This window comes from Aquimarina sp. AWH4_224 (genome assembly GCF_056160245.1).
On sequence record NZ_JBSWWU010000001.1, the window covers coordinates 1 to 57,671 of the forward strand.

Genomic DNA, 57,671 nt, shown 5'->3' on the forward strand with positions numbered 1-57,671 from the left:
GAGTAATTGTCACTAGATTAGATGTTGCTATAGCCGTGCTACCACTATCATCAGTTATAGTCACGGTATATTCTCCAGGTTGAAGTTCATCTGCCATAGGATCATCAGGTCTTATAAAATCTGGATCTCCTTGTCTTTCCCATAGATATGTATAAGGTTGTATTCCTCCTGTTACCTGTACAGTGATGCTTCCATCGTTAGCTCCGTTACAGCTAATATCTTGTTTATCTGTAGTTAGTATTTCTAATAGTTCGGGTTCTGTTATTTCTATAGGTTGTAGTAGTGTAGTGTTACAATTGGTATCGTTTACAATCAGAGAATAGGTCCCTACGGGTAAGTCTATAAGTCTGGTTGGTGTTGATCCACTAGGAGGAGTAAATGGATTACCATCTTTAAACCATTGTATGGTAAATGCTCCATTATTATTGATGACCTCTACTTGTATCACCCCGGCTTGTCCTCCAAAAATGATATTGTCTAGATGTTGATCAATGACTTCAAAGACTTCAATACCAGTAGGAGGTTCGGTTACTTGTATAGGAGTTCCAAAATTATCAAGAGTACAGTTGTTTTGATCAGTGATTAGATATTCATAAAACCCAGCTTGCAACCCTGTAATGGCTATTCCGGAGGCAGTGAATCCTGTATCTCCTATTTTGGTCCATGTAACATTGTATTGCTCAGGATTGGTAACTATATCGATAGGAGTTCCTCCAGCTATGGTTAAAGATATACTCCCATCATCTCCTCCTTTACAAGTTACAGGATTTTGATCGATAGTTATAGTTATGGGATCTGGTCCTAGTACTTGAAAACTTTGATCGTCACTATTTCCCCCTTGATCGGAAACAGTTACGGTGTATGTTTGTCCGATTTGTGCATCGGCCAAAGTGTTTCCTTGAGTTCCATCGTTCCATCTATAGGTATAGTCTCCTCCGGGGTTTAAAAAACCTTCAGCAGCAGTTGCTGTAAGTACGCCCCTGTCATAGGAACAATCCAGAGAAGAAGGATTCATTGTTATTTGAATTTCCAGAGGATTAGGATCGATAAGAGTGAATGTTTCTACCAAAGAGCTACATCCATTACTATCGGTTACTACTACGGTATACACTCCTTCAAATAGATCGATGATATTGGTATTAGTAGATCCAGCGGGTGGAGTAAAGGGATTACCATCTTTAGTCCATACATAAGAGGTATAACTACCCGACCCCCCAGAGACAGATATGGCAATTCTTCCATTGTCTCCATCGATTAGGGTTGGATTACTGGTTAGTGGTAAATTGATAACATTAGGTATGGATACAAACCGTTCGTCTACGTCGATGGATGCACTATTTACCTGGCATCCTTTATTATCTTGAATTAGGATGGTATAGTCTCCTTCGGTTAGTCCAGAAAAAAGAGTATTGTTCTGCCATGAGGCTCCATTATCAATCGAGTATTGATATGGAGGAGTTCCCCCAGAAGGAGTAGCTGTAATGCTTCCATCATCACCTCCGGCACATTGCACAGGAGTAGGATTCCCAGAAACAGATAGGGCAGGAGGAGTGGTAAGGGTAAAAGGCGCACTCTCACCAAAGGCATCAGGTACAGTATTAATATTGTCAAACGGTTGATTGTTACTTTTGGTTTGCCAGAAGATTTTATAGGTTCCTCCAGGGAGATTTCTTGGAGTCCAGGTATAGGATCGTCCACTAAAATCACTTTTTTCCAATGTTTTTGAGGCATATCCGTCAAAATTAGCGCCTACCTGACGGAATACCTGTAGGTTCATTTTTTCACTCTTGGTATCATCGAGTTCTCTATCAAAAGTGACCGTAAAACTACCATTGTTATTATCCGAAGTATTGATACTATTGCTACAATCCGGTTGAAGATCAACTATAGGACCATCTAACCCAGGGGAACAAGGTTCGTATTTAAAAATAATAGCATCTGAAGTATTGGTGTTAGAAGTATTATTCTCAAGATATCTTAAAAAAACATAAATGTTAGTATTGGGAGCAACACCAGAAAAATCTGATCCATTCAAAGTGAATTGGGTGCCATGACCCCCAAACGGAATAAGTTCAGTTTCGGGACCGCTTATTGATGTGCTGTAGTGTACAGAATACTCCATGTTTTCTGTACAGGTGTTTGAATATGCAGTTAATGTTTTGGATTCACATTCGGGAAATTCATTACCTGCTGTTGTATTTAAAGACATAAAATTTTCAAGTGGAAACTGAGTGAGGTTAAAATTAACGGTAGTCCCAATATCACTTGTTTGAGTATCTGAAGGTTTAACACATGTATTGATATTGTACCTTCTTGTTTGAGAACTTCCTCCCATCGAAGTAACATATCCAAAAGTTACGATTGCAACTTCAGTCACAGGAGAGGTTATTAGTACATCATGGACAACATCTTCTCTCAAATTTTGAACATTAGGATGACTAGCATTGATGGCATAAATCTGTTCTGTGGTTCCGTCAGCATAAGATAAAACCACTCTCATACCAGAACCAAAATCTGGTCCGCTATTCGCTACTCCTGTAAATTTATAGGTAAATCTATAGGTTTGCGAATAAGAACTGTATCCTATTAGTAAAACACTAATCAATATTAATAATCTGTTCATAACCCTAATATTTCACTTCAATCTCTTCCCATTCACTTACACTTCCATCATTAAACACTGCTTTTACAGCATAGGTATATGTAGTATTTAATGTTAAATTTTGATCAACCCACCCTTTATTCGTAGCGTCAAGTCTTTTATATAAAGTAAAAGATTCCAACGCTGTTTTTCTAAATAACTGTACTTCGACTATATTTTCTGGTTTCAGACGCCAGGTTAATTGGATGAATTTATTTTCTCTATCTACAGTAGCGTATAACCCTTTAACCCCAGGTTTTAATAATTTACCAGGCATATCAATAATTATAGGAGGAGTTGGTTCACTTTCTAGCCCTCCCTTATCTACCGTAATAAGAGTATAACTGTACTTTTTTCCTGGATTTATTTTAGCATCAGTAAAAGTGGTTATAGAATCCACTGTTGCTTCATAAACCTTTTTCCAGGGTTGGGTTAGGGTATCATTAGCCTCAGCACGATAAACCACCGTAGATTTCCAATCATCTACAGAACTATTAATCCATGATAATGCTACTGTTCCATCTTTAATCTTATACGTATTAAATACAGGTGAAGTAGGAGGAATTCTATCTGGTTTTACTAATACTAGAGTATCTGAAGGCACGGATTCATTATATCGGTTATCCAAAGCAATGATTCTGTAATACACCGCTTTATCAAAAGAAGTCATATCGATACTGTCTATGTAATTTTCTTTTATCAAATTTGCCTTATTAAGTTTAGTAAACTCCTGGTTTTTACGATATGCTCTTACAATATCATAGCCTTTCAGATCCAATTCAGTATTTTTATTCCAGGTTAGCATAACGATTCCTAATGTATCTACAGTACCTTGAAGTCCTTCTGGTTTGTTAGGAGGGATGCTATCGATAGGTTGAACCATGGCAGGGGGTGATTCTTTAAAATCTCTATTTCTTCCGTGAGCTTTAATTTTAAAGTAATTGATATCCGCTAAAGGGCTATAGGTAATCTTTTTTTGTTGTGGAGAAATACTATCTACTACTGATGTATAAGGGCCTACCGCCTTTTCTGCCCTTAATAGTTCAAATTTCTTAAGTTTCCATTCTTCTTCTTTAGAAAAAGTCCACTCCAGTTCTACTTCTTTTTCAGAAATTATATTGGTAGAAGAGAATATGGGTTCTGTTCTTATTTCTTTGAAACCAATAAGTTCTGTAGGGTCTGAAGGAGGGCTTTGCTCTCCAAAATAATTGATTCCTACGATGCGATACCAGTATTTTTTGCCATATTCTGGAATTGAGTCTGTGTAGGAAACCCCAGAATAAGGAGTGTCTGCCAGTTTAGTAATAGGTACGTCATTTACTTTTTTATACGTTTTTCCATCTTCAGAACGTTCGAGATTATATCCTGTATAATAGGAGAGTAATTGATCGTATTCCCAAACCAATACAAATGCATTTTTGTAGAAGTATCCAAAAAAATCAAATGGTTTAGGGAGTTCTTCAACTTCTTTCGGACTAATATAAACCCCAGATGGTTCAAGCTCCATGCGTTCTTTTGGGATAGCACTTTTTACGTTGTAAACATATTTTTCATTTTCTTTTACATTGGTATCAACATAACCTAAACCAGCGTATTGTGCTACTTCAAAATCCTGGTCCATCGCGAATAAAGAGAAACCAAATCGTCGATCTAATTCTTCACTCTCATAAAAAACCTTAAGTAATTCGCTCTCATTTTCATTATTATCTACCTGGAAAGACTCTCCATAAATGGCTTGTGCAGCGATGGCAGCCATATCATTTTTCTGAATAAAATTTTCCCAATCCTCTACAGGTCTGGGTCTTATAGTGTCTCCTGTAAGAATCACTTTTTCTGGATTCAGTAATGGTTTTCCATCTCTAAGCACAGTGGTGCGTTCTACAACAAAACCATGATCGTTACTATATTTCCAGGCATATTTATCTGTTACTGCCCAGCGTAATAGAATCGCATCGGGTTTAGCAAATGCCCTTACCACAATTCTCTTTGGAGGTTGGTTATCCTCTTCTTCCTGAGCCAGAATAGCATTAGGAATAAAGGAAAACGCTATTAAAAGTAGTATGCAATATCTTACACCCATTAAAAGTAATTTTTATAGTCTAACTTGATTTTATTTCCAGATGCCTTACTAGGTAAAGCGTACTGAAATTCTACTTGATATTTCTCTACATTGATATATGGAAATATCCCATCCATGATGTATTTAAACCTCTCATAGGCAGCCATGTCAATTGTTCCCGTATTTAAATATCTATTTACAACCACATATTGAAGATGAACAAAGTCCTGCTTATATGCTGCAGCAATATTCCATCTAAAAGGGAATCGCTCTGTTAAATACTCGTTATCCGGATCATCTTGAAGATAATATCTATATGAAATACTCGGTTTTATATTCTTCATCGGAGGAATCCCGAGGACATTCTCATCTCTATTTACTCTGATATCATTATCGAGCGGGTAGTTTTTATAGAGTAGAGGATAGATTTCTTCTTCAAAATAGACATTGTCTTTTGAAGCTACCCCCGAAATCATGGGTTGACTTGCAGTATAATTTGTACCAACAACTTCGTTGATGTCAAAAGGTTCAAATTTATTAATACTAAGTTCTAATTGAGCTACATTAGAAGCACCGTCTATATAGGTGAAATAATCATTGATATCCATAGATCTCACTTTTTCTTTAAAAGTGTTATATCTACTAGTTCCAAAATTAAATTCCAGTCTGGTGAGTGACGCATCGTTGGTAGCGGTTCCCGTTAACGTATTTTGAGAAACGGATACATCATCATTGATAACGTTAAAGGTCTCCTCTGTACTTACATCATTACTTCCAGAATTTGATTTGGAAGTGATTAATTTGTAAGTTATCCCGGTCTCATTTGGTAGTTTTGGAATAGGGAATGTCAATACATTACTTGCATTATCATAAGAAAACGCTACTTTGGTTACTTCTCCAGTTTCTGTAATAAAGAATAGCTCATCTTTGAAGCCTTGTGTACCAAACAAGTAATCTTGTCCTCTTTCTAGTTGAACGTATCCGGAGTTGCTCTCTTTGGGAAGCATATATCTTTGATCTACGATTGGATACATATATTCGATATTCTTATATGGAATTTTGGTTGGAGCTTTACCTGTTGTAAAAGTGATAGTTTTTTCTTCAAAAACAGGTTGTCCGCTTTCCATTACTGGGGTCCATTGTCCGCCTTTATATTCATTAAACTGAACTTTTACCGTAGCTGTAATCTTAGTCTCAGGAGCAAGAATATCATCGGGTTCAAAAACCAAAATATCTTTATTTGTATTCCATACTTGTTCACCAGTTACGGTTCCCTTGTCATCTTTGATTGTGAACTCTTTTAGTTCTACTTGATATTTTCGACGACCAAGGTCATCATCAATTTCTACTACTTCTCCAATAGGCACATTGAAGGCTACTTGTACCGCGTCAAAAACATCTACATTGCTGGCATTATCTTCTGGTAAAATGTCTGAAATGATTTCAACATTCTGAATTCCTGTTCGTCCTACAATTTCACATTCTTCACCAATTGTGACTTTTAGTCTGGCTTGAATGGTCACTATTCCAAGTACGCGAACTTTTACCCCGGCATATCCTTTAACAAACCATGGGTTTGGTAATTGTCCCTGAGCCAGGACAGCAACTCCCGCTTTAAGAATAGGAACTCTTTTTCTAATACCGAAGAGTTTTATTTGAGCACCAATCTCTCCTTGCAAGAAAGCATACAATTGTCCGGTTGCATACCATCCATCCATCCCAATAGGACCTGGTTTTCCTTTACAATGCGCATCTCCAAAATCTTTCATCATTAAGTCAAATCCAACCCCAGCTCTTATCGAGGCATATATAATTCCCCAATCAAAGCTTTTACCAACTTCTACATACGCTCCAAAAGCATACCCTGTTCCTTGAGCCAATTGGCTATTGAAATTTCGACCAAACAACAATTCATCACCTTTCAGATTTAGAATATCAATAACTTCTGGTTTAGGTTGTGCAGGATCTGGCAAGATAGTTCCTGTCATGTAATACAAATCGAAAGCGGCTTCTACTGGACCAATAGGAATTCCTGCAACACCAAATCGTTTGGTAGGTGTTCCTATGTAAATATACCAATCATTAGGAGCATCATAGAATTCTATATACCCTAATCTGTTTTTCTCTCCAGCTCCTCGTATTTGACCTAAATTGAGAAATACATCAAACATCCCCCAATAGGTGTCATTTCTGAAATCAAAATCTATCGCTAATTGTGCTGCAAATTGCTCTTTCCCGGTTAGAATATTTGGAAACACATGAGTAGCAAAATATTTGATACCCTCTTTATCGATAGACATCTCGCTAAACTTGGGGTTGGCTTTCTCTTTATCTGCCAGTTTCTTTTGCATTCCTGCAACATCTCCAAAAGGACCAGAACCACCTCCGCTATTTCCTTTCATTAGTGCAGCACCACCATAGAATCCGAGTCTGCTAAGACCACCACCTGCAGAAGGGCTGTTGAAGCTCATTTCTATAGCAAAAAGCCCTGTAAAAGTAGCCGACTTTTTAACCTTAAACGCGGCCATGGCCTTGAAACCAAATTCTGTATCGATGTCTGGTCTATAATAGATACCGGATAAACTCTCTGCCCGTTCGTCCATTCCAGCTTTACGCATGTGATGATAGACTCCTCCTCCAAGTTCTAATATTTGGAGACTTTTATTGCTTTTATTTGAAGTTGGACTTCCAAATGCATCTACATACCAATATCGAAAATCATCTTTTCTTCCAAAAATACCTTTTGCATCGAGTTCTATTTTCAGGCTTTCAGCATATAGATTAAGTTTTCCGGATAATCCTTTTCCATAAACAGCATTATCTCTAAAGAAGTTGAGCTCACCGTAAAACTCGAAATTTTTACGTTTTACATCAACTTTTACGGCGTCAACTTCTACTTTATCAAATTGCCACTTGAGATAATCTCCATCCCGAAGCTTACCTATAATACGAAGTCTTACATCTCCTTTGATACCAGACTTATCCAGATTTAGGTAACTGTTGAAACCAATTTCTGCTCGATCGTCTGAGTATGTTTTTGCTTTGATATCATAGAACCCTAGTTCGAATCCTGCCATCCTAGGTAATGCAATGGTATCTTTAAAGCCCATGTATTTTATAGAAAGATAGGGCCGCTCCCTGGTTTGAATTTTAAAGTTTTGAAAAGCAAGACCATCAAAGCTAAGGGATGCTACATCACTAGTGTTTGTATCTTCGTTTTGCGAAGAGATATTGTTTAAAGAATCTTTTTGTGCTTTATTAAAAGCCATAAGTCCAGTGAGATTGGCTTCCGGATGGAACTTACCATTATCCACTTCCATTTTAATATAGGACTCAGGGAAAAGTTTAGCCTTAGCTTTAAAAATATTAAAATCGACGTCGTCTGTTACTTCTACACGAACACTATATTTTTTATCTGCTGTAATCAGTCCTTGATAGCCAAGGGCGCCATTACTACTGGTATCAGCTTTGCTGATGGGGAGTACGATTTCTCCACTAAAATCTGCTTTTATAAAATGATTAACCTGAAAGTCTACGTTAATCGAATCTAGAGAGTACTGCCATTTGCTGGCATTTCCTTCATTGATATTGAATAGGTTGGTAGCAAAGAAATTTCCTGAGACCCCAAAATTGTCAATTAGTAATCCTTTGGCTCCAAAGGTGATTCGTTCGTCAGATTTGGTTATTTTAAACTCTGGGGGTAGTGTAACACTTACCTCTTCACCATAAAAACCTCTCCATAATTCTTGTTGTTCTGCAGGAATGAGTTGCTGTTCATTATAGATTGCAGGAAAACTGACCAAAGGGGAGTTCTTGGTATCACTTAAATCAAGTACTACATTTTCCATTTTGAATGCCCATCCTGGTAGAGGAACCAATTCAAATTTTGGTAAATCAAGCTCTATAAGTAAATCTTGTAGAGATTCTGCAACAAAGCTAAAACTTGCCCCCACGTAGCTCTCATTTCCAGCTATTTTTTTACCATCCTGGGGTTTTGTCTCTCCAGGAAACTTTTTGGTACCATCTTCGTTAAGAGGAATCGCTACGGTCTTAGCAATTCTTACGTCTGCTTCTAGCGCAATTTCTTTAACTTTCCCGGTACAGTCTATAGTAATATAGGTTTGTTTTGTGGCACTACCATCACTCTCCAAACCTCCTTTAAAGGTAATTGCCCATTGTCCACCACTTTGCCCTACTGGGAAATCGCCTAATAAATTTAATTGTGCTTCTCCGTAAATCCCGCCTTCATGCGATAATTTCACATTACTTGCCCCAAAAAACAATTCGGTGCTTAATTCACCTAGTGTGAGTTTAGCAAATAGGTCAACTTCTGCATAGTTTGCATGTAATTTTGCTTTTACAATACCAATGCTAATTGAAGAACTGGGGGATACACTTTTTTTCAATCCTACAGGAAACTGAAGTAATTCTTTACCACTAATAATATTGATGAAGTTTTCCTGTTTTTCGATTTCTTCAAATAATGCCTTAGCAGTTTTAACAAGAGAATCGGTTTTAGGAGTAGGTTTGTATATTTTATCGATATAGTCTTTGGTAAACTCAGCCAACCCCTGAAAGAAATTTTCACTAGGTGCATTTGCCAATGCATTTTCCAACTCTGGGAAAGAACGGAATTCTTGGGTGTTATACTTTCGTAATGCATATGCCTTATTGGCTTCACTGACTTTGCGTTTGGCTTTAAAGGCTTCTAGTCTTTGTAAAGCTTCTGCGTCTAAACCTCTCGCTGCAGGGTTTTCATAAAAAGGTGAAACAGGCTTATTTTTCTTAACCAATAATGAATCCTTTCCTGTATTGGCAGATCCAATCAGCGATAGGAGTAAAGCGAGTATGAGTAGGTAGTGGTTTTTCATGAGGGTTTCTTGCTTAAAGTTCGAACCTTAAATTATGGTTTAAGTGGATAGACTTGCATCGTTAAAGAGTGCATCATTCTCGTATACGTGAAGGGTATTACCAGAATCTAAAACATACAACCTTGTATCCAATGTTTTTATATCGGTTATTATCGGGATTATATCACCGCTATTTATTTTTATATCAGTATGCCATAATAATTCTTTGTTTAATAAATCGACAATACCTATCGTATTACTTTTTTCTTGAGAAAAATAAAGGCGATTATTTTTGACTGTATATGTACTATTAGAAAATGAAAAAGGGAGTTGCCACATCATTTGATCTTCGGGCTTGTATACTTGTTTATCCAAAACGGATAATTGCTCTTGTAAATCTAAATTTGTTATTTCAAATGTTTCAGGATCCAAGATTTGTACAAGCTTGTCTTTGATAGTGTAAATTTTGCCTTCACAATGAGTTAGCCACCCTCCAAAATCATTACTTTTCCAGAGTGTTTTACCCGTTTCTACATCTAGACAAAGTGTTACGTAATTTTCCGTTTGATGACTACTGTCAAATAGCAATAGGAATAATTTATGGTCTATTATTTGTGGATTTCCATAAGTTTCCCCATTCTTCATTCCAAATAACTCGGAAATATCTTTGCTCCAAAAAATTTCACCGTTAAAAGGATTGTAAAACTCTATCTTTTGGGAAAATATAAAAGCTCTATCTTTTTTAAAGATTTGATGAGGATAGTATGGTGTTGGAGTGAAGTCATTAATCTCGCCGTTTTCTGTGTTCACTGCGTAAGTTTTCCGTTCTTTATTTACTTTTCCAATATTAAAGTAAAACTTATCTCCCCATAGACCATTAGCTAATCTAAAAGTTCCTTTTAAATTTATAGATTTGTTAGGAAGATTTAATTTTAGCTGTTCTTTGCTGTTGTAAACCAGTCGGTCGTTAATTACTGAAAACGAATTAACATCTTCTTCAATAATAGAATTTGAAGGTTGTAATATTAATTTATTTCCTTGTTGGAAGACAAGTTCTTTATTAATAAAACTAAAACCAAGTATGTCTTCTAATCTATCTACTAGTTTCATATGTTGGGAAAAATTTTAGAAAACCAATCATCATTGTCTTTTAAAAATGTTATTAAATCATCGTAATCGATCAGGGTTAGATTTGGATCTTTTTTACGTCCATAACTCTGAAAAAGACTGATCATCTTGTCTTTGATTCCATTAAGATTAGTTGTAGGTTGGAAGTCTAAATTTTCTAACCAATTTACAACCTGGGTTTTCGTTAATTTATTGGTTTGATTTGTATTCCATTTAATACGCCATTGTACTTGATCCAAAGAGTTAATAGTGTGCATATCTCTTTTTACGAATTCTCTAACAAAAGTGTCTTTTCCCAAAGGTGCATTACTAGACAACCATTTATATTCTAAGTTTATTACTCCTGGAGAAGTTCCAACTTTTAAATCGACTCTTTGGGTGGTGCCATCAAGCCCAGTTACAGGATGTTCTACTGTTATTTCTTTACCTTTTACCAGGTTGGGATTAGCAGCAACATCTTCCATTAACCAGTAGCATGCTTGTCGGTTAACCCCAGTTGGAATATCATTTACAATAAATCTATTAAATAGATAAACGCAATTGTTACATTGAACATTAGATTTACTTAGGGTAGCTACAAAGTCTTCCATATTATTAAGAACCGCTACGTATCCTTTTCCGCCACTAGATTTATTATACCAAGTTGCAGTTTTTCCCAAAAAATCATCAATGTTTTTGACATTTGGTATTTGTAATCCCTCTACAAAGTTTACAAACTCATCCTTAGAACGTAATTTTTTTACAATGTTAAGTGCATCAATATCGTACCTTAGTTTTGTTTTGTTTGCATAGTGCAATATTTTATATACGTCATAATTCTCCTGAGGAGCATTTTTGAAAAAAGTTTTAAATTCCTGCGAAACATTAGGTTTAGCTAAATCTTTTATGAGCTCCTTGAACCAGCAGGAGGGAGGGTTAGCAAAAAACTGAGTGGTGAATAGTAAAAAGAAAACTATCGCCATCGACTTATAAATTTTAAATGAATTTTTCATACTCTAAAAATTTATATGATATCTTAATTACAAATAATATTATTTTTATTAAATCCTCTAAAACTCTTCCACGCACCAAACGCATCGTCATTTTTTAGGGCATCAAGCACATCGTCTGAAGCAGTTAAAAAATCGTCTCTAAAAATCTTTTTCAAATTATCTTGGAGGGCATTATATTTTTCAAAGAGCTTTTTTTGTTTTAGAATAACTATAAAATCTTCAATTCCTGATGCAGCCGGTAGCTTAGATTTTACTTCAGTGAAATAGTCATTGATTGCTTTTCTATGAGAAACATTATTTAGTTTATTAATTTTTGAGTCAAGAGAGTTTACCATATTATCGATACCCTTTATTGATGTAGCTATTTGCGGTAAGGATGCAACAATAGCTAACATTTGTAATCTATATCGATCTTGTGGGCTTAAGGCACTCTCGTTAAGAACATTTCCTAAGATTCCTGCTGCATTTCCTATTAAATCTGATGCTACAATAGCTTTTCTGATGTAATTTCCTGCAGTAAACAATATTTTAAATTCACCAATACCAACAAATAGTAATACGCCATCTACAGCAGTCCAAGCTGTTTTTTCTGCAACAATTCTTCTATTGCTTTTGCTCATGGCATAAGCCTGTATTAATGGCATTACTAAAACATCTCCTTTTTTAAAGTTTCTGTCTAAAAATTTGAAATTATCAGCAGCATACAAAACCATCATTTGATTGTAATCATACGACTTGCCGGTGCCATTTATTTTGATTTTAGTTTTACCTTCAATAGAGGCGCTGAAATTATCAAATTGCAACATATTGGACTCTAAGCTTAGGACTTCTGTATGGTTTTTGATATTGTTGTTTTTATCTAGTATTTGGTCAAGTTCAACTTTAACATAATGGTTAGAATTAAACGCTTGACCTCCCATCCATACAAATACTTTTGCCAATGTCTTAAAACTTTCATCTTTTTGGAGTTTTTCATGAATTTTATCTATACCAATGTTTTCGAGGGTATGTAAAACAGAGGCATCTGTTTCATCAAAACTGGCCAATAATTTTAATACAGAAGTATCTATTTTTTCAAAATTGAGGGTTATTACACTATTTGAACATTCAAAATATGTTTTCAAAACAGAAAACTTTGTTTGCTTTTCGACGTCTTTTAATGAAGAAGAACTTTCGTTTATATTAATATGATTTAGAATGTTGTTAAGGGTATTACAGGAGATGTCAGTAGTGGTCCAAAAGTCTTGGTTTTCTTTTTCATTATCCTGAATATGCAGTAAAAATTGAGCTCTAAAAATACTTAGGTATTCGACCAGATTATTTGAAAATAGACTTTCTAAATTTTGAGAATCTTTATTGTCATAGTAATATTTAGCCCATTTAAAAACATCATTTACTCTATGAACTTTCTCCCCTAAGATTTCAGTATAACCACTATAAATATATTCTCGACTTCCTTGAGTGCCACAATTAAGAATAAACCTTCCTGGCTTAACCCAAGACCAGTTTCTACCCGAACCAGAATCATTAACAGTACAAGTACCATTTATGATAAAACCAGGAATAGTTATTTTTATACGGTTTCCTTGGGTAAAACTTGAGAAGGCCTCTTTGTTATCAAATCGTAAGGAAGCCAGTTCAAAGACTACTTTGTAATCAGCTAGACCTTTACTGTCATCAATTAACATTTCTGTAAAAAAGTCTACTATTCCACTAATTTTATCTCTGTTATCCTCATTTTCTTTCATTGATATCAATAACAAGCTTATGAACTCTTTTTTATTGGTATCTCTTATATCATCGTACTTTGATTTTATTAGAGTGTTTATAACTAGCCATTTATCGGTATCTTTTTGAAGATTTTTAAATTTATATGTTAGTACAGTTAATAATCTATCTTGATTATTTTCTCCGAATAATGAAAAAGTAGCATTTTGAACTTCTTTAAAAATGTTGCTTAGATTTCCATCTTTATTAAGAAGTTCAAATAAGTTTTGAGCATTTTCTTTTTTGATGAAAATTAAAAGTTTAACGAGAGCTCTTTCCTTTTGTTCTTTAATCGAACCTTTTGCTAATTTTTCAATTAAATTTTCTAGTATACTGTAAGAGACATTATTAAATACACATTTATATTTAATATCATTAATGGTTTTTACAATTGTATCGATATTGGTTTCGGTAACCAAGGCATTGATCTTATCTACCTCTGGTTGTACTAATTCCTGAATATCACTCGAAGAACAATCAATAGGGATTTCAAACCAACCATTGTTGCTAACACTAGAACTACTACATGGTACAGGGCGTGACTTTGTTTTTGTATACTTAGATATTAATGCATTTAAATTATTTGCCTTTTGTTGAGGAGTCAAATCGTCGGAGGTAATTTGCTTGAAATACTTACTTACATCATCATACTCTAGTTGTACTGATCCTTTTTGGCCGCAACCCGAATCTAAATTGTAGAAGAAATTCACTTTTGAATCGTAAGATATTGTAGATTCTGGTGTAACCGTATAACTCTTTTTCGGATCGTCTTTATTTACATACATGTTTTGAGTGAAATCCCAATGGTAATAGGTATAGGTGTCTTTTTCACCATTTTTTCCTTTGATAACAAATCCAGGTAATGTACCGGTTATTTTTTTCTTGTCTGGGTTAACGTAAAGTGAAGAGGATTCTCTTATAAACACAAATTTAAAGTTAGGAGCCAGAGCATAACTACCTGCAAATTCATTTCCACTATCATCTTGAAACAAGAATAAATCCAGATCAGGATCACTCATGGTAGCCCAATTAGGGTATCCTAGCTCAGTTCCATTACCATAGTCCATTAACCAGGTGTTTGCGCTTCCCGAATTGCTGGAATCTTCACCAAAGGGATGCGTAAGAGTAAATACTCCATGTCCAAGCTCGTGTGCTGCTACCTTAAGAGCGGTATCTTTCTTTTCCAGACCTTCTCCCAAATGACTTTCGAAAATGAATCCCCATTGTCGCGTTTTTGGCATAAAACCACTTAAAGGTTTTGACACCTTAAGATCTTTACCTAATACAAATATGAAATATTGTCGTGAATCGTAATTAGGATATTGTTTTTTGAATTCCTGATAAACATTTTTAAGTTCTGAGGGATAATCGGATAGTAGCCCACTCCCGTCATAATCTATAACATTGTTATTGTTTTTGTCCCAGGAATTTTGCGAAATGGTGAGGTCTATAACATCTGGTTTAACTTTGAATTTCCCTCCAGCTAGTCCAAAAATATTGTTTAGTTCCTCTTCCAAATCCCCAATATTATTACCTCCATTTACAGTAACCACCTGCACAGGAACTTCATTCTGCTTTATAATGTGATGTATAAAGAAATTTGCTGCAACTTTATATTTTTTTGAAGAAGGATCTAAATAAGTAATCACGCATTCTTCGGTGCGATAAGGATTTACCCCGGAAACAGTAATTTTATAAGTGTTTGTTCCGGTTACTCTCTGGTGTTTGATAGCCGTGTTTTTTGCCGATTTTATGATTAGGCTATCGATACTAATTTGGGAATTATTAATTTCGATATCTGCATAAAAAACATCCTCTTCTCCTTGTACGGCGGCTTTATGAGCAGGGTAGTAGGATTGTCCCGATGTACTATTGATTTTTGGATATTTTTCTTTTTCGTAATCATTATTCACCAAATCCAGTGCAAAACGAGTATCCTCACCTGTTTTGAAAGTTACGGTAACATCTTCATTAGTAATGGTATCTACATATGGATCACTCATGGTTCCGGTATGTGATCCTGGTCGAATCCCATCTGCATTGTCGGAAGTAAGTTGAGGAGAAGGATCGCCTTGCCCCGTTTGTGAGATGTTTCCATCCCCATCTATGGTATAACTATCTCCATTAACATCAGTAATGGTGTAGGTATCTCCTTCATCATAGTCAAAAGTATCTGTAGTACCATCTGGTTTGGTAATTACAATTTGTCCATCGGTAATACTTATATCATTTTCATCTATTTCGTAATTCAAGTCAATGGGGACATTATCTCCTCCGGTAAAAACATCAACAATATCTTCGCCTACATCTATAACTTCGTCAATATCCAGAACATTTCCCCAAGAAGGGTCATACACAGTGATGACAGTACCTTCGGCTAATTCACTTTCATTATTAACAAAAATATTAGTGAAGTTTACAGCTACTTTTATATTTTTAAAATAGGGAAAAGAAACATATCCTTTACCCGTAAATCTTCCATTACTCCCATTTACTTCAGTTACTTTGACAGGAAAGTCTCCAGCTTTGAATACATTACCGGGTAGCAATTGTTCCAAAGGCTCCGTATTATCAATATTCAAATCTGGAGAAATTCCACAATTGATAAGGCCTTCTTCATCATCTTCGGTTGGCGTACTAAAGGTTTGTATTATTGAATATTCACTCTCTGAAATCAAACATTTTTTGCCTACCTGATATTCATAGGTAGTACCTGGTCGTAGATCCCATAGCGTGATCCAATTTCCGGTGGTTCGAGTAAAGAACCATTCATTGTTTTGACCTTCCTCTCGATAACGTACTGTAAATTGAGGAATATTGGTGGTAAAATCTTCCCAAGTAATATTGGCTTGTTGAGCTCCTTTTACCTCATGTTGTACGTTACTGGGGGTTTCGCACGGAGCTATGTAATTAAACCAAAATACTTCACTAAAGCCATTATTGTTGAAAAGTCCAATTTCTTCTGCACCATTTATTGCTTTAGCCTGTACTCTCCAGGCATACCGTTTGTTAGATAATAGTAAAGGATCTGCAGCGCTATAGAGATATGAAGTGTTGGTTGTTGTAGTTTGAAATATTGGCGGAGAAGCCAAGAATGCAGCTTGAGGATCCATGGTTTGGTCCCAGATTTCCACAATACTTAATTCATATTGAACATTACTGACGTTTATATGCCTTGGTGTCCATTGAAACAATAAATTTAAAGGATTTTGTTCTCTAAGATCAATTCGGTTATTAGGTGCAATAAGGATAGGAGGTTCATTTTGAAAAATAAAGGTAGTAGCGCAGGATCTTTGAGAAATGCGTACCCCGGTAAGGGCATCAAATACTTCAAAACAAAATTGATAAGATCCTTCGGGGATGGGTTGTCCGTAGGCTGTTGGAGAAATACCAGTTATATTCTCAAAAGCGAAATAGGGGGCAAGCTCTACATTAGTTAAATTCAAAGGAACTCCTCCTTCGATAAATAAAGAAGGTGCGCCCGATACAATATCATTACTTTCAAAACGAATTCCATTTCCTTCAAAAAAGGCCTTTAGTCGAATCTCTCTATTGTTTTGTGAAAGATCGTTTAAAAGGATTTGAAGTCGCAAAGGACTATTGACCGAAGAAGCATCAGCATAAGAAGAAAAATATATAGGTGAAGGAGGAACCGTTTGAGGTACAACTGTTACTGGAAATGTCTGTGCCAGCATACTTTCTAGAATTAAGAAAGTCGATAATAACAGAAAATATAAACCTTTCTTCATAAGCTAAGTTGATTATTACATTTTATCTATATACCTAAGTTCGATTTTTTCGGGATTTGTTTCCTTTAACGATCTACGGTAGTAGAAATCAATAATTTGGGATTCTAAATATACGGTAATTTTCTCAACGTCTTTCTCTTTTTCATACATCCTAAACACCTTGTCAGCCTCTTTTTTCTTAAAGGCTTGCATAAAACTATCAGGATTTTTTACCGCTTCAATTGCATTATATTTATCAAATATTTTTTTCATCCATCGATGCCCTACCAATTTTTCTTGTCTGTTCTGCAGCTCTGTATTTAATTTTTCAATCTCTACTTTATTATTAGGGGTCTCTTCTTTAAGATTGTCTCGCTTTATTTTGGTTTTTACGAAGCTTCTTTCCAGCTTGAAATCCAGAAATTGCATATCCTCTTTAAGATTAGTGATCACTTCAGTAAGAATGTTATCGTATTGTTTTAGGAAATCTTCATAGCTATATAAAGCATCCAAAAACTCTAGAGCTTTTTCTTTATAAGTTTCAGATTTTGTCTGTTTTTTCAGCTCTGCAAATAGAAAATCTATTGAGCCTTGCTTTTCTTTTGGGATATTCTGAAATCTGGAGCTATTTTTTACATTGGTAAGTTGCTCTGTAACTTCGGCAATTGTTCCGCTATAAGTGGTTGATCGATATCTGAATTGTACTCTTCCGAGTTTTGCTAAGTCTGTATCGTTAAGGAGTTTTTGATTCCTTTTTTTGAATTTAAATTTAAGATTGTCAAAAGTATAACTATACCCAAAGGTGGCCGTAAAGTCGTTATTATTATCAGTATCCGTGCTTCTAAAAAGGGAGAGGATATTTAGGTTTAAGTTATGACTTTCGTAGATAGAATAGCTGCCACCCAACCTAAAATTAAAAATGTCGTTCTGTTTTTGTCCATCTGTATAGGCTGTGTTATAAGAACTTGAAAAATTTGCTCTTAGTTTTTTGTCAAAGAATGATTTGGTCGCAGTAAATGTTGGTCCCAAAGTAAGATTATCAGTATCTCCAACCGTATTGTAAGAAGCATTAGCTGCAAAAGAAAAGCTAAGAGAGTTTTCGGGAAAACCCAATACATAAGCCGAAGCCGCATTATAGAATCTCGTTAGACCATTTTCAACGGTTTCTCCACCTTGTTGGTTGTTAGAATTTTGATAGGTGAGATTGAAATTCAGATTTTGTTGTTTACTTTCGGTTTTCTTTAAGGTATAGTTGATTCCAAGATTGGCGTTTTGTGATACCTGGCGATAATTTAGGGTGTCTACATTATCCAGTTGATTTACTTCATTAATGAAATCAAATTGGTCTCTGATATTGGTAAATGATTGAAAATTTGAATATCCCGCAGTAATGTTTAGCTTATCTGAGGCCGTGTAATTAACATTCACAGCGCTCACAACTCGCTGTAATTCTGAACTTTTTGTATTATCCAAATTATCACTTTGGAGACCAGCATTGATGGCTATATTTACTTTGTTATTAAATATGGTTTGAGAAGCGTTTAAAGTAATGTTCTCCAGATCGTTATTGAAATAGTAGGCTCCAAAAGTTCTATAATCCGGGTCAATACGTTCATAACCCACACCAACAGTTCCGTTACCTGCTGGGTAGTCTAATTGCGCGTTAAAGGCATCATAGTAATTTGTAGATAGATTTTCGTCAAGTAGGAAAGATAATACGCCATTTGATGGTTTTGCTTCTGTAATTTGTGTGTCTTCGGTAATTCCAGATATAGCGTATTCGAAACGGAGTTGTGCTTTTTCAAACAATTTGAAATTTGTTTCTACACTTGCTACTGCGTTTTCTTTTGGAGTTAATTCTAATTCAATAGGAACAGGATTTTGTAAGGATTCTTCATCGTCTTTTGCCGAGAAAAAAATCAAGCCTAATGAAAATTTTCGAAAATCATAAGAAGTTTTAAACCCATATCCAAACCTTTCGTAGGCGGGAATAGCTTCAGGAACTTCTTCATTATATTCTGTTGCTTTTAGAAACCTACCATATAGCAAACTTAATTTAAAGGGGCCAGTTGGAGTTAAATCGACTCCACCTCCAGTAAATTGATGTCCGCTTAGTGTATAAGGAGAAAAGGTCATGGCTACATCTCCTATATGAGTAGCAACCCATTTGTAGGATGGATGAATACTTAAACGATTTATTTTAAACGGTGTACTATAACCAAAATCCTGATTTGTATATGAAAAAGAAAGAGGAATGCTATAAACACCACTAATGTTAAAATTAAGATTACCATTTACGAAATATGTAAAAGGATCTCTGTTGGCTGTGCCGTCATAAAAAACACCGTTTGCAGAAATTCCTCCATTATACCTTAAGAGCGGTACCTTTCCGATTTGTTCAAGGTTTTGCGCCCAGGAAAATAGAGTTATACCAAAAAAGAGGATAAGTAGTTTAGGTTTCAATGCAGGTTTTAAGTTTGGGTTGGCAAATTTAATATAATTTTAACAATTTACCAATTGAATTTTAGTTCCTTTCAAAATATAAGATGCATTCGTTTTTTTACTAAAATACTAATACTGTTTATAGTATATAAAATCCGATTGATACACTTACAATAGTAAGTGTCGTGATCTTTCTTATTGTTACCCTAATAATATATTACTTCTTTCTAAGAAGTTTGAAGGAGGCCGAAATTTTGATTAATGGAGAAACTAAGAACTACTCATATCGTAATGATTCTATAGGATCTTGCTTAGCAGCTTTTATGGCAGGATACAAACCGGAGACAACAGCAGTTAAAAATGAAGTAACCACAGCGGCAAACATGGCAAGCCAAGGTACAGAAAACTGAAAATTGGATAAATTTGCAGCAAGGCTTCCTACAAGGATTCCTAGTACTATACCAATTACTCCTCCAAGTTGGCCTATGATTACTGTTTCCAGGAAGAACTGACCAGAAATAGTGTGTTTTTTGGCTCCTAAAGCTTTTCTAACCCCTATTTCTCTAGTGCGTTCGGTCACGGACACCAACATGATATTCATTAGTGCGATCGAAGAACCAAAGATGGTTATAATACTAATGATCCATGCGGCTATGTATAGATAAGAGGTAATGCTAGCTATACGGTTGATTAGATCATCACTACGCTCAAGCCCAAAATTGTTTTCTTCTATGGGATTCAACCCTCTCACATTTCTAAAAGTGATAATAGCTTCATCCTGAGCGCCTTCTAAATATTGTTTGTCATTAACTTTTACGCTGATGTTGTAATTGATATTGGGCAAGGTATAAATTGATCTTGCAGTTTGAATAGGAATAAGCACTCGTAAATCTTGATTGTTTCTGAAGGTAGCTCCTTTACTTTCTAATAAACCTATAATCTTAAATTTTGCTCCACGAATACTAATCGTTTTACCAATAGGATCTGTGTTTTTGAACAAACTCTTTTTGAAATCCGAACCAATTAAACAAACATGATTGTTATTTTCGATGTCAAAAAAGGTGAAGTTTCTTCCTTTTTCAACCTCGGTACCAGAGTTTTCAAGATAATTTTCGTTAACCCCTAATACCGCCACTTCTGGATCTGTTTTTTCACTTTCAAAACGCACTTCAGCATTTCGTGTACCCGTAAAATATAAAGACGTTTTGGTATAAGGGAATTCAAACTTATCGACAAATTGTTTTACGTTTCTATAACTGATTATAGGATTGACTTTTTCCCGATTTCGATTGTTTCTGGTGTTAAATTCGTATCGCTGTATATTAAAAGTATTTGAGCCCATGGAGGCAAAATCCCCGGTAATGGTCTTTTCCAAAGCTCCCAAAAATGTCAAAATACCAACAAGGGCAGTGATCCCTATGGCAATAATTAGAATAGTAAGAACAGTGCGCAGTACCTGACCTCGAATAGAATCCATTGCGATTCTGACATTCTCTCTAAACAGTGAAAACATAAGTATACAATTAACCGGTTTGCTCTATAAGACTACAAAACCTCTTTAAAGTTACTCCAAAAAAACAAAATTTATGATTTGAAGAAAGTCTTATACATATTTGTCTTCAAATTTTGTGTCTTTTTTAGATATTTGCAACCTTAAAACAGACGAATTCAATCGTCTTGAATTTGAACAAAGCAAATGGCACAAAAACCTTCTATACCCAAGGGAACAAGAGATTTTTCACCTATCGAGGTGGCAAAAAGAGGATATATTATGGATACAATCAAAGAACAATTTAAGTTGTTTGGCTTCCAACCCATAGAAACTCCTAGTTTTGAAAACAGTGAAACCTTGATGGGGAAATATGGAGAGGAAGGAGATCGACTTATTTTTAAAATCCTAAATAGCGGTGATTATTTGAAAAAAGTAGATGATACCTTGTATCAGGCTAAGGATAGTACTAAAATGACAGCAAAGATTAGTGAAAAAGCTTTACGATACGATCTTACAGTACCTTTTGCGCGATATGTGGTACAACATCAAAATGAGATTGACTTTCCGTTTAAACGTTATCAGATTCAACCGGTATGGAGAGCGGATCGCCCTCAAAAAGGAAGATTTAGAGAGTTTTATCAGTGCGATGCCGATGTGGTAGGTAGTACATCGCTTTGGCAAGAGATAGATTTGATCCAATTGTATGATAACGTATTCACTAAGTTGAATTTGCAAGGGGTTACGATCAAAATCAATAATAGGAAGATCCTTTCTGGGATAGCCGAGGTGATAGGTGCTAGTGATAAGTTGATTGATTTTACGGTGGCATTGGATAAACTAGATAAAATCGGTGAAGATGGTGTGAAAAAGGAGATGAGAGAAAAAGGGATCTCTGATGATGCGATAGAAAAGGTGAAACCATTATTCAGTTTTGAAGGAAGTACCACTGAAAAAATAGCCAAGCTTAAAACTTTGCTAGCTTCTTCTGAGGAAGGAACGAAGGGTGTAGAGGAATTAGAGTTTATTACTAGCACAATTAGTGAAGTATCGCTGCAAACAGCGAATTTGGATCTGGATGTAACTTTGGCAAGAGGGTTAAATTATTATACAGGAGCTATTTTTGAAGTAGCAGCGCCAAAAGAGGTAAAAATGGGATCCATCGGTGGCGGTGGAAGGTATGATGACCTTACAGGTATTTTTGGATTGAAAAATGTAAGTGGAGTAGGGATATCTTTTGGTTTGGATAGAATTTATTTGGTGCTTGAAGAATTAGGACTCTTTCCTGAAACCGTAGCACTATCAACCAAAGCGTTATTTATCAATTTTGGGGATAAAGAAGCGTTGTATTGTGCAAAAACAATTATCAAGTTAAGAACTGAAGGAATCGTTGCCGAGTTATACCCAGATAGTTCAAAAATGAAAAAGCAAATGGGGTACGCCAATAAAAGAGCAATTCCTTATGTGATTTTGGTAGGAACTTCAGAAATAGAAAAGGAAACCTACACCGTAAAAGATATGCTGTCAGGAACTCAACAAGAAATAAATTTTGACGAGTTGAAAGATCTATTAAAATAGATGAATACGATTGTGAACTGAAGAAATCCTTAGAAGGATGAGAGCTAAATTACAGAATACTAATCTATTAACAGGTTAGTGGAATTATAGGGCTTTATATGCCTTATGTAGTATAGAAAATTATAGGAAATGTAAATAAAAAAGGTTGTCTTTAGACAACCTTTTTTTGTAGCGAGAGCGAGACTTGAACTCGCGACCTCCGGGTTATGAATCCGACGCTCTAACCAGCTGAGCTACCTCGCCATGATTACTATATTAGTCTGAGTTTGATTCGTATCCTTTTTACAGAACTACGCTAGTAACTCAAACGCGGGTGCAAATATAAAAACAAAATGCATTGACGCAAACAATAATTCATATTTAATTTTTTTTTTCATTGTACTTTTAAAGTCGACAATTAATCTATATATTGGCTTATCAACAATTAATGATTATGTCTGAGAAAACTAAATATGAACTTGAATTTGTGGTACAATCTTCGCCACAATTACTATATCAATATATTTCAACTCCTTCTGGGCTTTCCGAATGGTTTGCTGATAATGTAAATTCCAGAGGAGAGCTGTTTACTTTTATTTGGGATGATTCTGAAGAAGAAGCCAAGCTCTTAAGCCGTAAAAGTGGTGAAAGAATTAAATTTAGATGGGTAGAAGATGAGGAAGAAGGAAACGATTATTTTTTTGAATTGCGTATTCAAGTAGACGAAATTACCAAAGATGTATCTTTGATGGTTACTGATTATTCTGACAGTGACGAACTAGATGAGAATAAGATGCTTTGGGATAATATGATTAGTAATCTTAAACATGTGCTAGGATCGGCATAAACTTCTTTTTTTATATAAATTTGCAGTGCCCATAAAAGATAGTATTTATGGGATTTCTTTATGGTAAATAATAATGGAAATTTGGTAAAAGATAATGAAGCTCTTTTACCAATTGCAAATCGCGGATTTGCTTACGGTGATGCGTTATTCGAAACGATAAGAGTTAATTCTGGGGATATTTTATTCTGGGAAGACCATTATTTTAGGTTAATGGCTTCGATGCGGATTTTACGCATGCAGATCCCAATGAAATTTACTCCAGAGTTCTTAGAAAAAGAAATTAAAGATTTGATCGAAGCTGATGGTCTTAACGAGGTTTCGGCTAGGATTAAAATTACAGTATATAGAGACGCCGATGGGTTGTATACACCTACAAATAATGAGGTGAATTATATCATTTCGACTTCAAAACTAGAAACGAGTTTTTATACACTCTCTGAAGAAAAAAACGAAGTTACTCTTTTCAAAGATCATTATGTTGTGGCAGATCTGATATCTACCCTTAAAACGACTAACAAAATTACCAATGTATTAGCAGGTATTTTTGCTAAAGAAAATGGATTTGACAATTGCTTATTACTCAATTCTAATAAGATGGTTATTGAAGCAACTAATGGGAATTTGTTTTTGGTGAAAGGAAATACTATAAAAACACCACCATTAGAGGACGGTTGTTTGAAAGGAATTTTAAGAACTCAACTGTTACGGATCCTCGAAAAACTGGAAGATTATGTAGTAGAAGAAGGGTCTATTTCTCCATTTGAATTGCAAAAAGCGGACGAGTTGTTTATCACTAATGTGATTTCAGGAATTACTCCTATCACCAACTTTAGAAAAAAGGAATATACTACCACTACCAGTAAACGATTATTGGGTATTTTAAATTCTAGAATTAGACTAGGAGCCTAGTTATAGGTAGGATTCTCTGGTGCATTAGACCATAACATATATTCACCACCAAGTTCGATCATCTTTTCTTTCCAGAAGGTGTCATAGGATTTTCCAAAGATATTCTTTTGATAATCGTTTTCAACAATAACCCAAGAGTTGGCTTCAAGTTCTTGATTAAGTTGCTGGGATCCCCAACCTGAATACCCCAGGAAAAATCGTATTTCTTGCGGTGTAATTCTGTTTTCGGAAATCAATTGAGAAACTACTGTAAAGTCTCCTCCCCAGTAGATACCACCAGAGATTTCAACACTATTAGGAATTAGATCAGGTATTTTGTGAATAAAATATAAATTATCCTGTTCGACAGGTCCACCATTGTAAATTTTAAAATCAGATTCGATTTCTGGAACCAAATCAGAAAGAAGATATTCAAGGGGTTTATTCATTATAAAACCGATCGAACCTTGTTCACTATGATCAGCAAGTAAAACAACAGAACGATTGAAAGAAACATCACCGATTATAGAAGGCTCTGCAACTAAAAGATGTCCTTTTGATGGTTGGAGTGATATCATGCGCTGGCTTTCTTTATCACTTAAAGCTAAATAATTATTTCTAATAATCAAAGCCTAGTGGGGCCTTTTTATGGGAAAGCATAAAAAAAAGCTCCCTAGAATAGGGAGCTTTTTTAATAATATCGAAACTAACTGATTAGTTTACTGAGTTTGATAAATCAGCACCAGCCTTAAACTTCACAACGTTTTTAGCAGCGATTTTGATAGTTTTTCCAGTCTGTGGATTTCTACCTTCTCTTGCAGCTCTTTTAGAAACTGACCAAGATCCAAAACCAACTAAAGAAACACGTCCTCCTTCTTTAAGAGTTTTTCCTACGCTTCCTAAGAAAGATTCTAAAGCTTTTTTAGCCGCTGCTTTAGAGATTCCGGCGTCAGCTGCCATTGCATCGATTAATTCTGTTTTGTTCATAATTCTGTTTTTAAATTAATTGTTGGTTAAACCAATCTTTATGTTAAACGCTCTACAAATTTATACGGATTTATCATTCATGCAAGGATTAGCCCAGTAAATACAAGGATTTGTTGATAACTCAAGGTGATTGTTAATAAACACGTTAAATTTTTGTAGTTTTTTTATTGCTAATTTCATGTGAGCCTTATACCATTCGGGCATCCCTAAAGAAATTATACCCATTTAAAAGGGCTTTGGCCTCCATAGCCTTCTTTCCTGGAAGTTGAATTTTGTCAATTAAAATATATCCATCTCGAACAGCTACTTTAATTTTTGAGTCTTCAACAATGATTTTTCCAATATCAAAATGATGAGGTTCTGCTATGGGGCTTACTCCATATATTTTTACATTTTCAGTTTTTCCATTATTATGCATTTCAGACCATGCAGATGGGTAAGGAGATAAACCACGAATAAGATTATGTATGATACCTAAATCTTGGCGCCAATCGATTTTGGTATTTTCTCGATTAAGTTTGTAGGCAGTTTTAAATCGTTCTTCTTTGGGTTGTGCTATAAGATGTACATTGTCATTTTTAATGAGCTGAATTGTTTTCTCAACCAATTGGGCTCCTTGAATCATTAACTTATCATGTAGTGTACCCGCAGTATCATTTTGGTCTATTGCTACTTCTTCCTGGAGGATAATCTGGCCTGTATCTATTTTTTCATCAATAAAAAATGTAGTAATTCCAGTTTTCTCCTCTCCGTTAATAATAGCCCAATTGATCGGTGCTGCACCCCTATAATCGGGAAGCAAGGAAGCATGTAGATTAAAAGCACCGTATTCGGGCATATCCCATACTAATTTAGGTAGCATGCGAAACGCTACCACAATATTGAGATTTGCGTTTAGTGCTTTTAACTCTTCTAAAAATGTTTCGTCTTTTAAATTGGTAGGTTGTAATACTTTTAGATGTTTTGATAGGGCATATTCTTTTACTGCAGAAGCTTTAAGTTTTCTTCCTCTACCTGCAGGTCTGTCTGGCGCCGTAATAACACCAACCACTTCGTGATTGTTGGCTATAATCTGTTTTAGAGTCTCGACAGCAAAATCAGGAGTCCCCATAAATACGATTCGTAATGCTCTCATTATTTTATACTAGTTGATACTTATTATTATCATTGATCTTAATGATCTGATGTTGATTCATTTCTTTTAATATCTTCAGAAGAAGTTGTTCAGGATATTCAAGGGTAGCGGTCAATTCCCTTGAAGATAATTGTTTTTCTTGTAATAACCTTATAATATGTTCCTGTATTTTGTGGTGATCATATTTTTGTTGCCCTTGTTTCAGCCTCGTGCAATAACTACAAATTCCACAATTCGTAGAAGTTTCTTCTCCAAAATAATGTAAAAGTAAATTGCTTTTGCACGTCGACTCGTTTTCGGTATATCGAATTATAGCTTCTACCTTTTTTGTCTTAGAAGTATTTTGAGCGGTAATATAGGGTTGTATTCGATGTATGGTTCTTTCATCCTCTCTTGGAACTAAAAAAATGATTTCGGCATCAGAACGTTTGTAATTGAACTCTAATAACCCGACTTCTTTTAGTTTTTGTAGCACAGAAACAACCTCTTGCTCTGGTTTTTCAATTTTTGAAGCAATAAAAGGAATATTGATTTCCACTTCTTCGTCAAAAATTCCACCATAGGTGCGTAGTATGGCTTTCATAGTTAACTCACAATCCGGATGGTTATCCAGATAATCCAGCAAATGATTTCCGGTGGTAGTGATAAACAGGTTGCTTTTTTTTGTAAAACGTTGCATAAAACGTAGCACACCACAGCGATCCAGTAGTTGAAGCGTGTTGTAGGTGGTTAAGGTATTTAAATCATACGTTTTACAGAAGGTATTGAATTCGAATTGATGCGAACTTTGTTCACCTTCTCCATACGGGATCTGAAAGTAGTTGCACAGTTTGCGATATACTGTTTTTACAGTTTCGGTATTAGGAAGTACCTTGATGAATTGATTGTATAGACGATTAGCATCATTATCACTTTTTAGAACAAAAGCGTAGGAAGGTTCACCATCTCTACCCGCTCTTCCAGCTTCTTGGAAATAACTTTCAATGCTTTCCGGAAGTGTATAATGTATAACGGTGCGAACATTTGATTTGTCAATACCCATCCCAAATGCATTGGTAGCCACCATAACTCTAATATCTTCTTTCATCCATTGGTCAAATCGCTGAGTCTTTTGCTCATTCGAAACACCGCCGTGATAATGAGAGGCGGTATAACCCGATCGATGTAGCAATTCACTCAATTCAACAGCAGATTTACGATTTCTTACATATACAATCGAAGAACCAGGATATTGATCCAAAATTTGTTTTAAACGAAATATCTTGTCATTGACATGAATAACGTGATAGGCCAGGTTGGATCTGTAAAAAGACTGTTTAAAAATTTTTGGCTGAAAAAGATCCAATTCTTTGATAATGTCTTCCCGAACACGTTCTGTTGCAGAAGCGGTTAAGGCAACCATGGGAACAGTAGGGTGCAGGGTTCTTAATACTGCAATTTTTCGGTAAGTAGGCCTAAAGTCGTTACCCCATTCTGAAATACAATGTGCTTCATCAATCGCAATAAGATTGATGTTCATTTGTTTTAGCCGTTCCTTTACAATGTCCTGTTGCAAACGTTCTGGAGATAAGTAGAGAAACTTATAGTTACCATAAATACAATTATCCAGTAAAGTATCTAGTTCTGTATATTTGATTCCGCTAGGAAGGGCTAAAGCTTTAATGCCTTTACTTTGAAGTCCTTTGACCTGATCCTGCATCAATGCTACCAGGGGAGATATGACCACACAGATTCCTTCTTTTATAAGTGCAGGTACTTGAAAACAAATGGATTTTCCTCCACCAGTTGGGAGTTGTACAAAAGTATCCTGGCCTTCGAGAATAGCATCAACAATATCTTCCTGAAGTGGCCTAAAACCATTGTGATTCCAATGTTTTTGTAGTATTTGTAACGGAGATGCTGTCAATCTAATTTTATGGTGTTAAGAATAAAATTGTTGCGTTCCTCGACTGTTCCAAAAGGAACTTCTATACAATTATAACCTAATTCGGTATAGGTATTTACTAAATGATGATGAATGTCTTGTGCTTGTTCGAAAGTTTCGAAGCGCTCTCCGTCGGTCACATAGATTTCTTTCCACGGAGGCAGTATAAATATATGATCGTATACATATTTTTTACTTTCATTGATAAAATGATCCTCATACGATTGCCCAAAATAATCCATGTAAGCGAGAACGTCGGGGATACCCCTGTCATAAAATAAAACCTTGTCCTCCTTGTCGTCTGCATCAACAAATTGCTTTATTCTGGCATTAAGTATGGTTGTATTGAATTGGTAAGGATCAGAAACTGATACAATGGGATTAGAAACGATACTATCCGATCCGTTGGTTAGTTTAGCTTCTTGAGTCATCGCTCGAATAACTTCATGAAAACAAAAAAAATGAGATGCTTCCAGTTTTAAAATGATAGAGGTTTTACCTGTACCGGGCGCTCCTGTAATAACTATTCTTTTCTTTATCAAAGGAATGATTTTGATACAAATTTCGGAATTATAAAAGGAATATGAAAATACTATTAACAGAACTATAAAGGTCTGTTAAAGTTGAATTTCTCAAGATTATTTTTTACTACCTTCAAATGCTATTGTTCCTAAATAGCTTTATTTAGACTAGTTAAAAACTAACACTAAAATTAAAACACATGCCGGTTTACAATCTAAAAATTAATGGAAAGTCTCATTCCGTAGAGGCCGATCAGGATACACCACTACTTTGGGTGCTTAGAGATCATTTAAACATGGTAGGAACCAAGTTTGGCTGCGGTATTGGTCAATGTGGTGCTTGCACTGTGCACGTTGACGGATCCGCAACAAGAAGTTGCCTACTACAGGTATCTAATGTTGAAGAAATGGAAATTACTACGATCGAAGGGATTTCTGAAGACGGTTCACATCCTGTACAACAGGCATGGAAAGAAGTGGATGTACCACAATGTGGATATTGCCAGGCAGGACAAATTATGTCTGCTACAGCCTTTCTTAATGAAAATAAGAATCCTTCCAAATCGGAAATTAGAGATGCTATGAGTGGTAATATCTGTAGATGCGCATCATACAATAGAATCGAGAGAGCCGTAGAGCAGGCTGCAAGTAAAATGAGCTAACCCAATAAAACCAACAACAATGAAACAAATCGTATCATCTTCTTTTAGCAGAAGATCATTTATAAAAACCTCAGCATTAGCTGGGGGAGGAATGTTAATTGGGTTTAACTTATTTCAAGCATGTAAACCTGAGGCTACTCCGCCCGTTGATGTGTCGCAATTGAACTTTAACGACTTTAATGCGTTTATCAAAATAGCCGATAATGGTATGGTAACTATCTTTTCTCCTAATCCTGAAATAGGACAGGGAGTAAAAACATCGATGCCAATGCTTATTGCAGAAGAGCTGGATGTAGCCTGGGATAACGTACATGTAGTTCAGGGAGCACTGGATACCAAAAATTTTACCCGCCAGGTAGCAGGAGGGAGTCAATCTTTACGATTAGGTTGGGAACCTTTACGACAAACAGGAGCAACAGCCCGACAAATGTTGATCAATGCTGCTGCGGCACAATGGGGTGTAGATCCTTCAACATGTACTACAGATAATGGAGTAATTACCAATGCTAACGGGGATAAACTAGGATATGGAGAAGTAGTAAAGCAAGCTGCTGCACTTCCTGTTCCTGAGAATGTAACCCTAAAAGATCCAAAGGATTTTAATATTATCGGGAAAGATGCTCAAAATGTAGATATTGATAACATTATTACCGGGAAACCGCTCTTCGGATTGGATTACAAAGAAGAGGGTATGATGTATGCAGTGGTATTACGACCTCCTTCTTTTGGGAAAACTTTGAAAGATTTTGATGCATCAGGAGCCAAAGCTATTCCTGGAGTTCAGGATGTGATTAAATTTGGAGATAAGATTGCCGTGTTGGCTAACAATACTTGGACCGCGATGAAAGGTAAAAAGGCGCTAACTGCCAATTGGGAGTCTGACGCGAAGCTAGAAAGCACCGAAGGACATGATAAAATCCTTACAGACTTATTGAATGGTAAGGAATTCAATACCATGAGAGCTGATGGAGATGTGAAAAAAGCATTTGCAGAAGCAGATCAGGTAATAGAGAGAACCTATGAGTCTCCTTTCTTACCACATAACTGTATGGAGCCAATGAACTTTTTTGCGGACGTAACCGCAGATAAAGTACGTTTGGTAGGACCTATACAAACTCCAGCGGGTACCGCCAGAAGAGTTGCAGAATTGTTGGAGAGAGATCCAGAGCAGGTTTCTGTAGAAATGACTCGTATGGGAGGAGGTTTTGGAAGACGATTGTATGGAGACTTTGCCTTAGAAGCTGCTGAAATTTCTAAACTCGCTCAAAAACCAGTAAAAGTAGTGTACTCTAGAGAAGATGATATGAGTGCAGGGATTTATCGTCCAGCCATAAAATATAGAATTAGTGCTTCTATCAAAGATGGTAAGATCACAGGATATCACCTTAAAGAAGCTTCTATCAACTCTAATATGTATGGTCTTATTCCTAATTTCTTTCCGGCAGGAGCCGTTGATAATTATCAGGTAGACGTAGCTAATTATCAAAGTAAGATAACTACAGGAGCTTGGCGTGCACCGTACACCAATTTCTTATCATTTGCAGAGCAGAGCTTCTTTGACGAAATAGCGGAAATTTTAGAGGTAGATCGAATTCAACTTAGATTAGATTTACTTCAAAATGTAAAGGGGACTACAGATGATAGAATCCAATACTCTCCAGAACGTCTCGAAAATGTAATTAAAGTAGCTGTAGATAAATCAGGATGGGGTAAGGCCCAAGAAGGCGTTTACCAGGGATTTAGTGCCTATTATTGTCATAACACTCACGTAGCAGAAGTGGCAGATGTGGTTTTAGAAAATGATGTTCCTGTAGTCAAAAAAGTAACCTGTGTGGTAGACTGTGGAATTGTAGTGAATCCTTTGGGAGCAAAAAATCAAATAGAAGGAGGAGTACTAGATGGTATTGGTCATGCCATGTATGGAGATTTTTCTTTTACGGATGGAGCACCAGATGCCAAAAACTTCAATGCATATCGTTTAATACGTATGAATGAAACTCCGGTAGTAGAAACGCATTTTATCCAAAACGATATTGCACCTACAGGTTTAGGAGAACCTGCGTTACCTCCTGCAGGAGCAGCAGTAGCAAATGCCATAAAAGCCGCAAAAGGAATACGTTTGTACAAGCAGCCTTTTGTAAAACATATGAATGTAAAAGCGCCGCTAGGATAGTCTATTTATGACACACGAGTTTAAAGAAATTATTCAGTCATATCAAATTGCGAAACAGAAAGGCATTCCTGCTGTTATGGCTACGGTAGTAGATGTAGAAGGTTCATCATATCGTAGACCTGGAGTAGGAATGCTTATCCTGAAAAACGGGAAAACCGTTGGAGCAGTGAGTGGAGGATGTGTGGAGAAGGAGGTTTTGAGACAATCTCAATCTGTTTTTGATACACATGTTCCCAAAGTAATGACTTATGACGGTAAATACCGTTTGGGTTGTGAAGGATTGCTGTATATTCTTATTGAGCCTTTTGATATTGACAATAATGGATTGCAATCCATAGAACAACATCTTTTTTCCAGAATTCCGTTTCAGATCAATTCTATTTTCTCAAAAGAGATTACTCAAGGCTCTTTTATGAGATCAATCCTTACTTTTCATAATGGAGAGAAGTTTAGTTTTTATCAATCTCCAGAAGAAGTAATTTCTGTTCTTCAGGAAGATGAATATGAGAGTTTTGAAAGAGAAATGCTTCCTTGTTTCCGGTTAGTTATTATTGGGGCAGAACATGATGCGGAAGCCTTGTGTACACTCGCTAATGCAACCGGGTGGGAAATCGAGGTGATTTGTTCTCCCAACGCTCCAAAAGAGCTGTCTGATTTCCCAGGAGCTACAAAAATACAACCTTTGGCACCGGATTCACTAGAAATAGCACATCCGGATCTACAAACGGCAATAGTGTTGATGACTCACAATTTTGCCAAGGATTTGTTGTATTTGCAAAAGTTAAAGGATCTACAAGTGGCCTATATCGGTTTACTTGGACCAGCCAGGCGTAGAGAAAAACTGTTATCGGCCTTGATAGAATATTTCCCAGATCTGGATGATGAATTTATGGAAATCATTCATGGACCTGCGGGATTAAATCTTGGAGCAGAAACACCACAAGAAATTGCAATTTCTATTATTGCAGAGATTCTTTCAGTAATCAGAAATCAGGAACCAATACCTTTACAAGCCAAAAAAGGAGCCATACATGATGATCCTAAAAGAAAAAAACTAGATGCTATCTAAATCTGAGAACGGCATTATTCATGTCATTCTTGCTGCTGGAGCTTCTACAAGAATGGGAGAGCCGAAACAACTATTACCCTGGGGTTCCTCCACACTTATTGAACATGCTATTGCGCAATCATTAGCCGTAAACAATAATAAAACTTATGTTGTTTTGGGTGCTCATTACGATTCGATTTATCAAAAAATAAGTCACTTACCTATTGCTATTATTCATAATCCTGATTGGGAATCTGGTATGGGTTCTTCAATAAGCAAGGCAATTACTGTTATTTTACAGGAAAATTCATCTTGTGATGGTGTTTTGATTTCGTTAGCAGATCAACCTTTAATAGATGCCAAACACTTGACATCCTTGATACAAGTTTTTGAGCAGCAGAAACATAAAATCGTAGCATCTAGTTTCGAAGGATTATACGGTGTGCCAGCTATTTTTTCTAACAACATTTTTAAAGAATTGCAGGAGTTGAGCAAGGATTTTGGTGCTCGAAAGATTATAAAGAAATACAAGGGTGCTTTAGCAGTTGTTGATGCATCTGCTATAAGCGTAGATATAGATACTAAGATACAGTATAACGAAATGATAGCAAGACATTTTCCAGAGGGAAATAATTAGTTTACCTGCTTCGGTAATGTAAATCTTAAACCTTATCTTTGGCCAAAATTTTGCTTAGGATAAGAATATGAAAGATTCTGAAGAATTTTATAAAAAATTAAAAGCGCAATTGGCCGATACAGCATTATGGCCAACTACATATTTGTACAAGTTTATTGTTCCTACAGAAGATGATAAAATTCAGCAAATTGAAGCTATTTTTGATAATTTGGGAGCAGTGATCAGTACCAAACAATCTAAGAATGGTAAATACACTAGTGTTTCCATAAATGTAAGGATGAAAAATCCGGATCAGGTTATTCTTAAATACAAAGAGGTTGCTGAAAAGGTAGAGGGAGTCATTTCTTTATAACCTAAAAATCATTAGATCTTTTGTTCAAGAAGATAGTAATATCCTCTTTTATTTTGCGTTTTTAAAGTAGCATACTTATTTTATTTTAGTATTTTGCGGAACGAATTATTTTTGCTTCACGATAGGAAGAGGATAACTTCACTGTTTATTTACAATTTATGGATATTAATAATTTAGAATACAATACTGAGCGCGAAAAGCTCATTATTCCGGAGTATGGGCGTCATTTACAGAAAATGATTAATCATGCAGTAACGATTGAAGATAGAGATGAAAGGAATAAAGTTGCAAAATCAATTATCGCGGTTATGGGAAATCTTCAACCGCACTTACGCGATGTACCAGAATTTCAGCATAAGCTATGGGATCAATTGGTCATCATGAGTGATTTTAAACTGGATGTAGATGCTCCATTTCCAATTTTAACAAAGGAAAAGCTTCAGGAACGTCCAGAACCGTTAGAATATCCTCAAAACTTTCCAAAATATCGTTTCTACGGAAATAATATTAAAAGAATGATTGATGTCGCAAACAGCTGGGAAGAAGGAGATCTTAAAACCGCTTTGGTATATACGATAGCCAATCATATGAAAAAATGTTATCTCAACTGGAACAAAGATACTGTTGAAGATAGCGTGATATTTGATCATTTGTTTGAATTGAGCAATGGAAAGATCAATCTGATTGGTAGCAGTGAAGATCTTACTGACGCATCAAATTTGATGAGAGGAAAGAAGAAAAAACAGCACTCTAGCGGCGGTAAGAAGAATTATCGTAACCGAGGAAAGAAAAGATACTAGTTTTTACAACCCAACTACAATACTAACCACTAATTTTCGACAACTACATGGGGACTTTTCAGATAGAAGGAGGGCATCAGCTTAAAGGAGAAATTACACCTCAAGGAGCTAAAAATGAAGCCCTGCAAATTCTTTGTGCAGTATTACTAACTCCAGATCAGGTAACAATATCCAATATACCAGATATTCGGGATGTGAATAAACTAATTGAAATCCTTAGAAATCTGGGGGTTAAAATTCAAAAACTGGATAAAGGTACATATACTTTTAAAAGTGATGATTTAAACCTGAATTATCTAGAAAGTGAACAGTTTAAGAAGGAGGGAAGCGGACTTCGAGGATCCATCATGATTGTTGGTCCGCTTTTGGCAAGGTTTGGAAAAGGATATATCCCTCGCCCTGGTGGGGATAAAATCGGTAGAAGACGACTGGATACCCACTTTGAAGGGTTTATCAATCTAGGAGCAAAGTTCCGCTATAATAAGGAAGAACGTTTTTATGGTGTAGAAGCGCCAGAGGGGTTAACAGGTACGTATATGTTACTGGATGAGGCCTCTGTTACCGGTACTGCTAATATTGTAATGGCTGCAGTATTGGCCAAAGGAACAACTACAATATATAATGCTGCTTGTGAGCCCTATTTACAGCAATTGTGTAAGATGCTCAATAGAATGGGAGCAAAGATCTCTGGAATTGGATCTAATTTGTTATCTATTGAAGGAGTAGATGCACTAGGAGGATGTGAGCATAGAGTATTGCCAGATATGATTGAGATCGGATCATGGATTGGATTGGCAGCGATGACCAAGAGTGAAATTACTATCAAAAATGTAAGCTGGGAAAATCTAGGGATTATTCCAAATACATTCAGAAAGCTAGGGATTACAGTAGAGAAATCTGGGGATGATATTTATATTCCTGCGCATAAAGACGGATATCAAATTGAAAGTTATATCGATGGTTCTTTTATGACTATAGCAGATGCTCCATGGCCTGGATTTACACCAGATCTTTTGAGTATTGTTTTGGTGGTTGCTACGCAGGCCAGAGGAGAGGTAATGGTACACCAAAAAATGTTTGAAAGCCGTTTGTTTTTTGTAGACAAACTTATTGATATGGGTGCTAAGATCATTTTATGTGATCCTCATAGAGCGACTATTATTGGTCATGATTTTAAATCTACTCTGAAGGCTACTACAATGGTATCTCCAGATATTAGAGCTGGGATCTCTCTGTTAATAGCAGCCCTTAGTGCAAAAGGTACCTCTACAATTCATAATATTGAACAAATAGATAGGGGATACGAAAATATAGATGAACGTTTACGAGCTATTGGAGCCAAGATCATTAGGGTGCAAGCCTAACTTTTATATATCAGTAAACAAAAATGCCATTACAAATGTAATGGCATTTTTTGTATGTCATTTCGCAAGATGATGTTCAGCTCCGTTATATTTTTTTATAGTTTTAATGGAGATTGGTATGGAGTTTTTTCGAATATCGTCCCATTTTATTTTTAATCGTTTGATTTCATTCTGTACGTGTTCTTGATCTTTGGATTCAAAGGTGAGTAAAAACTCAAACTCTTTACGAATTGCAGCGTATTCATTACCAGAATTATGATACTGATTCGCAATTTCCGGTAATTTTAAAAAAGCGAGAACACTGGTCAAAATGGTAGCAATAAGACTTATTAATCCTGTTAGTATCACCAGGAGTTTTTCATTATTGTCTTGTCCGAGAGAAGCAAAAATACTGGATCCTACTATTGCAGATAATACCGCAGATAAAATTCCAATATTTCTATGTTTTCTTCGAGTCGATTCGGCCATGGATAGATGGCATTTTAGAAGAATTTGGGCATCTACTACCCAATTTGTGATTAAATCACGCTGTTCTTGAGTCATGGATTTGATATTTTCTAGATAATCTGATTTTGAAAAAGAAAAACAAATTTGTTCATCATCAAATGACAACAGCTGGTTTTAAGAGCTGGTTTTTTTATTACTTCAAAAGTACGAGTACCCTAAAGACGAGATTAAAAGTATAAAAATATTCTAAACTACCTTTTATTTTGAGGGAGATAATGAGTATGCGCGGAATTTAAAAAAAGACAGTTCTTAGCATATAGGCAAAGCATTACTCTGTAGCATAAGGGATTGTGAAGTAAAAAGTAGACCCTTTATTTTTTTTGCTCTCTACCCAAATTTCTCCATCCAGCATTTCTACATATGCTTTGGCGATAGACAACCCTATTCCTGCGCCTTCTAAAGCATATCGATCCTCGATGTCTGCTTGTACAAAGCGATCAAAAATGGCTTTTTGTCTGTCTTTGGATATTCCAATGCCCGTATCCTTTACATAGAATTCTAGATGATTATCTTTTAACTTATACCCAAAATCTATAGCTCCTTTGTTGGTGTATTTAATGGCATTTTTGACCAGATTGGTTAATATCGCATTAAATTTTTCCTTATCGGTATTCACGATAGCTTCATCGTCACTTAGTCCATTGTTCAATGATAACTTAATATTTTTGCTATCAGTTTCGGGAGTGAAAAATTGATAAAGATATTTTGTTTGATCATTGACGTTAACTTGGGTATTATATAATTTAACCTGGTCTGCTTCAATTTTGGAAATGTCGATAATGTCTTTGATGATGTTCAGCATTCTTGCACCACTTTCTTTTATGAGATCCAGATAGAGCTGCTGTTCATCTCCAGTAAGTTTAGGTTCTTTTAATAATTCTGCCAATCCCATGATACCATTCATAGGTGTTCGTATTTCATGGCTCATATTTGCCAGAAATGCAGATTTAAGACGATCGCTTTCTTCAGCTTTTTCTTTGAGTCTGCTTAACTCAATTTCGTATAGCTTTATTTCGGTAATATCAGTGATTGTTCCTACATATCCGATGATCTCTTGTTCATCATTGTATTCTGGAATGGCTTGTCCTAATACCCAAGTAACAGTGCCATCTTCGCTAAGAAATCGATACTCTGCCTGAGAACTTTCTCCCTTGCCAGCGGCATCGTACCAACCTTTTTTAAGTTTCTTTCGATCTTCAGGATGTACAGCTTTAAGCCATCCATCATATGAGGCTTCCTCTTGGGATAGCCCAGAGATAGAACACCATTTCGGATTTACAAAAGAGGTTTTTCCATCTGCTTTGGTGATAAAAATACCAACAGGAACAAGATTAGTTAATGTGTGATATCTATTTTCGCTAAGTTGTATTGCTTTTTCTGCTACCTCAAACTTTTGCTTATAGGTAAGTGAGTGATAGACATCTTTAAAACTAAGATAACTAGATTGATAGGTTTCTTTTTCAAAATATTTAAGGTATATAGAGAAAAGAATACTGTAAAACACGCCCATAAAGACCTTAGATACTAGGCCAGAATATAAAATCTTCATGACATCTTCAAAAAACCAAAAAGAGCCCAATGAGAAAAAAATAGCATCAAAAGTCAATACTAACGTCATGGTGAAAAAGATCCTCAAAAATAAGGATGATATGTATTTTGATATGAATTCAAATAAGAAAATAATCAAAATTGAATCGACAAACAGAATGGCTGTTCCTACAAACAGCACAAATACATTAGTGTAGAAAAACTCTGTCGATATATCAAAGGGATTATAACTATATGCTCCTTCTATATTCCAGCGAAAAGACAATAGTAAAAAGGATAATAAAAGATTAGCAACTACTAGCGCATAGATAAGTCTTCTGGTAGTAATAGCATCTTCCTTAATATAGGTCATAAGAACTGCAAACAAGGTTGCAGAAAATAGTACCGAGGATCCGGGAGAAACTACCAGGGTTTCAGAAATCTCAAAGTAAAGAGTACTGGCTAGAAATACCTGAATGAACTGAAAAAGTCCTAATGAGGTGAATAGTAATCCTAACCCCATTACTGTGCGTAGTCTAAATAGCAGTAGAATTAATGAGGCTACTATTATACCTTGAAATAAGAAAATTGATATTTGGTGGTAGTTGATTGCGTCCATAAAATCCATCCATTTAAACGGATAGGGGTATGCATTAGATCATGTTTACACTTAACAAAATTTGATGTCTTACGGATTAGACAATCAAAAGTTAAGTTTTTTTTCCGGGATAACCACAATATTTTAAGGTATTCTACAAATTGTTATGTATTACTTTGAAGAATAATTCTAATATGACAAAACTCAGAAAGCTTCTTTTTGCATTTTAAGAAATATTTCGTTTTTTAGTCAAAAACCTAGGTGAACTTTGGAGGACTTAAAAAAAACGATACGATCGTATTCTGAGGTAAGTGATTCGGATATGGAATTTGGTCTTCGGTTTTACAAAAAACGAACCTTTAACAAAGGCGACTTTCTATTGAAACCAGGACAGTATATCGAGCATTTTTATTTTATGAAGCAAGGATGTGTTTCCTATTATACTATAGAGAATGGAACTAGCCAGGTCATGGAATTTTATACAGAAGGCTATTTTTTTACGGACCTATACGCCTATATTCAAGAAATACCATCCGGATCTTATTTGGAAGCTTTGGAAGATGTAACCGTATATTCGATTACCAAAGCAGATGTCCAAAAAGTATTCGATCACTCTCATCAATTAGAACGTTTCGGTAGATTATCTATGCAAAGAACATTTGTTATCAATTTTCAACGAATTAATGATCTTAGAAATCTTTCTAATCAAGAACGATACCTACAATTGCTAAAGAAACGTCCTGAGCTTTTTCAGAGAGTTCCACAATACCTTATAGCTTCTTACCTTGGGATAACACCTGTTGGGCTTTCGAAGATTCGTAAAAGATTAAGTGAGAAATAGGGAACTATCACCTTTTATAATGGATGTCTTATTACTAATAAAAGTTAATACAATTCTAAAATATCGTATTTATTAAACTGGTTTAATAAGAAATTGTCAAATATTCACGAAATTTATTGTGTAGTTAATAACCGACAGTTTAAAAGTATTACGATATGGCCGCACAATATATTGATTTTGAAACTCTAAAATATTTTTTATACGATTTGCATGGATTAGAGGATGTTCTGGAACAAGAACGTTTTGTTGATCATGACAAAGAATCACTGGATCTTTTTTTAGAGTCTGTAAAAGAATTTTCTGATCGAGAATTATTTCCTTACTTCAAGGAAATGGATGAGAAACCTGCTTATCATAAGGATGGCGCTGTTCATGTACATGAACAAGTAGGAGTGATGATGAAAAAAGGAGGAGAGATGGGATTGATCTCTGGTACCTTTGATTACGATGATGGTGGGTTGCAACTTCCTATGATGGTCTATACAGCTTCAGCATTTATTCAAGATGCTGCTAATAACCATTTACCAGGATATGTAGGATTAACTCTTGGTTCTGCTGAATTAATTATACACTTTGCAAATGAAGAGCTTAAAAGTACCTATGTACCAAAGATGCTATCCGGAGATTGGGGAGGTACCATGTGTCTTACCGAACCGCAGGCCGGAAGTTCATTATCTGATGTTGTAACAAAGGCAACACCTACAGACGAAGGATATTACAAGATTTCTGGACAAAAGATTTTTATTTCAGGAGGAGATCACCAATATGCCGATAATTTTGTACACTTGGTGTTAGCCCGTATTGAAGGAGCTCCAGCTGGAACAAAAGGAATTTCATTATTCGTAGTACCTAAAAAACGTCCAGATGGTAACGGTGGATTAACACCTAATGATGTTACTACGGTTGCTGATTTTCAAAAACTGGGACAAAGAGGATATTGTACTACGCACCTTGGATTTGGGGATACTGATGATTGTAGAGGATGGTTGGTAGGAGAAGCCCATCAAGGATTAAAATATATGTTTTTGATGATGAATGGAGCACGAATAGCGGTAGGTAGGGGAGCAGCAGCTATAGCCACTGCAGCTTATCATGCATCTCTTCAATATGCAAAAGAGCGTCCACAAGGACGTAAACTCACCAGTGCAGGTAAAAAAGACCTGGATCAGGGTCAAACCTTGATTATCAATCACCCGGATGTGCGTAGAATGCTATTGCTTCAGAAAACAATTTCGGAAGGATCTTTAAGCTTAGTGCTGTTGGCTTCAAAATACTATGATTTAAAAGAAACCGTAAAAGACCCTAAAGAAAAAGAGAAGTATAGTCTTTTGCTAGAGTTGATTATTCCTATGGTAAAGACATATCCTTCGGATATGGGAGCCCATGCGGTTTCTAACGGATTGCAAGTGTTGGGCGGATATGGTTTCTGTACCGATTTTATATTACAGCAGTATTATCGAGATATACGAATTTTTCCAATATACGAAGGTACGACAGGTATTCAGTCGCTAGATCTCTTAGGTCGAAAATTAATCATGGAAAACGGTAAGGCTTTAGAATACCTTACCGCAGAAGTAATGCAGACTATTCAAAATGCTTCAAATTATGATGAGTTACGACCTTATGCCGGAAAGCTAGGAGAAAAATTACAATTGGCGCAAAAAGTGATTACGTTTTTAACTGGATTTGCTCAGAAAGGTGATTTTGAACGCTTTTTGGCCGATGCCACACCTTTTATGGAGTTCTTGAGTACGATAACCATGAGCTGGTTATGGTTGGATATAGGAACTCATGCTAAGAAAACATTGGTAACCGGACAAAAAACATATAGCGAAGACTTTTATGAAAGTAAGATTCATGCCATGAAATTCTATTTTAAGTATGAGTTGCCTAAAGTGAATGGCCTTGCAGAAATTTTGATGGACGAAGAGTCGCTTACCATTACAGGAGAGAAAGAAATTTTTCACTAAAAAATACATTAACTCTACACATTTTAAACAACTAATCAATTTATGAGTAGTATACAACCCTTATTTAACCTTTCTAATAAGGTTGCTATTATCACGGGATCAAGTAAAGGAATCGGAAAATCAATTGCCAAAGGATTGGCTGAACATGGAGCACACGTAATCATAAGCAGTAGAAGCCAGGAAGCGGTAGATGAGGTGGCTGAGGAATTCAAAAAAGAAGGTTTGGAGGCCACTGGAATTGCTTGTCATATCGGAAAAGCTGATCAACGTGAGAATTTGGTTCAAAAGACAATAGAACAATATGGAGGAGTGGATATATTGGTCAATAATGCAGCAATAAATCCGATTTATGGTCCTCTTGAAGATGCAGAAGAAGGAGTATTCGATAAAATCATGGATGTCAATGTAAAGGCTCCATGGATGTTGTCAAACCTTGCGCTTCCATCAATGCAAAAACGAGGAGGAGGAAGCATCATCAATATTGCCTCTGTAGAGGCGCTTCATCCCGGAGCAGGACTTGGATTATACAGTACAAGTAAAGCAGCTTTACTAATGCTTACCAAAAATCAAGCTAAAGAATGGGGTAAGTACGGTGTGCGAGCAAATGTGGTTTGTCCTGGGCTCATAAAAACAAAATTTAGTGCTGCCCTTTGGCAAAATGAACAATTACTACAGAAGATAGAAAAGACATTGCCTTCTGCAAGAATGGGAATGCCCGATGAGATGGCAGGGATAGCCTGTTTGTTAGCTTCAGATGCTGGAGCGTATATGACAGGCGGGGTGTATAATGCAGATGGAGGGTATATGATAGCGGGGTAAAAGCTTGTCCACCATCAAATACTCTTCTTTTAAATAATTTCACTAATGAATTTTGAATACTCAGAAAATGTAATTGCCCTTCAAGAAAAGTTAAATGCTTTTTTTGAAGAACACATACTCCCCGTAGAAAAGGAAGTTACCGCATTCAATTATGATCCGAAAAATCTTTGGAAACGTTGGCCAGGAATGGAACAGCTAAAAGAAAAAGCTAAGGAAGCTGGTCTATGGAATCTTTTCTTGCCAAAAAGCTACAAAGAACTAAGTCCAGGACTAACGAATCTGGAATACGCTCCTTTGGCAGAGATCATGGGACGAGTATTGTGGTCCTCAGAGGTGTTTAATTGTAATGCGCCGGATACCGGTAACATGGAGGTGCTGGCCAAATATGGAACCAAAGAACAGCAAGAACAATGGCTACAGCCTTTGATGAATGGTGACATTCGTTCTGCCTTTTTGATGACAGAACCTCAGGTAGCGTCTTCGGATGCTACAAATATCGAAACTTCGATTACCAGAGATGGAGATCATTATGTGATTAATGGTCGTAAATGGTGGTCATCAGGAGGTATGGATCCTCATTGTAAGATCGCCATTGTGATGGGTAAAACCGATCCAAATGCGGCACGCCATCTACAACAAAGTATGATTTTAGTACCTATGGATACTCCAGGGTTAAAAGTGATACGACCGTTATCCGTTTTCGGATTTTATGATTCTCCAGAAGGGCATGCCGAAATTGTATTAGACAATGTACGTGTACCCAAAGAAAACCTAATACTAGGAGAAGGAAGAGGATTTGAAATTGCACAAGGGCGTTTAGGGCCAGGTCGTATTCATCATTGTATGCGTTTGATCGGGATGGCACAACGATCTTTGGAATTGATGTCTGAGCGTGCGGCAGAACGTATTGCTTTTGGTAAAACATTCAAGGATTTTAGTAGTATTCGACAAGAAATAGCCTTGTCTCAATGCGAGATAGAACAGGCACGTTTACTGACGCTTTCCGCAGCAGACAAAATGGATCGAGAAGGTAATAAAACCTCAAAAGATTTGATAGCAATGATTAAGATTGTGGCTCCTAATATGGCACTCAATGTAATAGATCGGGCAATGCAAATACATGGAGGTAAAGGAGTGGGACCAGATACTCCATTAGCACATTTCTTTGTGGCGGCTCGTATGTTGCGTCTGGCTGATGGCCCTGATGAGGTACATATGTATCAGTTAGGAAAGAGTATCATTAAGAAGTATGCAAAGACTTCAGTTTAAAATTTTAGCGATAAACCCACCAAAATATGCAAAACGTACGTAAAGGCGAAGAACTTAACGAAAAGGAGTTAAAAGCTTTTCTGCAAAAAGAAGAATTGATCAACGATAATACTAGTGATTGGAAAGTGACTCAGTTTACTCATGGGTATTCTAATCTAACGTATTTAATTGAGATTGAAGATAAAGAATATGTACTACGTAGACCTCCATTTGGAGCAATAAAGAGAGGTCATGATATGGGGCGAGAGTTTAAGGTACAATCAGGTATTCAAAAAGCTTTTCCAAAGGTACCGCATATGTATGCGTATACAGAAGATGAGGCCATCCTTGGTTGTCCTTTTTATATTATGGAAAAGGTTGATGGTATTATTCTGAATGTAAAAGAGGCGAAAAAAAGAAATGTTTCTGCTGATGAATTCAAAACCATAGCCAACGCTTGGTTAGACACATTTGTAGATCTTCATAACATAGATTATAAGGAAGCTTCGCTAGAGAGTTTAGGAAAACCTGAGGGTTATGTAGAGCGTCAGGTTTCCAACTGGGGGAAGCAATATCTTAAAGCAGCTACCGATGATGTCCCTGCTGCAGAAAAAGTAATGAAATGGATGCAGGAACATCAACCCAAAACCTATGCACATAGTTTGGTGCATAATGATTTTAAATATGATAATGTCGTCTTTAAGGATGATAGCTGGACAGAAGTAAATGCGGTATTGGATTGGGAAATGGCAACCCTAGGAGATCCTATGATGGATTTGGGTACGTCGCTTGGGTATTGGACCATGGCTAGTGACCACCCATTTGTACAGCAAGGAATTCCTTCTCCAACCATAATGGAGGGAAACCCAGGAAGAAGTGAGATTGTAGAACTATATGCTCAGAAAAGCGGTAGACAAATCGATCATCTGGTTTTCTATTATGTATTCGGTTTGTTCAAAATTGCAGTGATTGCTCAGCAAATTTATTATCGATACAGTAAAGGACTTACCACTGATCCTCGCTTTGCACAATTGAATAAAGCAGCAGAATTGTTATGTAACCTCTCGTTACAGGCCATTCAGAAGAATAAAATAGATTAAAAAGTAATATGGAATATTTAGAACATACGTATTATTTAGATTATAAATCCAAGGAGATTCAGGAGCTTATTGAAGAATTTGATACTCAGGATTTATCTTCTAAAGAAAAAGCAATAGGATGGTACTATAAAGTGAGAGATCAATGGAAATATGATCCATATAGCATTCATCTTTCCAAAGAAAAATATAGAGCTAGTGAAGTAGCAAAGCAAGACTACGGACATTGTGTAGATAAATCCATATTGTTGATTGCAGGATTAAGAGCTTTAGGGATTCCTGCTAGAATACATTTGGCCAAGGTAAAAAATCATATTGCGGTAGAGCGACTTACCGAAAAATTTGGCACGAACGAATTGGCACCACATGGTATGGTGGATCTATTTCTTGATGGGAAATGGCTAAAGGTTTCACCAGCGTTTAATAAAGCATTGTGCGAGAAATGTAATGTTGCTCCTTTGGATTTTGACGGAGAACAAGATTCTATGTTCCATGAATATGACCGTGTTGGAAACGTTTTTATGGAGTATGTAGAGGATTATGGACATTTTGAAGATGTTCCTTTCGAGTTTATGATAGCAACCTTGGAAACGAACTATCCTGATATTATGAAAGTTTCTGAAGGGTTGGAAATGTTGAAAGTATAATGGTTTGAGTATAAGAATTTAAATAACAAAAGATGAGTCAATCATATATAGAAGTAACACCAGAAAAGTTCAAGGAATTCATGGATTTTGAAATAGAAGGTCCGTTTCAAATGTTTAATCTGTTGAAATTTAAAGAAAAAGTAAATGAAACAGGGACTTCTGGTGCTGAAGCTTATCTGGAATATATGAAGGCAGCAACACCTTTTTTTCAAGATTCTAAAGCAAAAATTGTATTCAATGGGAAACCCATGTTTAATATTATTGGTCCCCAGAACCATTTAGAATGGGATAAGGTTTTGATTGTAGAATATGCCAGCAAACAAGACTTTTTGGGAATGATTACCAAAGAAGGGTACCCTGGTCACCTTAGAACAAGAGCCTTGGAAGACTCTAGATTAATTTTATGTACCTCTTAAAACGAAATATATGCAAGTAAAAGATAAAATAGTAATAGTAACAGGTGCCGGATCTGGTATAGGAGCAGCAACAGCAAAGCACTTTGCAAAACATCAGGCCAAAGTAATTGTTTCTGATATCAAAGAAGAAAAAGCCCAGAATACTGCCGATGAGATTAAAAGTGAAGGAGGAGAAGCGACGGTAATTACTGCGAATGTGGCCAAATTTGAAGATGTGGAACAATTAGTTGCAAAGACTGTAGAAAAGTATGGGCAATTGGATGTGATTGTGAATAATGCAGGTATTGGACCAAGAAACATGGCAAGGACAGGTGAGTATACCTTGGATGATTGGGATAGTGTAATCGCAGTAAATCAAACCGGAGTTTTTTATTGCATGAAAGTAGCCTTGCAGCAAATGGTAAAACAAGGGGGAGGGAATATTGTAAATATTGCTTCTTTAGCAGGTTTAAAAGCTTCGTTGAATAATCTTTCGTATTGTGCGAGCAAATTTGCAGTCGTTGGAATGACTAAGTCGGCAGCCCTGGAATATGCTACAAAAAATATTAGAATTAATGCAGTTTGTCCTGGCTATACAGAATCTGCATTGTTGGATAAGTTGCTATCCGTAAGACCAGATATGGATCAGCGCTTGAAGAGTGTGATTCCTATGAAAAGATACGGTCAAGCCGAAGAAATAGCAGAAGCTGTGGTATGGCTGGCTTCAGATACAACCAAATTCATTACGGGCCAGACCATCACACTGGATGGGGGAACTTCTTTATAAAAGACAACTTTTAAAATTTACACAAATAAAAAGATAATGAACAATAAACAACTGATTTTCAAAAAACGACCAATAGGACTACCAGAACAAGATACATTCGAGTTACAAAACAATCCGGTGCCAGAACTCAAGGATGGCGAAATATTGATAGAACAACACTACATATCTCTGGATCCGGCAATGAGAGGTTGGATGAATGAAGGGAAATCATATATAGAGCCTGTACAAATCGATGATGTAATGCGAGCAGGATCTGTAGGTAAAGTGATCAAGAGCAACAATCACCCTAAGTTTAAAGAAGGCGATTTTCTTACCGGATGGGGAGGTGTACAACAGTATACCGTTTCTGATGGTGCGAATTGGTATCAGGTAGATCCAAAGCTGGCTCCTTTGCCTATGTATATTGGTACATTAGGAATGCCAGGTATGACTGCATACTTTGGTATAACCGAAGTGGGTAAAATCAAAGAAGGTGATGTAGTATTGGTGTCCGGAGCGGCAGGTGCTGTAGGTAGTATAGTCGGGCAAATAGCAAAAATAAAAGGATGTACTGTGATTGGTATTGCTGGGGGAGCAGAAAAATGTAAGTACATAAAAGAAGAGTTAGGTTTTGATGGTGCTATTGATTATAAATCTGAGAACATATATTCCGCATTAAAACGAGAATGTCCTAAAGGAATTGATGTATACTTTGATAATGTAGGAGGTGAGATTTTGGATGCTGCTTTAGCCAGACTCAGAATGCATGCACGTATAGTCATTTGTGGTGCAATATCTCAATACAACAATAAAGTAGCGATCAAAGGACCAAGTAATTATTTGTCCTTGTTAGTCAACAGGGCTACTATGCAGGGTATGGTAGTGATGGATTATGCAAAAGACTATGGCAAAGCTGCTATGGAAATGGGAGGTTGGTTAATGCAAGGAAAACTTAAAAGCAAGGAAGATATTTATGAGGGGATTGAGAATTTTCATGAAACTTTTTTACGATTGTTTTCTGGAGAAAAGATGGGTAAATTAGTCCTAAAGGTAAAAGAAGATTAAACAGCAGGATCTATGAAAGCAGTAGTATGTAAAGAATTTGGTCCACCATCTAGCTTGGTCATTGAAGATGTCCAAAGCCCGATTCCTGGAGAAAAGGAAGTATTGGTGCAAGTAAAAGCGTGTAGTGTTAACTTTCCGGATACGCTTATTGTTCAAGGGTTGTATCAGTTTAAGCCTGAGCTGCCGTTTACACCTGGTAGTGATGTTGCCGGTATTGTGAAGCAAGTAGGAGAAAAGGTAACACATCTTCAACCTGGTGATGAGGTATTTGGTTTTGTGATGCACGGCGGATATGCAGAAGAAGTGGTGATGCCAGGAAATGCTTGTTTTAAAAAACCACCTATGATGGATTTTCCTGTAGCTGCGTCATTTATGATGGCCTATGGGACATCTTATCACGCTTTAAAAGATAGAGGAAAACTGCAAGAAGGAGAAACCCTACTAGTATTAGGAGCTTCGGGAGGAGTAGGTCTGGCTGCAGTAGAATTAGGAAAGCTGATGGGAGCAAAGGTTATTGCTGCAGCATCTTCAGACGAAAAACTGAACCTATGCAAGGAATATGGAGCAGACGAAACCATTAATTATTCCAAAGAAGATCTAAAGAATAGAATTAAAGAACTTACAAATGGTAATGGGGTGGATGTGGTCTATGATCCTGTAGGGGGAGCTTATGCAGAACCAGCCTTGCGAGGAACCGCCTGGGAAGGCCGTTACTTGGTTGTTGGGTTTGCTGCGGGTGATATTCCCAAAATACCATTAAACCTAGCGTTGTTGAAAGGGTGTGCTATTGTAGGAGTGTTCTGGGGAAGCTTTGCCATGAAAACACCTCAAAAAAACCTTGAAAATGCGATGGAATTAATGCAATGGTATGGAGCAGGAAAGCTTAAACCTCATATACATGGGATATATCCCTTGGATGAGGCTAAAAACGCATTGCATGCCATGATGAACCGAGAGGTGAGAGGGAAAGTAGTAATAGAATGTAGTTAAGACCATAACAAAATGAGACTAAAAGAAAAAGTAGCCATCGTAACTGGTGGAGCTCGTGGAATAGGCAAATCAGTAGCAGAACTCTTTGCAAAAGAAGGGGCATCTGTAATCATCTGGGATCTGCTAGACGATGGAGCTAAAACGGCAGATCAAATCCAATCTAATGGAGGGCAGGCTGAGTTTGTGAAGATATCTGTGACCAACAAAGAAGCTATTGAAAAGGAAGCCGACAGGATTTTTAAGCACTATGGAAAAATCGATATACTGATTAATAACGCAGGGATTACCAAGGATCGAACGTTGCATAAAATGAGCGAAGAAGAATGGGATGCTGTAGTCAATGTAAATTTGAAAGGTGTATTTCTTTGTACACAGGTTGTTTCACAATACATGAAAGAAAAGGGATATGGGCGGATTGTTTCTGCTGCGTCCAATGTTGGTTTGCGTGGTAATTTTGGGCAGTCCAATTATGCAGCTACCAAGGCAGGTGTAATCGCAATGTCTAAAACATGGACTTTGGAATTAGGGAAATATGGGATTACAGCCAATGCTCTTGCGCCCGGTTTTACCTTGACCGAAATGACGGATCAAATCCCTAAAGAACATATTGATGGGATCAAGAAACAGATTCCATTACAGAAAGCAGCTACTCCTTTGGATATAGCTTATGGATATTTGTATTTGGCTTCTGACGAAGCTTCGTATGTGTCTGGTATTTGTTTGACCATCGATGGAGGAATATCCAGGTGATATTGTAATTATCTCTAGCCAATTATGTTTCCTTTAAATAAGAATTATACATCAACACCAAATGAGTATGGATCAACTAGTTTGTAAGAATTTTGAAGAGTTCAAAACCTACGAAGGAAAATCACTTCCTGTTGGGCAATGGGTTTTGGTTACCCAAGAAATGATTAACGCTTTTGCAGATGCTACGCTCGATTACCAATGGATACATGTGGATGTGGAAAGAGCACAAAAAGAATCCCCATTTAAAAAACCAATTGCGCATGGGTTTATGTCTATATCCTTATTGTCAAAAATGCTAATGGATTTGATGGTGATAGAGAGTTTTGCAATGGGTGTCAATTATGGATTAAATAAAGTTCGATTTCCGCATCCGGTTCCTGTTGATTGTAATCTTAGGTTACATAGTAGTATTCAAAAAATTGAGCCTTATGCAGAAAAAGGATTGAAAATCACATGGGATTGCACCGTAGAAATTCAGGGTATAGAAAAACCTGCCTGTGTAGCAGAGTTTGTATCTCTGATGTTTGAAAGTTAAGTCATCGCTATGCGTTATTTTCTGCGAATAAATTCAGAAAAACCTGACAAATCAGAAAATCTCGTATATTTAAGGCATGCAGCATCAAGAATTCTATGTAGCCTATCATAAGCATCAAATCTTTAGTCAGTATTGGATACCAAATGAAAGTAAGGCTATCGTGCTCTTGGTGCATGGAATGGGAGAACATTCTGCTCGGTATACAGATTATGTTATTCCAGAGTTATTGGCAAAGCATATCGCAGTAATTACCTACGATAATTTTGGTCATGGTAAGAGCAGTGGAAAAAGAGGGCATTGCCCAGACTATTCTTCGCTTATGGAACTCATTGGTATGATGATCTCTAAAACTGAATCTCTTTTACCTAATACCCCGATTTTTTTGTACGGTCATAGTATGGGTGGGAATTTGGTGATCAATTATGTTTTAAAACAAGATTCAAAAGTAAATGGGGTAATATTGTCTAGTCCTTTTTTCAGATTAGCATTTCAACCTCCAGCCTGGAAAATGTCAATGGGTAAATTGTTAGAGCATATAGCTCCGTCGATAACATTACCTTCTGGATTAGATACAAAAGCTATATCAAGAGTACCTGAAGAAGTCGAGAAGTATGAACAAGATCCTCTGGTTCATGATAAAATAAGCCCTAATTTTTCTTTTCCTATTATGGAAGCTGGAAAGTGGGCAATGGATCATGGAAACTTATTACAAAAACCGACCCTTGTATTTCATGGAACAGATGATCGTCTGATTGATTATACGGCTACCCAAGAATTTTCTAATAAAAGTGATTTAGCAGAGCTGGTATTATTTGAAGATGGGTACCATGAATTGCATAATGACCTGGAAAAAGAAAAACTAATAAAGACCATACTAAAATGGATCGATAAACAGCTATAAATTAGTCGATAAAATCATTGAGTTGTTGTTGATAATCATATTGTAAATCCTCGTGAAGTTTTACCGTCTTCTTTTTAATACTCAAAAGCTCTCGCTGCATGATGTTTTTAAGCACCGTGCTTTTTTTGATATAAGGGGTAAAGTCTTTCAATTTTTGACAGAAGTAGAGTAAGAGCTCAACTTCAGTTTCTTTATTTTTAGAATACCTGATGTATTTCTTTATCATTCGTAAAATCTTCCGAACACTTTTCTTGATATAATGATAAGATTTGGTGTTGATAGCATCAAATTCTTCATCAACCTGATTTTGTATGGCTTGGATATAAGCTTCTTCATTACTGGATTCGAATAAAATATAGGTAAGTAACTCTTTATTCTCCTTTTTGAACCTAGAGAGTTGTAAGCAAAGTTCCATTAGTTCTTGATGAGAACGATGGGTAAGCTCCGTCTTGATTTCTTTAATGGTCGCCGTATTCATGGTGGCAATTTATCCAAAAATTACAGTTTGATGCTATAAATAACCTCAAATTGTCCAATGATGGAGATAGAAATGACAAAACTGAGAAATTAAGTTGAGGTTATTAACAGCTTGAGCTCGTGATAGATATCGTTATTTGGAGTTATTAACATAGTTATTAACAATTTAAATAAGAAATAACCTACAATTATTTTAATAAGTATTATTAAAAATGTATTTTTATCGATATAAAAATTGTTTTCAACAAATAATTAACATTTAATAAACATAAAATTTGGTAATTTGTTGATAACATGTTAATTTAGTGACAGATAATCTTAAATCACGCAGTCATGAATACATTTTACTCCCTATTAGGACTAAACTTTACAAGTATTGTAAATTTTTTAAGACAACTTCCTGGAGCCTCAAGCTATGCGATTCGTAAGTAATAATAGTTTCAATAATATTTGGGTACGATATGTGATAAGCTTGTTTACAGGAGTTTACAAGAATTATTAGAAAGTGTTTCCCCCTTTTTTGATTTGCCCTATAACCCTTCTTATGCACATTTGAAGGGTCTTTTTTTTGATAAAATGTAATTGATAGTAGATTGCCTGATCAATTCCGGTATTCCTTTGTAAAATATCCTGTTGATGGCAAAGCTAAAACGTAGTTATTAACAAAAGGATCAGAACATATGTTTCCATATGCAGATCAAAAGGTTACGGAAATAAGAAGTGGTTTATGTTAAGTTTTGAACTATGTGATAAATTAATCTTGCAGCCAGTTTAGCGGTACAATGATCAATGTCGTATTTGGGATTAAGTTCTACCAGATCCACGCTAACTAATTTTTTTGAATTGCAAATCTGAGTTATGGTTTCCAGGGCAATATCCACAGAAAATCCAAAAGGGGAGGGCGCACTTACTCCGGGAGCATAAGCCGAACTAAACCCATCAATATCGATAGTGAGATAAATATAATCTACAGAAGAAATAAAATGTTGAACGGTTTTTTTAACCTTTTCAAGATGTTTCATATTGAAAGTGGTATTCTCGATATAAGAAACATTAAGTTCTGCTGCAGTATCAAATAATCCCCTATGATTAGAGGCCTTTTGAATACCTAAACATAGATAATTGAATTCTTTGTCTTCTTTAGCAATTTGATAAAAAGGAGTCCCAGAAGTACTTTGATCAATTAGAGGTCTTAAATCAAAATGAGCATCCAAATTGATGATTCCAATAGTAGCATCTTGAAATTTCGATTTAATGCCGTTAAAATGCGGATAAGCAAGATCATGTCCACCTCCTAAAATGATCGGAAATATGTTATGCCGTAATAATTGAGAAACGTATTTTGTAGTAACCTGATGCGTTTTTTCTAAATCCCCATCTGTGCAGCTTATCGTACCAGTATCTACAATTTCTGTATCATTATCAAAATGATTTGCTAACGAAGCTAAATTTGCCCGAATGCTATCTGGTGCTTGAGCTGCACCAACTCGACCTAGATTTCTTCGTACGCCTTCATCACAAGCATATCCCAACAAACCAAAATGTTTTTTATCTTTTTGCAAAGAAATTTCATGATCTAGATCTAATAGCTTTATTTTCTCATGGAAATACAAATCCTGATCAGAATTCCGTCCTTTCCAAATGGTAGCATTTGGTTGTATATATCGTTTCATATTAGTCAATTAGATGATCAATAATCTCTTCTTCAACCACGTTAGGTAATGTTACTTGCAATGACGGAGTACGTTCCATTTCTCTTTTGATCGCAAATATGGCTTCTTTATTTCTGGCCCAACTTCTTCTGGAGATTCCGTTGTTTACATCATAGAATAGCATCTTATTTAACCTTTCTGAAGCATCCTTAGAACCATCCAAGACCAGACCAAAACCACCATTCATCACTTCTCCCCATCCTACACCACCGCCATTGTGTATGGACACCCATGTTGCTCCTCTAAAGCTATCTCCGATAACATTATGAATCGCCATATCTGCTGTAAACTTACTACCATCGTAGATGTTGCTGGTTTCGCGATAAGGAGAATCTGTACCACTTACATCATGATGATCTCTACCCAGTACAATTGGAGCTGTGATTTCTTTATTTTTTATAGCTTGATTAAACGCTTCAGCAATTTTCATTCTTCCTTCTGCATCGGCGTATAGTATCCTGGCTTGCGAACCTACAACAAGTTGATTTTCTTTAGCTTCTTCTATCCAGGTAATATTGTCCTGCATCTGCTGCTGAATTTCTTCCGGAGCTTCATTTTTAATAGTTTTCATTACCTCAAGGGCAATTTGATCCGTTTTCTCCAAATCACCAGGGTTTCCTGAGGTACACACCCATCTAAACGGACCAAATCCATAGTCAAAACACATTGGTCCCAGAATATCCTGAACGTAAGAGGGATATTTAAAATCGATCTTATTCTCAGCCATAATATCCGCTCCAGCTCTCGAAGCTTCTAAAAGAAATGCATTCCCATAATCAAAAAAGTAAGTCCCTCGAGCTGTATGGAGGTTGATCGCAGCTGCATGTCTTCGTAGAGATTCTTGCACTTTTGTTTTAAAAAGTTCGGGATCATTACTAATCATTTTGTTAGCGTCTTTATAACTTACTCCTACCGGATAATATCCGCCAGACCATGGGTTATGCAAAGAGGTTTGATCAGAGCCTAGATCCACATAGATTTCTTCTTCATAAAATCGCTCCCATACATCTACAATATTTCCTTGATAGGCTATAGAAACTACTTCTTCTTGTTGTACTGCTTTTTGAACACGAAGTACTAAAGCGTCTATATGATCTACAATTTCATCTACCCAGCCTTGCGAATGTCTTTTTTGTGCAGCATCTGGGTTGACTTCTGCGCAAACGGTAATACAACCTGCTATATTTCCTGCTTTGGGTTGAGCGCCACTCATACCACCCAGTCCAGCGGTTAGGAAAATTTTACCTGCTGATGTTTCATTAGGTTTAAGTGTTTTTCTAAATGCATTCATCACGGTAATGGTAGTACCATGAACAATTCCTTGTGGACCAATGTACATATAACTCCCGGCAGTCATTTGTCCGTATTGTGTTACTCCTAATGCATTATATTTTTCCCAGTCATTTGGAGTAGAGTAGTTGGGGATCATCATTCCGTTGGTAACGATTACTCTTGGTGCATCTTTTGAAGAGGGGAATAAACCCATGGGATGTCCAGAATACATATGTAAAGTCTGCTCTTCGGTCATTGTAGCCAAATACTTCATCGTGAGTAGATACTGTGCCCAATTCTGAAAAACCGCACCGTTACCACCATAGGTGATCAGTTCGTAAGGATGTTGCGCCACTGCTGGATCTAAGTTGTTTTGAATCATCAACATTATTGAACCTGCTTGTGCCGTAAGAAACGGGTATTCATTAATCGGACGAGCAAACATATCATAATCTGGCATAAAACGATACATATAAATGCGACCAAACTCATTCAATTCGCTTAGAAATTCTTCTGCAAGTTCCTTGTGCCAGGTTTCTGGAAAATACCGCAATGCGTTTTTGAGCGCTAACTTTTTTTCTTCATTAGAAAGGATTTGTTTCCTTTTGGGTGCTCTGCTGATTTGCGAGTCATATTTTTTCTTTGGTGGTAATACGTCGGGAATCCCCTGAAGTATTTGCTCTTTAAATGTCATAGCAGTGCTTTTAACGGTGAGTTGAATAGATGAGTTCTCCTTTTTTCCATACCTGAGCAGGTGTAAGTTTACCCTGATGATAAAAGATTTCGTTATAGTGATCTGTTTCAAAAAGGTTGAAATCAGCAAGCATATCCGGTGCCAATCTTCCACGATCGGATAAATTTAATGCCGCCGCTGCTCTGTAGGTGATTCCGGCCAATATTTCGGCATTACTTAATTTTTCGAAAGTTCCCAGAATGGTAGCTTGAGTTAATAAATCTCCCATTGGTGCAGATCCTGGGTTCCAGTCACTCGCAATGGCTACTATCCCGCCAGCATCTAAAATTTTTCTGGCAGGAGTAAAATTACATCCCAAACCAATAGAAGCTCCGGGTAATGCTACGGCCACGACATTACTATTAGCAATCATTTCAATTTCATCTTCTGTACTGGCTTCTAGATGATCAGCACTAATAGCATTAATATTTACAGCTACCTCGCTACCTCCGGTACTAAATTGATCGGCATGTACAGTAATATCAAATTCCATGGCCTTTGCTTTTCTGAAATACGGATAGATATCAGATGGCATAAAAGCGCTTTTCTCTATAAAAGCGTCAATTCTATTGCTTAAGTTTTCTTCTTTAAGAATAGGAAACAGTGTATTGCTGATATGTTCTAAGTAGGATTGGTGATCTCCTTCATAATCTTTGGGGAGCATATGTCCGGCCAAACAAGTAGCGATAAGATCAGCTTCGGTATTGAGGTTTGCATTTTTGATGGCCCTCAACATTTTTAACTCTTCTGGAGTAGATAATCCATATCCGCTTTTTACCTCTATTGTTGTGATTCCTTTTTTCAATAAAATATTAGCTCTTTTGATCACATTGTGAGAGAGTTCTTCTTGAGTGGCATTTCTGGTTTGCATCACGGTATCCCAGATTCCTCCACCAGCTTCAGCTATTTCGAGATAGGATTTTCCAGCATTTCTCATCGCATAATCCCGCGCTCTGCTTCCTGCAAAACAAATGTGAGTATGGGCATCAATAAATCCGGGAACACAAACATTATTGGCCTTAAGTTCAATCATTTCTACCTTTGCATCCAAAGTTGTTACCTTTTCTTTTAGATCAGAATAACTCCCTATAGTATCAATTTTATGGTTCCGGATGAGTATTCCAGCATGCTCTATAAGGTTCAAATTTTCGTCCTTTACTGGTCCTTTAAGGGATAATTTCTCTAAACCAATCAATTGTGTGATGGGACCAATTAGTTTATACTTTTCCATACGCGTTACTTATTGTTTTCCTGTTAGTTTGCTATTATTGATTAATAGACTTCAAATTCTTCAGAGTATTGCGTTTCAAGAGATACATTTTTGTTTTTTGATACCTGATCAGCGATCGTTGTTATGGTTTTGTTTTTAATCATTTTTATTCCTTCTTCAATATCATCTGCAAATACACGGTCCTTTTCAGCAAAAGGAACGTGTTTTCGAATTTCCTGATGAATTTCGTCTAGGATGATTCCAGATTTCATTGGTTTTCTGTATTCGAAGGCCTGTGCAGCAGTAAGTAGTTCTATTGCAAGAATTTTTTCGAGATTATCAATAACTCTTAATGCTTTTCTACCACCTATGGATCCCATACTTACATGATCTTCTTGTCCCAGAGAGGTTGGGATACTATCGGCACTGGAGGGGAAACAAAGCCCTTTGTTCTCGCTGGCCAAAGCCGCACTGGTATATTGAAGAATCATATACCCTGAGTTTATTCCAGTGTCCTCCATCAATAATTTTGGGACTCCCGGTGAATTTCCTTCTAAAGCCAAATAGATGCGACGATCGGAGATGTTTCCTAATTCTGAAGCAGCCAGACACGCATAATCAATTGCCATTGCTAACGGTTGACCATGAAAACTACCACCGCTTATGGTTAATTCCTCGTCAATAATAATTGGGTTATCTGTTACCGAATTTAACTCTACTTCTAATAATTCTTTGAGATGAAGCCAAGCATTTCTGGAAGATCCATGTACTTGTGGGATACAACGTAAAGAATAGGGGTCCTGCACGCGATCACAATCAATGTGGTCCTCCATAATTTCTGAACCTTTTAATAAGGATTTTACTTTTGAAGCTACATGGATATTTCCTTTGAAAGGGCGTAATTGATGAAGTTCTTTGTAGAACGGCTTTACAGAGCCTTGTAATCCCTCGATCATCATGGCCCCGATGATATCAGAGTGGGATAGGCAATTGTGTAATTTGGCCACTAATTGTACGGCATGTGCAGCTATAAATTGTGTTCCATTGATTAAGGCTAATCCTTCTTTGGGACCCAAAGCAATAGGAGCCAGACCTAGACTGTTAAATAATTCTTTAGTGGCAATTACGTCACCCTTAAAGTGTACTTTTCCTAATCCAAGTAAGGGTAAAAATAGGTGGGACAAAGGAGCTAAATCTCCAGAAGCACCTACAGAACCTTGACTAGGAACAACAGGAATAGCATCGTTGTCGATATGCCAAAGAATACGGTCCAAAGTTTTTTCTGCGATTCCAGAATATCCTTTTGACAAAGATTGCGCTTTAAGAATGAGCATTAACTTGGCAATTTCGGTATCAATAGGATCCCCAACACCAACACTGTGACTCTGTAAAATATTACTTTGTAATATATTGGTTTCTTCTTTTGATATTTTGGTAGTACAAAGAGGGCCAAATCCTGTGTTAATTCCGTAAACGGGATCACCTTTTTCTACTATGTTTTGAACGGTACGCTCGCTTTGTCGGATTTTCTCCCTGGCAGTATCCGAAATCGATGCTTTTCTTTCACCTCTAGCGATTTGCAAAGCAATCCCCGCGGTTAAAAAGTCTTCTCCAAATAAA

43 protein-coding genes and 1 tRNA gene (1 of these 44 running past the window's edge) are annotated in these 57,671 nt (G+C 36.4%); 23 read left to right on the forward strand and 21 right to left on the reverse strand.

All coding sequences use genetic code 11. From position 1 onward, the window contains the following. The 8 genes from ACXAGJ_RS00005 to ACXAGJ_RS00040 form a co-directional block, all read right to left on the reverse strand. Positions 1 to 2,623 (reverse strand): SprB repeat-containing protein (locus tag ACXAGJ_RS00005; RefSeq protein WP_474835969.1); only part of this gene is annotated, 2,623 nt, incomplete at its 3' end. Between the two features lie 4 nt (positions 2,624 to 2,627). Then, on the reverse strand, positions 2,628 to 4,721 hold the full coding sequence (locus ACXAGJ_RS00010) for a fibronectin type III domain-containing protein (protein WP_474835971.1): 2,094 nt from the start codon (positions 4,719 to 4,721) through the stop codon (positions 2,628 to 2,630). After that, positions 4,721 to 9,571 carry a hypothetical protein gene (locus ACXAGJ_RS00015; RefSeq protein WP_474835973.1) on the reverse strand — a complete coding sequence of 1,617 codons (4,851 nt, stop codon included), beginning with the start codon at positions 9,569 to 9,571 and terminating at the stop codon, positions 4,721 to 4,723. Before ACXAGJ_RS00015 ends, ACXAGJ_RS00010 begins: the two co-directional genes overlap by 1 nt. Positions 9,572 to 9,610: 39 nt before the next feature. Next, positions 9,611 to 10,660, reverse strand: a complete 1,050-nt coding sequence (locus tag ACXAGJ_RS00020; protein ID WP_474835975.1) for a PQQ-binding-like beta-propeller repeat protein — start codon at positions 10,658 to 10,660, stop codon at positions 9,611 to 9,613. After that, positions 10,657 to 11,670, reverse strand: coding sequence for a hypothetical protein (locus tag ACXAGJ_RS00025; RefSeq protein ID WP_474835977.1), 1,014 nt, complete (start codon positions 11,668 to 11,670; stop codon positions 10,657 to 10,659). The genes ACXAGJ_RS00020 and ACXAGJ_RS00025 overlap by 4 nt, the downstream gene beginning before the upstream one ends. A gap of 23 nt (positions 11,671 to 11,693) precedes the next feature. Then, positions 11,694 to 17,186: a fibronectin type III domain-containing protein gene (locus ACXAGJ_RS00030; protein WP_474835979.1), complete on the reverse strand. Its 5,493-nt coding sequence runs from the start codon at positions 17,184 to 17,186 to the stop codon at positions 11,694 to 11,696. A 15-nt stretch (positions 17,187 to 17,201) separates the two neighbouring features. Next, positions 17,202 to 19,628, reverse strand: a complete 2,427-nt coding sequence (locus ACXAGJ_RS00035; RefSeq protein ID WP_474835981.1) for a TonB-dependent receptor — start codon at positions 19,626 to 19,628, stop codon at positions 17,202 to 17,204. Positions 19,629 to 19,884: 256 nt separating this feature from the next. Then, positions 19,885 to 21,120, reverse strand: coding sequence for an ABC transporter permease (locus ACXAGJ_RS00040; RefSeq protein WP_474835983.1), 1,236 nt, complete (start codon positions 21,118 to 21,120; stop codon positions 19,885 to 19,887). A gap of 183 nt (positions 21,121 to 21,303) precedes the next feature. Between ACXAGJ_RS00040 and hisS the strand changes: the two genes are divergently transcribed. Next, positions 21,304 to 22,674 carry a histidine--tRNA ligase gene (gene hisS, locus ACXAGJ_RS00045; RefSeq protein WP_474835985.1) on the forward strand — a complete coding sequence of 457 codons (1,371 nt, stop codon included), beginning with the start codon at positions 21,304 to 21,306 and terminating at the stop codon, positions 22,672 to 22,674. Between the two features lie 169 nt (positions 22,675 to 22,843). Here hisS and ACXAGJ_RS00050 read toward each other — a convergent pair. Next, positions 22,844 to 22,917 (reverse strand) — tRNA-Met (locus ACXAGJ_RS00050). Positions 22,918 to 23,107: 190 nt separating this feature from the next. On the opposite strand from ACXAGJ_RS00050, the gene ACXAGJ_RS00055 reads away from it, so the two are divergent. Both ACXAGJ_RS00055 and ACXAGJ_RS00060 read left to right on the forward strand, forming a co-directional pair. After that, positions 23,108 to 23,500 (forward strand): START-like domain-containing protein, encoded by a 393-nt coding sequence (locus tag ACXAGJ_RS00055; RefSeq protein ID WP_073312706.1) that lies wholly within the window; start codon positions 23,108 to 23,110, stop codon positions 23,498 to 23,500. 60 nt (positions 23,501 to 23,560) lie between these two features. After that, a complete protein-coding gene (locus ACXAGJ_RS00060) occupies positions 23,561 to 24,409 on the forward strand; it encodes an aminotransferase class IV (RefSeq protein WP_474835987.1) in 849 nt (282 codons plus the stop codon). Here ACXAGJ_RS00060 and ACXAGJ_RS00065 read toward each other — a convergent pair. The 5 genes from ACXAGJ_RS00065 to ACXAGJ_RS00085 all read right to left on the reverse strand — a co-directional run bounded on the left by ACXAGJ_RS00065 (position 24,406) and on the right by ACXAGJ_RS00085 (position 28,976). Next, on the reverse strand, positions 24,406 to 24,966 hold the full coding sequence (locus ACXAGJ_RS00065; protein WP_073314385.1) for a YqgE/AlgH family protein: 561 nt from the start codon (positions 24,964 to 24,966) through the stop codon (positions 24,406 to 24,408). The two genes, ACXAGJ_RS00060 and ACXAGJ_RS00065, sit on opposite strands and share 4 nt — an antisense overlap. A 136-nt stretch (positions 24,967 to 25,102) precedes the next feature. Further along, a complete protein-coding gene (locus ACXAGJ_RS00070) occupies positions 25,103 to 25,375 on the reverse strand; it encodes an HU family DNA-binding protein (RefSeq protein WP_474835990.1) in 273 nt (90 codons plus the stop codon). Positions 25,376 to 25,562: 187 nt separating this feature from the next. Next, a complete protein-coding gene (gene fmt / locus ACXAGJ_RS00075) occupies positions 25,563 to 26,510 on the reverse strand; it encodes a methionyl-tRNA formyltransferase (protein WP_474835992.1) in 948 nt (315 codons plus the stop codon). Positions 26,511 to 26,514: 4 nt separating this feature from the next. Then, positions 26,515 to 28,416, reverse strand: a complete 1,902-nt coding sequence (locus tag ACXAGJ_RS00080) for a RecQ family ATP-dependent DNA helicase (RefSeq protein ID WP_474835994.1) — start codon at positions 28,414 to 28,416, stop codon at positions 26,515 to 26,517. After that, a complete protein-coding gene (locus ACXAGJ_RS00085; RefSeq protein ID WP_474835996.1) occupies positions 28,413 to 28,976 on the reverse strand; it encodes an AAA family ATPase in 564 nt (187 codons plus the stop codon). The genes ACXAGJ_RS00080 and ACXAGJ_RS00085 overlap by 4 nt, the downstream gene beginning before the upstream one ends. Before the next feature lie 179 nt (positions 28,977 to 29,155). On the opposite strand from ACXAGJ_RS00085, the gene ACXAGJ_RS00090 reads away from it, so the two are divergent. From ACXAGJ_RS00090 to murA, 7 genes are all read left to right on the forward strand, one after another. Then, the gene (locus ACXAGJ_RS00090; RefSeq protein ID WP_073312718.1) at positions 29,156 to 29,617 is read left to right on the forward strand and encodes a (2Fe-2S)-binding protein; all 462 of its coding nucleotides are present in this window, start codon (positions 29,156 to 29,158) and stop codon (positions 29,615 to 29,617) included. Positions 29,618 to 29,636: 19 nt separating this feature from the next. Next, the gene (locus ACXAGJ_RS00095) at positions 29,637 to 31,790 is read left to right on the forward strand and encodes a xanthine dehydrogenase family protein molybdopterin-binding subunit (protein WP_474835998.1); all 2,154 of its coding nucleotides are present in this window, start codon (positions 29,637 to 29,639) and stop codon (positions 31,788 to 31,790) included. A gap of 7 nt (positions 31,791 to 31,797) precedes the next feature. Next, the gene (locus ACXAGJ_RS00100; RefSeq protein WP_474836000.1) at positions 31,798 to 32,859 is read left to right on the forward strand and encodes an XdhC family protein; all 1,062 of its coding nucleotides are present in this window, start codon (positions 31,798 to 31,800) and stop codon (positions 32,857 to 32,859) included. Then, a complete protein-coding gene (locus tag ACXAGJ_RS00105; protein ID WP_474836002.1) occupies positions 32,849 to 33,475 on the forward strand; it encodes a nucleotidyltransferase family protein in 627 nt (208 codons plus the stop codon). The genes ACXAGJ_RS00100 and ACXAGJ_RS00105 overlap by 11 nt, the downstream gene beginning before the upstream one ends. Before the next feature lie 67 nt (positions 33,476 to 33,542). Next, positions 33,543 to 33,827, forward strand: a complete 285-nt coding sequence (locus ACXAGJ_RS00110) for a DUF493 family protein (protein WP_073312725.1) — start codon at positions 33,543 to 33,545, stop codon at positions 33,825 to 33,827. 158 nt (positions 33,828 to 33,985) lie between these two features. Next, positions 33,986 to 34,627: a DUF4290 domain-containing protein gene (locus ACXAGJ_RS00115; RefSeq protein WP_474836004.1), complete on the forward strand. Its 642-nt coding sequence runs from the start codon at positions 33,986 to 33,988 to the stop codon at positions 34,625 to 34,627. A 47-nt stretch (positions 34,628 to 34,674) separates the two neighbouring features. Further along, on the forward strand, positions 34,675 to 35,991 hold the full coding sequence (gene murA / locus ACXAGJ_RS00120; RefSeq protein WP_474836006.1) for a UDP-N-acetylglucosamine 1-carboxyvinyltransferase: 1,317 nt from the start codon (positions 34,675 to 34,677) through the stop codon (positions 35,989 to 35,991). A 57-nt stretch (positions 35,992 to 36,048) separates the two neighbouring features. On the opposite strand, the gene ACXAGJ_RS00125 is transcribed toward murA, so the two are convergent. Next, the gene (locus ACXAGJ_RS00125) at positions 36,049 to 36,534 is read right to left on the reverse strand and encodes an SLATT domain-containing protein (protein ID WP_474836008.1); all 486 of its coding nucleotides are present in this window, start codon (positions 36,532 to 36,534) and stop codon (positions 36,049 to 36,051) included. 232 nt (positions 36,535 to 36,766) lie between these two features. Further along, positions 36,767 to 38,644 (reverse strand): sensor histidine kinase, encoded by a 1,878-nt coding sequence (locus ACXAGJ_RS00130; protein ID WP_474836010.1) that lies wholly within the window; start codon positions 38,642 to 38,644, stop codon positions 36,767 to 36,769. A 247-nt stretch (positions 38,645 to 38,891) separates the two neighbouring features. Here ACXAGJ_RS00130 and ACXAGJ_RS00135 point away from each other — a divergent pair, with 247 nt between their 5' ends. The 13 genes from ACXAGJ_RS00135 (at position 38,892) to ACXAGJ_RS00195 (ending at position 50,647) form a co-directional block, all read left to right on the forward strand. After that, complete coding sequence (locus tag ACXAGJ_RS00135; protein WP_474836012.1) at positions 38,892 to 39,464, forward strand: Crp/Fnr family transcriptional regulator; 573 nt, start codon at positions 38,892 to 38,894, stop codon at positions 39,462 to 39,464. Between the two features lie 155 nt (positions 39,465 to 39,619). Beyond that, positions 39,620 to 41,434 (forward strand): acyl-CoA dehydrogenase, encoded by a 1,815-nt coding sequence (locus tag ACXAGJ_RS00140; protein ID WP_474836014.1) that lies wholly within the window; start codon positions 39,620 to 39,622, stop codon positions 41,432 to 41,434. Between the two features lie 42 nt (positions 41,435 to 41,476). Further along, on the forward strand, positions 41,477 to 42,253 hold the full coding sequence (locus tag ACXAGJ_RS00145) for an SDR family NAD(P)-dependent oxidoreductase (protein WP_474836016.1): 777 nt from the start codon (positions 41,477 to 41,479) through the stop codon (positions 42,251 to 42,253). A 45-nt stretch (positions 42,254 to 42,298) separates the two neighbouring features. Continuing rightward, positions 42,299 to 43,522 carry an acyl-CoA dehydrogenase family protein gene (locus ACXAGJ_RS00150; RefSeq protein ID WP_474836018.1) on the forward strand — a complete coding sequence of 408 codons (1,224 nt, stop codon included), beginning with the start codon at positions 42,299 to 42,301 and terminating at the stop codon, positions 43,520 to 43,522. Positions 43,523 to 43,548: 26 nt separating this feature from the next. Further along, positions 43,549 to 44,601, forward strand: coding sequence for a phosphotransferase family protein (locus ACXAGJ_RS00155; RefSeq protein ID WP_474836020.1), 1,053 nt, complete (start codon positions 43,549 to 43,551; stop codon positions 44,599 to 44,601). A gap of 8 nt (positions 44,602 to 44,609) precedes the next feature. Next, positions 44,610 to 45,245, forward strand: coding sequence for a transglutaminase-like domain-containing protein (locus ACXAGJ_RS00160; protein ID WP_474836022.1), 636 nt, complete (start codon positions 44,610 to 44,612; stop codon positions 45,243 to 45,245). Positions 45,246 to 45,277: 32 nt separating this feature from the next. Beyond that, complete coding sequence (locus ACXAGJ_RS00165; RefSeq protein ID WP_474836024.1) at positions 45,278 to 45,661, forward strand: DUF1330 domain-containing protein; 384 nt, start codon at positions 45,278 to 45,280, stop codon at positions 45,659 to 45,661. 10 nt (positions 45,662 to 45,671) lie between these two features. Then, the gene (locus ACXAGJ_RS00170; protein ID WP_474836026.1) at positions 45,672 to 46,427 is read left to right on the forward strand and encodes an SDR family NAD(P)-dependent oxidoreductase; all 756 of its coding nucleotides are present in this window, start codon (positions 45,672 to 45,674) and stop codon (positions 46,425 to 46,427) included. Between the two features lie 36 nt (positions 46,428 to 46,463). After that, positions 46,464 to 47,471 (forward strand): NADP-dependent oxidoreductase, encoded by a 1,008-nt coding sequence (locus ACXAGJ_RS00175; RefSeq protein WP_474836028.1) that lies wholly within the window; start codon positions 46,464 to 46,466, stop codon positions 47,469 to 47,471. A 12-nt stretch (positions 47,472 to 47,483) separates the two neighbouring features. After that, positions 47,484 to 48,461: an NADPH:quinone oxidoreductase family protein gene (locus ACXAGJ_RS00180; RefSeq protein WP_474836030.1), complete on the forward strand. Its 978-nt coding sequence runs from the start codon at positions 47,484 to 47,486 to the stop codon at positions 48,459 to 48,461. 12 nt (positions 48,462 to 48,473) lie between these two features. Next, positions 48,474 to 49,211, forward strand: a complete 738-nt coding sequence (fabG, locus tag ACXAGJ_RS00185; RefSeq protein ID WP_474836032.1) for a 3-oxoacyl-ACP reductase FabG — start codon at positions 48,474 to 48,476, stop codon at positions 49,209 to 49,211. Between the two features lie 67 nt (positions 49,212 to 49,278). Further along, the gene (locus ACXAGJ_RS00190) at positions 49,279 to 49,746 is read left to right on the forward strand and encodes a MaoC family dehydratase (protein ID WP_073312760.1); all 468 of its coding nucleotides are present in this window, start codon (positions 49,279 to 49,281) and stop codon (positions 49,744 to 49,746) included. A 76-nt stretch (positions 49,747 to 49,822) separates the two neighbouring features. Continuing rightward, the gene (locus ACXAGJ_RS00195) at positions 49,823 to 50,647 is read left to right on the forward strand and encodes a lysophospholipase (protein WP_474836034.1); all 825 of its coding nucleotides are present in this window, start codon (positions 49,823 to 49,825) and stop codon (positions 50,645 to 50,647) included. 1 nt (position 50,648) lies between these two features. On the opposite strand, the gene ACXAGJ_RS00200 is transcribed toward ACXAGJ_RS00195, so the two are convergent. The 5 genes from ACXAGJ_RS00200 to hutH form a co-directional block, all read right to left on the reverse strand. Continuing rightward, positions 50,649 to 51,125 carry a hypothetical protein gene (locus ACXAGJ_RS00200; protein ID WP_473286603.1) on the reverse strand — a complete coding sequence of 159 codons (477 nt, stop codon included), beginning with the start codon at positions 51,123 to 51,125 and terminating at the stop codon, positions 50,649 to 50,651. Positions 51,126 to 51,849: 724 nt separating this feature from the next. Continuing rightward, complete coding sequence (hutG, locus tag ACXAGJ_RS00205; protein WP_474836037.1) at positions 51,850 to 52,797, reverse strand: formimidoylglutamase; 948 nt, start codon at positions 52,795 to 52,797, stop codon at positions 51,850 to 51,852. A 1-nt stretch (position 52,798) separates the two neighbouring features. Further along, the gene (locus ACXAGJ_RS00210; RefSeq protein WP_474836039.1) at positions 52,799 to 54,802 is read right to left on the reverse strand and encodes a urocanate hydratase; all 2,004 of its coding nucleotides are present in this window, start codon (positions 54,800 to 54,802) and stop codon (positions 52,799 to 52,801) included. 10 nt (positions 54,803 to 54,812) lie between these two features. Beyond that, on the reverse strand, positions 54,813 to 56,072 hold the full coding sequence (gene hutI / locus ACXAGJ_RS00215; RefSeq protein WP_474836041.1) for an imidazolonepropionase: 1,260 nt from the start codon (positions 56,070 to 56,072) through the stop codon (positions 54,813 to 54,815). Positions 56,073 to 56,113: 41 nt separating this feature from the next. Continuing rightward, positions 56,114 to 57,671: the 3' portion of a histidine ammonia-lyase gene (gene hutH, locus ACXAGJ_RS00220; protein WP_474836043.1), read on the reverse strand. It continues 23 nt past the right edge of the window; only the last 1,558 of its 1,581 coding nucleotides appear in the window; its start codon lies off the right edge, out of view — the gene reads right to left on this strand; it ends in the stop codon at positions 56,114 to 56,116.

Coding starts and splice junctions, on each gene's coding strand:
- ACXAGJ_RS00010 (WP_474835971.1), bottom strand. CDS start 4,721: ATGGGTGTAAGATATTGCATACTACTTTTAATAGCGTTTTCCTTTATT.
- ACXAGJ_RS00015 (WP_474835973.1), bottom strand. CDS start 9,571: ATGAAAAACCACTACCTACTCATACTCGCTTTACTCCTATCGCTGATT.
- ACXAGJ_RS00020 (WP_474835975.1), bottom strand. CDS start 10,660: ATGAAACTAGTAGATAGATTAGAAGACATACTTGGTTTTAGTTTTATT.
- ACXAGJ_RS00025 (WP_474835977.1), bottom strand. CDS start 11,670: ATGAAAAATTCATTTAAAATTTATAAGTCGATGGCGATAGTTTTCTTT.
- ACXAGJ_RS00030 (WP_474835979.1), bottom strand. CDS start 17,186: ATGAAGAAAGGTTTATATTTTCTGTTATTATCGACTTTCTTAATTCTA.
- ACXAGJ_RS00040 (WP_474835983.1), bottom strand. CDS start 21,120: ATGTTTTCACTGTTTAGAGAGAATGTCAGAATCGCAATGGATTCTATT.
- hisS (WP_474835985.1), top strand. CDS start 21,304: ATGGCACAAAAACCTTCTATACCCAAGGGAACAAGAGATTTTTCACCT.
- ACXAGJ_RS00055 (WP_073312706.1), top strand. CDS start 23,108: ATGTCTGAGAAAACTAAATATGAACTTGAATTTGTGGTACAATCTTCG.
- ACXAGJ_RS00060 (WP_474835987.1), top strand. CDS start 23,561: ATGGTAAATAATAATGGAAATTTGGTAAAAGATAATGAAGCTCTTTTA.
- ACXAGJ_RS00065 (WP_073314385.1), bottom strand. CDS start 24,966: ATGATATCACTCCAACCATCAAAAGGACATCTTTTAGTTGCAGAGCCT.
- ACXAGJ_RS00070 (WP_474835990.1), bottom strand. CDS start 25,375: ATGAACAAAACAGAATTAATCGATGCAATGGCAGCTGACGCCGGAATC.
- fmt (WP_474835992.1), bottom strand. CDS start 26,510: ATGAGAGCATTACGAATCGTATTTATGGGGACTCCTGATTTTGCTGTC.
- ACXAGJ_RS00090 (WP_073312718.1), top strand. CDS start 29,156: ATGCCGGTTTACAATCTAAAAATTAATGGAAAGTCTCATTCCGTAGAG.
- ACXAGJ_RS00095 (WP_474835998.1), top strand. CDS start 29,637: ATGAAACAAATCGTATCATCTTCTTTTAGCAGAAGATCATTTATAAAA.
- ACXAGJ_RS00100 (WP_474836000.1), top strand. CDS start 31,798: ATGACACACGAGTTTAAAGAAATTATTCAGTCATATCAAATTGCGAAA.
- ACXAGJ_RS00105 (WP_474836002.1), top strand. CDS start 32,849: ATGCTATCTAAATCTGAGAACGGCATTATTCATGTCATTCTTGCTGCT.
- ACXAGJ_RS00110 (WP_073312725.1), top strand. CDS start 33,543: ATGAAAGATTCTGAAGAATTTTATAAAAAATTAAAAGCGCAATTGGCC.
- ACXAGJ_RS00115 (WP_474836004.1), top strand. CDS start 33,986: ATGGATATTAATAATTTAGAATACAATACTGAGCGCGAAAAGCTCATT.
- murA (WP_474836006.1), top strand. CDS start 34,675: ATGGGGACTTTTCAGATAGAAGGAGGGCATCAGCTTAAAGGAGAAATT.
- ACXAGJ_RS00125 (WP_474836008.1), bottom strand. CDS start 36,534: ATGACTCAAGAACAGCGTGATTTAATCACAAATTGGGTAGTAGATGCC.
- ACXAGJ_RS00130 (WP_474836010.1), bottom strand. CDS start 38,644: ATGGACGCAATCAACTACCACCAAATATCAATTTTCTTATTTCAAGGT.
- ACXAGJ_RS00140 (WP_474836014.1), top strand. CDS start 39,620: ATGGCCGCACAATATATTGATTTTGAAACTCTAAAATATTTTTTATAC.
- ACXAGJ_RS00145 (WP_474836016.1), top strand. CDS start 41,477: ATGAGTAGTATACAACCCTTATTTAACCTTTCTAATAAGGTTGCTATT.
- ACXAGJ_RS00150 (WP_474836018.1), top strand. CDS start 42,299: ATGAATTTTGAATACTCAGAAAATGTAATTGCCCTTCAAGAAAAGTTA.
- ACXAGJ_RS00155 (WP_474836020.1), top strand. CDS start 43,549: ATGCAAAACGTACGTAAAGGCGAAGAACTTAACGAAAAGGAGTTAAAA.
- ACXAGJ_RS00160 (WP_474836022.1), top strand. CDS start 44,610: ATGGAATATTTAGAACATACGTATTATTTAGATTATAAATCCAAGGAG.
- ACXAGJ_RS00165 (WP_474836024.1), top strand. CDS start 45,278: ATGAGTCAATCATATATAGAAGTAACACCAGAAAAGTTCAAGGAATTC.
- ACXAGJ_RS00170 (WP_474836026.1), top strand. CDS start 45,672: ATGCAAGTAAAAGATAAAATAGTAATAGTAACAGGTGCCGGATCTGGT.
- ACXAGJ_RS00175 (WP_474836028.1), top strand. CDS start 46,464: ATGAACAATAAACAACTGATTTTCAAAAAACGACCAATAGGACTACCA.
- ACXAGJ_RS00180 (WP_474836030.1), top strand. CDS start 47,484: ATGAAAGCAGTAGTATGTAAAGAATTTGGTCCACCATCTAGCTTGGTC.
- fabG (WP_474836032.1), top strand. CDS start 48,474: ATGAGACTAAAAGAAAAAGTAGCCATCGTAACTGGTGGAGCTCGTGGA.
- ACXAGJ_RS00190 (WP_073312760.1), top strand. CDS start 49,279: ATGGATCAACTAGTTTGTAAGAATTTTGAAGAGTTCAAAACCTACGAA.
- ACXAGJ_RS00195 (WP_474836034.1), top strand. CDS start 49,823: ATGCAGCATCAAGAATTCTATGTAGCCTATCATAAGCATCAAATCTTT.
- ACXAGJ_RS00200 (WP_473286603.1), bottom strand. CDS start 51,125: ATGAATACGGCGACCATTAAAGAAATCAAGACGGAGCTTACCCATCGT.
- hutG (WP_474836037.1), bottom strand. CDS start 52,797: ATGAAACGATATATACAACCAAATGCTACCATTTGGAAAGGACGGAAT.
- ACXAGJ_RS00210 (WP_474836039.1), bottom strand. CDS start 54,802: ATGACATTTAAAGAGCAAATACTTCAGGGGATTCCCGACGTATTACCA.
- hutI (WP_474836041.1), bottom strand. CDS start 56,072: ATGGAAAAGTATAAACTAATTGGTCCCATCACACAATTGATTGGTTTA.